Origin of the sequence: Tenacibaculum sp. ZH5_bin.1, assembly GCF_042865525.1 — a bacterium.
In the GTDB taxonomy this organism is placed as follows: domain Bacteria; phylum Bacteroidota; class Bacteroidia; order Flavobacteriales; family Flavobacteriaceae; genus Polaribacter; species Polaribacter mesophilus.
Genome location: NZ_JBEGIO010000002.1, coordinates 288,357 through 346,027, shown reverse-complemented (window position 1 = coordinate 346,027; position 57,671 = coordinate 288,357). Strand labels below are relative to the sequence as shown.

At 30.8% G+C, this 57,671-nt stretch carries 61 protein-coding genes and 2 tRNA genes (2 of these 63 cut by a window edge); 34 read left to right on the top strand and 29 right to left on the bottom strand.

All coding sequences use genetic code 11. From position 1 onward, the window contains the following. On the bottom strand, nt 1–168 hold the start of the coding sequence (locus ABHQ57_RS09600; RefSeq protein WP_047788805.1) for a DEAD/DEAH box helicase. 1,389 nt of this gene lie to the left of the window's left edge; the window shows 168 of its 1,557 coding nt (coding positions 1–168); its start codon is at nt 166–168; its stop codon lies beyond the left edge, outside the window. Between the two features lie 71 nt (nt 169–239). Next, nucleotides 240–632 carry a bacillithiol system redox-active protein YtxJ gene (ytxJ, locus tag ABHQ57_RS09595; RefSeq protein WP_167713829.1) on the bottom strand — a complete coding sequence of 131 codons (393 nt, stop codon included), beginning with the start codon at nt 630–632 and terminating at the stop codon, nt 240–242. 154 nt (nt 633–786) lie between these two features. Here ytxJ and clpB point away from each other — a divergent pair, with 154 nt between their 5' ends. Further along, nucleotides 787–3,390 (top strand): ATP-dependent chaperone ClpB, encoded by a 2,604-nt coding sequence (clpB, locus tag ABHQ57_RS09590; RefSeq protein WP_167713830.1) that lies wholly within the window; start codon nt 787–789, stop codon nt 3,388–3,390. A 37-nt stretch (nt 3,391–3,427) separates the two neighbouring features. Here the strand turns inward: clpB and ABHQ57_RS09585 are convergent, their stop codons facing one another. Next, on the bottom strand, nt 3,428–4,150 hold the full coding sequence (locus ABHQ57_RS09585) for a DUF6503 family protein (RefSeq protein ID WP_167713831.1): 723 nt from the start codon (nt 4,148–4,150) through the stop codon (nt 3,428–3,430). Between the two features lie 132 nt (nt 4,151–4,282). After that, entirely contained in the window at nt 4,283–4,918 is a 636-nt protein-coding gene (locus tag ABHQ57_RS09580) for an OmpW family protein (RefSeq protein ID WP_159614968.1), read from the bottom strand. A gap of 122 nt (nt 4,919–5,040) precedes the next feature. Here ABHQ57_RS09580 and smpB point away from each other — a divergent pair, with 122 nt between their 5' ends. The 5 genes from smpB to ABHQ57_RS09555 all read left to right on the top strand — a co-directional run bounded on the left by smpB (nt 5,041) and on the right by ABHQ57_RS09555 (nt 8,711). Beyond that, nucleotides 5,041–5,499, top strand: a complete 459-nt coding sequence (gene smpB / locus ABHQ57_RS09575) for an SsrA-binding protein SmpB (RefSeq protein WP_047788809.1) — start codon at nt 5,041–5,043, stop codon at nt 5,497–5,499. Then, a complete protein-coding gene (locus ABHQ57_RS09570) occupies nt 5,500–6,396 on the top strand; it encodes a UbiA family prenyltransferase (RefSeq protein ID WP_073184031.1) in 897 nt (298 codons plus the stop codon). Beyond that, nucleotides 6,383–6,964: a Maf-like protein gene (locus ABHQ57_RS09565; RefSeq protein ID WP_159614969.1), complete on the top strand. Its 582-nt coding sequence runs from the start codon at nt 6,383–6,385 to the stop codon at nt 6,962–6,964. Before ABHQ57_RS09570 ends, ABHQ57_RS09565 begins: the two co-directional genes overlap by 14 nt. 54 nt (nt 6,965–7,018) lie before the next feature. Beyond that, the gene (locus tag ABHQ57_RS09560; protein ID WP_047788812.1) at nt 7,019–7,969 is read left to right on the top strand and encodes a transketolase family protein; all 951 of its coding nucleotides are present in this window, start codon (nt 7,019–7,021) and stop codon (nt 7,967–7,969) included. A 112-nt stretch (nt 7,970–8,081) separates the two neighbouring features. Then, entirely contained in the window at nt 8,082–8,711 is a 630-nt protein-coding gene (locus ABHQ57_RS09555) for a porin family protein (RefSeq protein WP_159614970.1), read from the top strand. A 69-nt stretch (nt 8,712–8,780) separates the two neighbouring features. On the opposite strand, the gene ABHQ57_RS09550 is transcribed toward ABHQ57_RS09555, so the two are convergent. Then, nucleotides 8,781–9,677: an FKBP-type peptidyl-prolyl cis-trans isomerase gene (locus ABHQ57_RS09550; protein WP_047788814.1), complete on the bottom strand. Its 897-nt coding sequence runs from the start codon at nt 9,675–9,677 to the stop codon at nt 8,781–8,783. A 79-nt stretch (nt 9,678–9,756) separates the two neighbouring features. Between ABHQ57_RS09550 and ABHQ57_RS09545 the strand changes: the two genes are divergently transcribed. Continuing rightward, nucleotides 9,757–10,146 carry an RNA-binding S4 domain-containing protein gene (locus ABHQ57_RS09545; protein ID WP_047788815.1) on the top strand — a complete coding sequence of 130 codons (390 nt, stop codon included), beginning with the start codon at nt 9,757–9,759 and terminating at the stop codon, nt 10,144–10,146. Nucleotides 10,147–10,174: 28 nt separating this feature from the next. Next, a complete protein-coding gene (locus tag ABHQ57_RS09540) occupies nt 10,175–10,678 on the top strand; it encodes a phosphoribosyltransferase domain-containing protein (RefSeq protein WP_073184038.1) in 504 nt (167 codons plus the stop codon). On the opposite strand, the gene ABHQ57_RS09535 is transcribed toward ABHQ57_RS09540, so the two are convergent. Next, nucleotides 10,670–11,188, bottom strand: a complete 519-nt coding sequence (locus ABHQ57_RS09535) for a shikimate kinase (protein ID WP_047788817.1) — start codon at nt 11,186–11,188, stop codon at nt 10,670–10,672. The genes ABHQ57_RS09540 and ABHQ57_RS09535 overlap by 9 nt on opposite strands. A gap of 107 nt (nt 11,189–11,295) precedes the next feature. Between ABHQ57_RS09535 and ABHQ57_RS09530 the strand changes: the two genes are divergently transcribed. Both ABHQ57_RS09530 and ABHQ57_RS09525 read left to right on the top strand, forming a co-directional pair. Further along, a tRNA-Lys gene (locus ABHQ57_RS09530) sits at nt 11,296–11,368 on the top strand. 37 nt (nt 11,369–11,405) lie between these two features. Continuing rightward, nucleotides 11,406–11,488: transfer RNA gene (locus ABHQ57_RS09525), tRNA-Leu, on the top strand. 156 nt (nt 11,489–11,644) lie between these two features. On the opposite strand, the gene ABHQ57_RS09520 is transcribed toward ABHQ57_RS09525, so the two are convergent. Continuing rightward, nucleotides 11,645–13,147 (bottom strand): hypothetical protein, encoded by a 1,503-nt coding sequence (locus tag ABHQ57_RS09520; RefSeq protein ID WP_053056660.1) that lies wholly within the window; start codon nt 13,145–13,147, stop codon nt 11,645–11,647. Between the two features lie 216 nt (nt 13,148–13,363). On the opposite strand from ABHQ57_RS09520, the gene ABHQ57_RS09515 reads away from it, so the two are divergent. From ABHQ57_RS09515 to ABHQ57_RS09485, 7 genes are all read left to right on the top strand, one after another. Further along, on the top strand, nt 13,364–13,837 hold the full coding sequence (locus tag ABHQ57_RS09515; RefSeq protein ID WP_073184040.1) for a nucleoside deaminase: 474 nt from the start codon (nt 13,364–13,366) through the stop codon (nt 13,835–13,837). A 144-nt stretch (nt 13,838–13,981) separates the two neighbouring features. Then, complete coding sequence (locus tag ABHQ57_RS09510) at nt 13,982–14,563, top strand: Crp/Fnr family transcriptional regulator (RefSeq protein WP_167713833.1); 582 nt, start codon at nt 13,982–13,984, stop codon at nt 14,561–14,563. A 66-nt stretch (nt 14,564–14,629) separates the two neighbouring features. Further along, complete coding sequence (locus ABHQ57_RS09505; RefSeq protein WP_167713834.1) at nt 14,630–15,253, top strand: FMN-dependent NADH-azoreductase; 624 nt, start codon at nt 14,630–14,632, stop codon at nt 15,251–15,253. Between the two features lie 193 nt (nt 15,254–15,446). Beyond that, nucleotides 15,447–16,394 carry an alpha/beta hydrolase gene (locus ABHQ57_RS09500; RefSeq protein WP_167713835.1) on the top strand — a complete coding sequence of 316 codons (948 nt, stop codon included), beginning with the start codon at nt 15,447–15,449 and terminating at the stop codon, nt 16,392–16,394. Further along, on the top strand, nt 16,391–16,741 hold the full coding sequence (locus tag ABHQ57_RS09495) for a hypothetical protein (RefSeq protein ID WP_167713836.1): 351 nt from the start codon (nt 16,391–16,393) through the stop codon (nt 16,739–16,741). The genes ABHQ57_RS09500 and ABHQ57_RS09495 overlap by 4 nt, the downstream gene beginning before the upstream one ends. A 399-nt stretch (nt 16,742–17,140) precedes the next feature. Beyond that, nucleotides 17,141–18,343: a multidrug effflux MFS transporter gene (locus tag ABHQ57_RS09490; RefSeq protein ID WP_167713837.1), complete on the top strand. Its 1,203-nt coding sequence runs from the start codon at nt 17,141–17,143 to the stop codon at nt 18,341–18,343. Further along, the gene (locus ABHQ57_RS09485) at nt 18,336–19,043 is read left to right on the top strand and encodes a pseudouridine synthase (protein WP_317166148.1); all 708 of its coding nucleotides are present in this window, start codon (nt 18,336–18,338) and stop codon (nt 19,041–19,043) included. Before ABHQ57_RS09490 ends, ABHQ57_RS09485 begins: the two co-directional genes overlap by 8 nt. Before the next feature lie 138 nt (nt 19,044–19,181). On the opposite strand, the gene ABHQ57_RS09480 is transcribed toward ABHQ57_RS09485, so the two are convergent. The 12 genes from ABHQ57_RS09480 to ABHQ57_RS09425 form a co-directional block, all read right to left on the bottom strand. Continuing rightward, nucleotides 19,182–19,661: an Lrp/AsnC family transcriptional regulator gene (locus tag ABHQ57_RS09480; RefSeq protein ID WP_047788824.1), complete on the bottom strand. Its 480-nt coding sequence runs from the start codon at nt 19,659–19,661 to the stop codon at nt 19,182–19,184. A gap of 82 nt (nt 19,662–19,743) precedes the next feature. Further along, the gene (locus ABHQ57_RS09475; protein ID WP_167713838.1) at nt 19,744–20,799 is read right to left on the bottom strand and encodes a M14 family zinc carboxypeptidase; all 1,056 of its coding nucleotides are present in this window, start codon (nt 20,797–20,799) and stop codon (nt 19,744–19,746) included. A 7-nt stretch (nt 20,800–20,806) separates the two neighbouring features. Continuing rightward, nucleotides 20,807–22,273, bottom strand: a complete 1,467-nt coding sequence (locus ABHQ57_RS09470; RefSeq protein WP_167713839.1) for an aminotransferase class V-fold PLP-dependent enzyme — start codon at nt 22,271–22,273, stop codon at nt 20,807–20,809. 102 nt (nt 22,274–22,375) lie between these two features. Further along, on the bottom strand, nt 22,376–23,194 hold the full coding sequence (locus ABHQ57_RS09465; RefSeq protein ID WP_389863594.1) for a hypothetical protein: 819 nt from the start codon (nt 23,192–23,194) through the stop codon (nt 22,376–22,378). A gap of 31 nt (nt 23,195–23,225) precedes the next feature. After that, entirely contained in the window at nt 23,226–24,620 is a 1,395-nt protein-coding gene (glmM, locus tag ABHQ57_RS09460) for a phosphoglucosamine mutase (RefSeq protein ID WP_167713840.1), read from the bottom strand. Between the two features lie 153 nt (nt 24,621–24,773). Next, complete coding sequence (gene rpsA, locus ABHQ57_RS09455) at nt 24,774–26,543, bottom strand: 30S ribosomal protein S1 (RefSeq protein ID WP_047788829.1); 1,770 nt, start codon at nt 26,541–26,543, stop codon at nt 24,774–24,776. A gap of 187 nt (nt 26,544–26,730) precedes the next feature. Further along, on the bottom strand, nt 26,731–28,071 hold the full coding sequence (locus ABHQ57_RS09450) for a hypothetical protein (RefSeq protein ID WP_167713841.1): 1,341 nt from the start codon (nt 28,069–28,071) through the stop codon (nt 26,731–26,733). A 34-nt stretch (nt 28,072–28,105) separates the two neighbouring features. Continuing rightward, nucleotides 28,106–28,723, bottom strand: coding sequence for a YigZ family protein (locus ABHQ57_RS09445; RefSeq protein ID WP_196781626.1), 618 nt, complete (start codon nt 28,721–28,723; stop codon nt 28,106–28,108). Next, nucleotides 28,723–29,586, bottom strand: a complete 864-nt coding sequence (locus tag ABHQ57_RS09440) for an EamA family transporter (RefSeq protein WP_073184053.1) — start codon at nt 29,584–29,586, stop codon at nt 28,723–28,725. Before ABHQ57_RS09440 ends, ABHQ57_RS09445 begins: the two co-directional genes overlap by 1 nt. Beyond that, nucleotides 29,583–30,194, bottom strand: a complete 612-nt coding sequence (locus ABHQ57_RS09435; protein WP_047788832.1) for an HAD-IA family hydrolase — start codon at nt 30,192–30,194, stop codon at nt 29,583–29,585. Before ABHQ57_RS09435 ends, ABHQ57_RS09440 begins: the two co-directional genes overlap by 4 nt. Further along, complete coding sequence (gene ribD / locus ABHQ57_RS09430) at nt 30,187–31,224, bottom strand: bifunctional diaminohydroxyphosphoribosylaminopyrimidine deaminase/5-amino-6-(5-phosphoribosylamino)uracil reductase RibD (protein ID WP_167714288.1); 1,038 nt, start codon at nt 31,222–31,224, stop codon at nt 30,187–30,189. Before ribD ends, ABHQ57_RS09435 begins: the two co-directional genes overlap by 8 nt. Before the next feature lies 1 nt (nt 31,225). Continuing rightward, nucleotides 31,226–31,690: an LEA type 2 family protein gene (locus ABHQ57_RS09425; RefSeq protein ID WP_167713842.1), complete on the bottom strand. Its 465-nt coding sequence runs from the start codon at nt 31,688–31,690 to the stop codon at nt 31,226–31,228. Between the two features lie 52 nt (nt 31,691–31,742). Here ABHQ57_RS09425 and ABHQ57_RS09420 point away from each other — a divergent pair, with 52 nt between their 5' ends. Continuing rightward, nucleotides 31,743–32,234: a GNAT family N-acetyltransferase gene (locus tag ABHQ57_RS09420; protein WP_159491173.1), complete on the top strand. Its 492-nt coding sequence runs from the start codon at nt 31,743–31,745 to the stop codon at nt 32,232–32,234. A 1-nt stretch (nt 32,235) separates the two neighbouring features. Continuing rightward, a complete protein-coding gene (gene prmC / locus ABHQ57_RS09415) occupies nt 32,236–33,084 on the top strand; it encodes a peptide chain release factor N(5)-glutamine methyltransferase (RefSeq protein WP_167713843.1) in 849 nt (282 codons plus the stop codon). Between the two features lie 19 nt (nt 33,085–33,103). On the opposite strand, the gene ABHQ57_RS09410 is transcribed toward prmC, so the two are convergent. Then, nucleotides 33,104–33,760 carry a PAS domain-containing protein gene (locus ABHQ57_RS09410; protein WP_159491124.1) on the bottom strand — a complete coding sequence of 219 codons (657 nt, stop codon included), beginning with the start codon at nt 33,758–33,760 and terminating at the stop codon, nt 33,104–33,106. 451 nt (nt 33,761–34,211) lie between these two features. Between ABHQ57_RS09410 and ABHQ57_RS09405 the strand changes: the two genes are divergently transcribed. From ABHQ57_RS09405 to ABHQ57_RS09385, 5 genes are all read left to right on the top strand, one after another. Next, entirely contained in the window at nt 34,212–34,538 is a 327-nt protein-coding gene (locus ABHQ57_RS09405; protein WP_047788836.1) for a roadblock/LC7 domain-containing protein, read from the top strand. Nucleotides 34,539–34,576: 38 nt separating this feature from the next. Next, on the top strand, nt 34,577–34,951 hold the full coding sequence (locus ABHQ57_RS09400; protein WP_047788837.1) for a hypothetical protein: 375 nt from the start codon (nt 34,577–34,579) through the stop codon (nt 34,949–34,951). A 6-nt stretch (nt 34,952–34,957) separates the two neighbouring features. After that, complete coding sequence (locus ABHQ57_RS09395; RefSeq protein ID WP_047788838.1) at nt 34,958–35,149, top strand: hypothetical protein; 192 nt, start codon at nt 34,958–34,960, stop codon at nt 35,147–35,149. Nucleotides 35,150–35,449: 300 nt separating this feature from the next. Continuing rightward, complete coding sequence (locus ABHQ57_RS09390) at nt 35,450–36,373, top strand: RimK family alpha-L-glutamate ligase (protein ID WP_047788839.1); 924 nt, start codon at nt 35,450–35,452, stop codon at nt 36,371–36,373. After that, nucleotides 36,357–37,043, top strand: coding sequence for a hypothetical protein (locus tag ABHQ57_RS09385; protein WP_389863437.1), 687 nt, complete (start codon nt 36,357–36,359; stop codon nt 37,041–37,043). Before ABHQ57_RS09390 ends, ABHQ57_RS09385 begins: the two co-directional genes overlap by 17 nt. Before the next feature lie 72 nt (nt 37,044–37,115). Here the strand turns inward: ABHQ57_RS09385 and ABHQ57_RS09380 are convergent, their stop codons facing one another. Continuing rightward, nucleotides 37,116–37,964 (bottom strand): outer membrane beta-barrel protein, encoded by an 849-nt coding sequence (locus ABHQ57_RS09380; RefSeq protein ID WP_047788841.1) that lies wholly within the window; start codon nt 37,962–37,964, stop codon nt 37,116–37,118. Between the two features lie 134 nt (nt 37,965–38,098). On the opposite strand from ABHQ57_RS09380, the gene ABHQ57_RS09375 reads away from it, so the two are divergent. The 5 genes from ABHQ57_RS09375 to nhaA all read left to right on the top strand — a co-directional run bounded on the left by ABHQ57_RS09375 (nt 38,099) and on the right by nhaA (nt 43,976). Beyond that, nucleotides 38,099–39,280, top strand: coding sequence for an RsmD family RNA methyltransferase (locus ABHQ57_RS09375; RefSeq protein WP_167713845.1), 1,182 nt, complete (start codon nt 38,099–38,101; stop codon nt 39,278–39,280). 165 nt (nt 39,281–39,445) lie between these two features. After that, entirely contained in the window at nt 39,446–40,249 is an 804-nt protein-coding gene (gene fdhD / locus ABHQ57_RS09370) for a formate dehydrogenase accessory sulfurtransferase FdhD (protein ID WP_167713846.1), read from the top strand. Nucleotides 40,250–40,347: 98 nt separating this feature from the next. Next, nucleotides 40,348–40,986, top strand: coding sequence for an SPOR domain-containing protein (locus ABHQ57_RS09365; RefSeq protein WP_167713847.1), 639 nt, complete (start codon nt 40,348–40,350; stop codon nt 40,984–40,986). A 10-nt stretch (nt 40,987–40,996) separates the two neighbouring features. Continuing rightward, nucleotides 40,997–42,520: a hypothetical protein gene (locus ABHQ57_RS09360; protein ID WP_167713848.1), complete on the top strand. Its 1,524-nt coding sequence runs from the start codon at nt 40,997–40,999 to the stop codon at nt 42,518–42,520. 148 nt (nt 42,521–42,668) lie between these two features. After that, nucleotides 42,669–43,976 carry a Na+/H+ antiporter NhaA gene (gene nhaA / locus ABHQ57_RS09355; RefSeq protein ID WP_231128414.1) on the top strand — a complete coding sequence of 436 codons (1,308 nt, stop codon included), beginning with the start codon at nt 42,669–42,671 and terminating at the stop codon, nt 43,974–43,976. 12 nt (nt 43,977–43,988) lie between these two features. Here the strand turns inward: nhaA and recG are convergent, their stop codons facing one another. Next, entirely contained in the window at nt 43,989–46,100 is a 2,112-nt protein-coding gene (gene recG, locus ABHQ57_RS09350) for an ATP-dependent DNA helicase RecG (RefSeq protein WP_167713849.1), read from the bottom strand. Between the two features lie 61 nt (nt 46,101–46,161). Here recG and ABHQ57_RS09345 point away from each other — a divergent pair, with 61 nt between their 5' ends. Both ABHQ57_RS09345 and ABHQ57_RS09340 read left to right on the top strand, forming a co-directional pair. After that, nucleotides 46,162–47,373, top strand: coding sequence for an RsmB/NOP family class I SAM-dependent RNA methyltransferase (locus ABHQ57_RS09345; protein WP_167713850.1), 1,212 nt, complete (start codon nt 46,162–46,164; stop codon nt 47,371–47,373). A gap of 307 nt (nt 47,374–47,680) precedes the next feature. After that, the gene (locus ABHQ57_RS09340) at nt 47,681–48,112 is read left to right on the top strand and encodes a hypothetical protein (RefSeq protein ID WP_167713851.1); all 432 of its coding nucleotides are present in this window, start codon (nt 47,681–47,683) and stop codon (nt 48,110–48,112) included. Nucleotides 48,113–48,162: 50 nt separating this feature from the next. Here ABHQ57_RS09340 and ABHQ57_RS09335 read toward each other — a convergent pair whose 3' ends face one another. The 4 genes from ABHQ57_RS09335 to ABHQ57_RS09320 are packed head-to-tail and all read right to left on the bottom strand — an operon-like array spanning nt 48,163 to nt 50,791. Further along, on the bottom strand, nt 48,163–48,624 hold the full coding sequence (locus ABHQ57_RS09335; protein ID WP_167713852.1) for a MaoC family dehydratase: 462 nt from the start codon (nt 48,622–48,624) through the stop codon (nt 48,163–48,165). Between the two features lie 5 nt (nt 48,625–48,629). After that, nucleotides 48,630–49,250, bottom strand: coding sequence for a trimeric intracellular cation channel family protein (locus ABHQ57_RS09330; RefSeq protein ID WP_047788850.1), 621 nt, complete (start codon nt 49,248–49,250; stop codon nt 48,630–48,632). Then, entirely contained in the window at nt 49,251–50,369 is a 1,119-nt protein-coding gene (locus ABHQ57_RS09325) for a DEAD/DEAH box helicase (RefSeq protein WP_167713853.1), read from the bottom strand. A gap of 35 nt (nt 50,370–50,404) precedes the next feature. Next, entirely contained in the window at nt 50,405–50,791 is a 387-nt protein-coding gene (locus ABHQ57_RS09320; RefSeq protein WP_047788852.1) for a thioesterase family protein, read from the bottom strand. Nucleotides 50,792–50,880: 89 nt separating this feature from the next. Here ABHQ57_RS09320 and ABHQ57_RS09315 point away from each other — a divergent pair, with 89 nt between their 5' ends. After that, on the top strand, nt 50,881–52,218 hold the full coding sequence (locus ABHQ57_RS09315) for an MATE family efflux transporter (RefSeq protein ID WP_073184089.1): 1,338 nt from the start codon (nt 50,881–50,883) through the stop codon (nt 52,216–52,218). Here the strand turns inward: ABHQ57_RS09315 and ABHQ57_RS09310 are convergent. Both ABHQ57_RS09310 and ychF read right to left on the bottom strand, forming a co-directional pair. Beyond that, entirely contained in the window at nt 52,215–52,889 is a 675-nt protein-coding gene (locus ABHQ57_RS09310) for a DUF2461 domain-containing protein (protein WP_047788854.1), read from the bottom strand. The genes ABHQ57_RS09315 and ABHQ57_RS09310 overlap by 4 nt on opposite strands. 84 nt (nt 52,890–52,973) lie before the next feature. Further along, on the bottom strand, nt 52,974–54,065 hold the full coding sequence (ychF, locus tag ABHQ57_RS09305) for a redox-regulated ATPase YchF (RefSeq protein ID WP_167713854.1): 1,092 nt from the start codon (nt 54,063–54,065) through the stop codon (nt 52,974–52,976). A gap of 180 nt (nt 54,066–54,245) precedes the next feature. Here ychF and ABHQ57_RS09300 point away from each other — a divergent pair, with 180 nt between their 5' ends. Then, entirely contained in the window at nt 54,246–56,933 is a 2,688-nt protein-coding gene (locus ABHQ57_RS09300) for a TonB-dependent receptor domain-containing protein (RefSeq protein WP_389863426.1), read from the top strand. Nucleotides 56,934–57,012: 79 nt separating this feature from the next. Here ABHQ57_RS09300 and ABHQ57_RS09295 read toward each other — a convergent pair whose 3' ends face one another. Next, nucleotides 57,013–57,363 (bottom strand): 4Fe-4S dicluster domain-containing protein, encoded by a 351-nt coding sequence (locus ABHQ57_RS09295; RefSeq protein WP_047788857.1) that lies wholly within the window; start codon nt 57,361–57,363, stop codon nt 57,013–57,015. Between the two features lie 71 nt (nt 57,364–57,434). Between ABHQ57_RS09295 and ABHQ57_RS09290 the strand changes: the two genes are divergently transcribed. Then, nucleotides 57,435–57,671 carry the 5' end (the start) of an acyl-CoA reductase gene (locus ABHQ57_RS09290; RefSeq protein WP_167713856.1) on the top strand. 825 nt of this gene lie beyond the right edge of the window, so only the first 237 of its 1,062 coding nucleotides appear in the window; the start codon lies at nt 57,435–57,437; its stop codon lies beyond the right edge, outside the window.

Sequence of the window (57,671 nt, the reverse complement as noted above, 5' to 3'; positions counted from 1 at the left end):
TTCAGAGAAAATAACGGTCTTTCCTCCTCCTGTAGGTAGTTGATAAAGTAAATGGTAATTTTCGGGGGCATTCTCAAAACTTTTGAAAATTTTGTGCAATGCTTCTTTTTGATAATCGTATAGATTTTTTCCTTTCTTTGGTTGTGAAGTTGCTGTTTCGTTACTCAAATCTCTATTAATTTTGAAATACGCAAAAATACGAGGTATTTAAGGAAATCCCATTAAAAATGGCATCTTTTTTAGAATTTTTTCAAATCAATACGAGCAATATCGTAATGAGAAGCATGCGAAATTACTTCTCCATTTTTAACTACCAACAACTGAGGAGATTGATGTAAAACCTGAAATGTATGCCCTATTTCATTAGAAACATCTCTATAGCTAAATAAGTCAAGATAATACACTTTAAAATCTTTTAATTCCTCATCAAAACTGTTTACAAAACGTTTAATTACCATACTACTAATTCCACACCTTGTTGAATGTTTAAAAATAGCAATTGGTTGTTTATTCGATAATTCTTTTATCTCCTTTATTTGCTCTATCGATGTTAATGGAGTCCAGTTAATAAATGACTCTTTTCCTTCTTCATTTTTGTCTTTTCTTCCAAAAATAGTGTTTAATACTCCCATTAAGTTCTTATTTTAATAACATTATTGTTCTTAATTATCATCCTACCAGTCAAAAAGTCATAAAAAATTTATTTTTAAAGACAAAATGTCTCTTGTTTTTAAAAAAAATCAATTGGTATTGAATTTGACTTTTATAGAGAAAAATAAAAACGATATGAATTTTAACAATTATACAATAAAATCACAAGAAACCATACAACAAGCGCAACAATTAGCGCAAAGTTATGGTAACAACCTTATAGAAAATGAACACATCTTCAAAGCTTTATTTTTAGTCGACGAAAATGTACTTCCTTTCATTTTAAAGAAACTCAATATAAATGTAACTGTTATACAACAAATATTAGATAAGCAATTAGAAAGTTTTTCTAAAGTTACTGGTGCTGACTTAATGCTTTCTCGTGAAGCTAATAAAACATTAAATGAAGCATCTATTATTGCTAAGAAAATGAACGATGAATATGTTTCTATTGAGCATTTAATTTTAGCTATTTTTAAATCTAAAAGTCAAATAGCACAAGTTTTAAAAGATCAAGGTGTTTCAGAAAAAAGTTTAAAAGCAGCAATTGAAGAATTACGTAAAGGAAATCGTGTGACCTCACAAAGTGCCGAAGAAACTTATAATTCTTTAAATAAATATGCTAAAAACTTAAATCAGTTAGCACAAGACGGAAAATTAGATCCTGTAATTGGTCGTGATGAAGAAATTAGACGTTTATTACAAATTTTATCACGTAGAACTAAAAACAACCCGATTCTAGTTGGGGAGCCTGGTACAGGTAAAACTGCAATAGCTGAAGGTTTAGCACACAGAATCATTCGTGGTGACGTTCCTGAAAACCTTAAAGAAAAACAAATTTTTTCTTTAGACATGGGAGCACTAATTGCTGGAGCTAAATATAAAGGTGAATTTGAAGAACGTTTAAAATCTGTAGTAAAAGAAGTAACAAAGTCTGAAGGAGACATCGTATTATTTATTGATGAAATTCACACTTTAGTAGGTGCTGGTGCTGGTCAAGGTGCAATGGATGCTGCTAATATTTTAAAACCTGCTTTAGCACGTGGAGAATTAAGAGCTATTGGAGCTACTACTCTAGATGAATATCAAAAATACTTTGAAAAAGACAAAGCTTTAGAACGTCGTTTTCAAAAAGTGATGGTAGATGAACCAGATACAGAAAGTGCTATTTCTATTTTACGTGGTATTAAAGATAAATATGAAACACACCATAAGGTTCGAATAAAAGACGAAGCCATTATTGGAGCCGTAGAATTATCCCAACGTTATATTACCAATCGTTTTTTACCAGATAAAGCGATTGACTTAATGGATGAAGCTGCTTCTAAATTACGTATGGAAATCAATTCTAAACCAGAAGAATTAGATGTACTTGATCGTAAAATAATGCAGTTAGAAATTGAAATTGAAGCCATTAAACGTGAAAACGATGAAACTAAGTTAAAATCTTTAAATGCCGATTTAGCTAATTTAAAGGAAGAGCGTAATGAAATCAATGCCAAGTGGCAATCTGAAAAAAGTGTTGTAGATACTATTCAGAACTTAAAAACTGATATAGAAAACTATAAACACGAAGCTGAAAAAGCTGAGCGCAATGGTGATTATGGTAAAGTAGCTGAATTACGTTATGGTAAAATTAAAGAAGCACAAGAAGAGCTAGATAAACAACAAGATATCTTAGCAAATCAACAAGGAAACTCTTTAATTAAAGAAGAAGTAACCTATGACGATATTGCTGAAGTTGTAGCTAAATGGACCGGAGTTCCTGTTACTAAAATGTTACAATCTGAGCGTGAGAAGTTGTTAAAACTAGAAGATGAACTACATAAACGTGTTGTTGGTCAAGAAGAAGCTATTGAAGCAGTTTCTGATGCTGTACGCCGTTCTAGGTCAGGATTACAGAACCCTGACAAACCTATTGGTTCTTTCTTGTTCCTGGGAACAACTGGAGTCGGTAAAACTGAGTTAGCCAAAGCTCTTGCTGAATATTTATTTGATGATGAAAATGCCATGACACGTATTGATATGAGTGAATATCAAGAACGACATTCAGTAAGCAGATTGGTTGGTGCACCTCCTGGGTATGTTGGATATGATGAAGGCGGACAACTAACTGAAGCTGTTAGAAGAAAACCGTATTCAGTTGTATTATTAGATGAGATTGAAAAAGCACATCCTGATACTTTTAATATTTTATTACAAGTACTAGATGAAGGTAGGTTAACGGATAATAAAGGACGTATTGCTGATTTTAAAAATACCATAATTATTATGACCTCCAATATGGGCAGCCACATTATTCAAGAGAAATTTGATAATATGAAGGGAGACATTGATACTACTATAGATTTAGCTAAAACAGAAGTTTTAGGTTTATTAAAACAATCTGTAAGACCTGAATTTTTGAATAGAATTGACGATATTATCATGTTCACTCCATTATCAGAGAATAATATTAAAGAAATTGTAAAACTACAATTGAATAATGTTAAAAAGATGATTGCGCAACAAAACATTATTTTTGACGCTACAGATGAGGCTATCAATTACTTAGCTACAAAGGGATACCAACCAGAGTTTGGCGCGCGTCCTGTAAAACGTGTTATTCAAAAAGAAGTTTTAAATCAGTTATCTAAAGAAATTTTATCTGGACAAGTAACTACTGATAGTATTATTTTACTAGATGCTTTTGATGATGAGCTGGTATTTAGAAATCAATCGGATTTAGTTAATAACTAATTTTGAATAAAAAAAGGGAGTTTTTAACTCCCTTTTTTTAATTTACTACAATATTATTTAGTACGATTTCAGAAACTTTTTTTAGTTTACCTTCTTCATAAAGTTTATCAATGATATAAAAGTCAATACCATCTTCTAAAGGTTTATAGTTGTTATAATCAACAAAACGAATTCCGTTTATTATTTTTTCCTCTTTTATATCTCTAAAGCGTACTCCTCCTCCATTTGTATGATATTTATACGCTAAATAATCTAGTTGAAAATTATCTTTAGCAAACCAATATATAAATACATCATCAAAATCATCTCCTCCTCCTTCTTCTGTAAATGTTATTCTAATTTTATAATACTCTTTTCCTTTAACTTTAACTGATTCTAATAGCTTTTTTTGAACAGCTTTATCATTCAATCCAAAAGGTAAAACTGAAAAATAGTGAACTGAGTTTACAGAGTTTCTATAACGATTTTCATCTTTTTCCGTTAGCTCAACTAAGCTATCATTTACAAAACGCTCAAAATTGTCATTTGACAACACATCTTTTATTCTTACCGAGTCATTTTTTATAGTTCTAACTAATTTAAAAGCACCGTTATTTCTGACTGCTTTATAATTATTTTTTCTGAAATCAAAGGAAATTGTAGCATCTCCAATTTCGTTCAACCTAGAGTATGCTATTGACTTATCAATTATTTCTTGGGCAGTAAATTTTGGTTTACAAGAAACTATTGATAAAAATAATAAAATGTATAAATATCTCATAAAATGTTGTTTATTTTAGTCATTATAATCATAAACAAATTTACAAGTATTCATTAATTTTACTTGTTAAGTTTAACATAAAAAAAGAGCTACAATTAAGTAGCTCTATAAAAGGAATTAAAATTTATTGGTTTAAAACCTCATACCTACTCCAAAACCAATAAGTAACGGGTTTATATCTACTTCTGCTGGTACTGTCGCTACACCTGCATTTACAGAAACATCTGTACTTAGTCCTATATATTTTGCATCTACGTTTAAAAACCAAGTATCGTCTAAATCGTAATCAAAACCTAACTGAAGTGCATACCCAAAACTATTTTCATAATCTACATCAACCACAGCTCCTGGATTAGCATCGTAAAAAACAGTATAGTTAACACCTGCCCCAACATAAGGTTTAAAATCACTTATATTAAAATGGTATTGTAGCGTTAATGTTGGAGGTAATAACCAAACATCACCTAAATTAACATTTCCCAAGGCTGTGTTTACTGCTTTTACATCGTGATTAGTTGTTCCTAAAATTAATTCAGCTGCTATATTTTGAGTAAAATAGTAAGTAAAGTCTAATTCTGGAATAAAATTTTTACCTATTTCAACATCTCCTCCAATAGTACCAATTGTTGCAGATTCATTTGGTAAAACACTTACCCATCTAAAACGAGCTTGCCATTTTTTAAAATCATTTGTCTTAGCATTTTCTTGAGCATTTACATTACTAAAAAACAATGTTCCTAATACAATACTTAATATAATTTTTTTCATGATTATAAGTTTTAATTTTGAGCAAAATTACACTCCACACTTCCCTAAAAACATGACTTAAATCATAGCTTAATAATTTTATTTAACAACTTAAAATTATAGTTATATTTGTGTTTTATTTTATGCAAAAAAAAATTAACATACAGAATAAAAAGGCTCGTTTTGAATACGAGATACTTGATAAATACACAGCAGGAATTCAGCTCACAGGTACTGAAATAAAATCAATACGACAAAGCAAAGCTCGAATTACTGAGAGCTTTTGCGAGTTTAACGATAAAGGAGAGCTTTTTGTTGTAAATATGTACATCGAAGAGTATGCCTTTGGGCATCATTACAACCATAATCCCAAAAGTGAGCGCCGTTTACTACTTAATAAACGTGAATTAAAAAAACTTGAAAAGGAAGTTGAAGCTAAAGGTAATACAATTGTTCCTTTGCGTTTATTCATTAACGAAAGTGGTTGGGCTAAATTAGATATTGCTCTAGCTAAAGGAAAGAAAACCCATGATAAAAGACAAAATATTAAAGATCGTGATAATAAACGTGATTTAGCCAGAATAAAAAAGGCTTTTAACTAAATGAATGATACTTTCTTAAATATCATACAATGGAAAAAAATTATATATTTTATTTTTATTTTATTTCTATTTAAGTATTCTTTTTTATATGGTTATGGTTTTGAAACAACTCTCTCTTTTTTTGATCTTGGTTTACTATCTATTTCAAGTGCTTTCTTATTAGCTTCTGGTTACTTAACTAGCTTTTTTTTTAGAAACAAACAAAAAAAAACCAGACTCCCTTTAAATAAGATAAAAAAAGTATCTATTTTATTAATGATATTTGGAATTTTAGTAGGCTTAATTGTATCACTAAAGGTAAATAAAATATGGTATGGTCTTATTTTTATAATTTGTCCAATAGTTGTACACCTATATTCAAAAAACAATATCCAGAAAACCTTTTTTAGTAACATTGTTACTTCTTTTTTAAAACCTTTTGCCTTACTTATGCTTTGGTGGTTTGATTTCCCATTAAACTTATCTATAGAACAATGGGAATTATTTTATAACCTCCAGTTGATAACCATAGGTTACGTAATTATTTCTTTTCTTAGCAATATGGTCATAGAAATAATTATTGATATTATTAACGTAAACCATGACAATATAAATAAACAAAATACCCTACCTGTTTTACTTGGTAGAAAAAGGGCTAAAGATATTGCCTTGATGCTTTCGTTTATAGCTTGTTTATTTGTGTTTTCTGTTGCTGTTGCCTTTTTAAAAAATAAATTTATTTTTTCAACTATTATGCTGCTAGGAATACTCCCTGAACTATATTTTATATATAAACTAATGTTAGCTTCAGAAAGCAAAGACTATAATAATTTATTAAAAATAAGCTATATAAGTTTTTTTCTTGCTCTTTTAAGTGTTCCTACTATATCTTATTATATTAAATATGTTATCAACTAAATTATCACAGTATTCTATTATTCTTGCCTCAAGCTCTCCGAGAAGACAAGAACTTATTAAAAGCTTAAATATTCCTTTTACTGTTAAAATCAAAGATATAGAAGAAATTTATCCTGAGGAATTGCAGCAAACAGAAATAACTGACTTTTTGGCTGATTTAAAAGCTATTCCTTTTAAAAAAGATTTAAAAGAAAATGAGTTATTAATAACATCAGACACCATTGTATGGATAAATAATGAAGCCTTAGGAAAACCTAAAAATTACAATGAGGCGTTCCAAATGCTTAAAAAACTATCTAACACTACACATAAAGTTATTACCTCTATATGTATTACTAACAAATCATTTCAAAAAACTGTAAATGACACCACTATAGTCAGTTTTAAAGAACTTTTAGACGATGAAATTGATTACTATATAAAAACGTACCAACCGTTTGATAAAGCGGGAGCCTATGGTATTCAAGAATGGATTGGTAAAATAGGAATAACAAAAATTGAAGGAAGTTATTTTAATGTTATGGGGTTTCCTGTTCATAAACTTTACAAAGAATTATCAAAATTGTAGCTTTACATCTATATAAAAGATTATTTTTGATGCGTATTTACACAACACAAACTGATGAAAAAATATACTTATACTGAAAAAAAAGATACCCGTTCTGGGTTTGGTGATGGTTTAACAGAATTAGGACAGAGAAACCCTAATGTTGTAGCTTTATGTGCTGATTTAACAGGTTCATTAAAAATGAATGAATTTGCTGAAAATCACCCTGAGCGTTTTTATCAAGTAGGAATTGCCGAGGCTAATATGATTGGAATTGCTGCTGGATTAACTATTGGAGGAAAAATTCCTTTTACAGGTACATTCGCAAACTTTTCAACTGGTAGAGTTTATGATCAAATTCGTCAATCAGTTGCTTATTCTGATAAAAATGTAAAAATTTGTGCTTCTCACGCTGGGTTAACTTTAGGTGAAGACGGAGCGACACACCAAATTTTAGAAGACATTGGATTAATGAAAATGTTACCAGGTATGACTGTTATAAATACTTGTGATTACAGCCAAACTAAAGCTGCGACTTTAGCTATTGCAGAACATGAGGGACCTGTGTATTTACGTTTTGGGCGTCCAAAAGTACCAGTATTTATGACCGATCAACCTTTTGAAATAGGAAAAGCAATTCAACTTACTGAAGGTAATGATGTTACTATTGTTGCTACAGGTCACTTAGTATGGGAAGCTTTACAAGCTGCTGAACAATTAGAAGTTAAAGGTATTTCTGCTGAAGTAATAAACATTCATACTATTAAGCCATTAGATGAAGAAGCTATCTTAAAATCTGTTGCTAAAACAGGCTGTATAGTTACTGCTGAAGAGCATAACAAATATGGAGGCTTAGGAGAAAGTGTAGCACGTTGTTTAGCTACCAACGCCCCTACTCCACAAGAGTTTGTTGCTGTAAACGATAGTTTTGGTGAATCTGCTACTCCAGATCAGTTAATGAAAAAATATGGTTTAAATGACGAAGCTATAGTAAAAGCAGTTGAAAAAGTTATTTCTAGAAAATAAAAAACATAAACAACTAAACAATAAATACATCACTTTTAAGGTTTAAAGTGATGTATTTTTTTATATAAAAGTAAATATTTAACTCAATTATAATAGTGTAAATTAAAAACAAATGAAAAAAGCAATTTTTATCTTATGTCTTCTAATTGGAGGCTCACAGTTAGCACAAAGCCAAATACAAGGAGGTATTAAAGGAGGTATTAACTACAATTCTGACTCTTTTTCTGATGTAAAAAATGATGTCTTTGATGGGGCCAAAAGTAAAACAGGTTTTCATGCTGGTGCTTGGTTACGTATAAAATTACCAGCTACTGGTTTATATATTAGACCTGAATTGGTATATACACAATTGAATAATAATGTTGTTTATTATCCAGAAGGAAAATCAAACAACTCAACAAATAACCAGAATGTCTCTTATGAAATTCAAAAAATAGATATTCCTGTTTTATTAGGTTTAAACTTTTTAAAAGTAGGACATGTTTTTGCTGGACCATCTTTTCAATATATTTTAGACTCTGATTTTAACTTTAAAGATCTTAAACAAGTAAATTCTGACGGTTTTTCAGTTGGTTTACAGTTAGGAGCTGGTGTTGAACTTGGTAAGTTGGGATTAGATGTACGTTGGGAAAGAGCTTTGTCTGATACTGAGTCTAAATTTGTAGATAATAATATTAGTGAAAATGTAAATTTTGATACTCGTATAAACCAAATTATTATAGGTTTATCATATAGGTTCTAACTTTTAAATTTTAAACATAAAAAAAACCGAAGTCTAAGACTTCGGTTTTTTTTATTTTACTTTTTTACCTTAAAAAATATCCCTGTTTAGATAATCTGGTATCGTAGGCTTATTTGGATCACTAAAATCGTTAGCTGGGTTTCCATCTCCATTTTTATCCTCGTCTTTTGATAAAACTCCATCTCCATCATCATCTGTATCTAAGTAATTAGGAATATTATCTCCATCAGTATCATCATTTCTAGGGTTTCCATCTCCATCTAAATCTTCTAATATAGAAGGTACTCCATCTCTATCATGATCTGTATCTTCTACAAAGTCGAATAAATCAATATAAAAGATTAACTGAGAATTGGCAGGTATTCCTCCATTTACCGAATTTCTATAAGCTAAGCCTGAAGGAACAATCAAAATTCCTTTTCCAAATTTATCATAAGAAATAGGCTCTCCTTGGCTAGATGTGTTAATGCCTGCTTTAAAGTTTGGAATTCCTAAAGTCCACCCTCTAATAGGCGTAGGAGCATCGAACTGACTTCCTGATAATGTCAAATTCCACCAAATTGGAGTAGTTCCTGTTTGACTTAACTCTAGTTGATCTACTTTAGTTGTATACCATACTTGATAGTTAGTTAGAACAGAGTCTAACTCTGTAGGGTTACCTTTCGGAGATTGTCCTTCTTCTATGACTAAATGATATAAATCATATTCAATATCGTTTTCTGTATGTGTCTTTTTTATTAACCTACTATCTTCTGACAATGGTGTTTTACCAGCAATTATAGGTTTTATAGAATCTATTGTATCATCAAAATAATAATTCTTTAAAAATTTTGCTATCGAATCTTTATCTTTCAAAGCTTGAGCTTCATGGTCAAAATTGTCAACTAAAGAGTTGCTATCACTTCCACAAGCATACAAAAGAGTACCTATAATGGCTGTATAAAATACATGTTTAAATTTTATCATTTAATTCTGAAATTTTAACGCGCAATTTACCATTTTTATACCTTTGTAAAAAATGAAACGATAAAAATTAACTTTTTATATGAGAATTGACAAATATTTGTGGTGTATTCGCTTGTTTAAAACCCGTAGTATTGCCACAGATGCTTGTAAAAAAGGGCATGTTAAAATAGAAGGCACTAACCTAAAGCCATCAAAAGAAATATTTGGTAACGAAGAAATAACTATTCGAAAAAATCAAATTAATTACAAAATAAAGGTGTTAGATATTCCACCCAATCGAGTTGGAGCTAAATTGGTTGATTTATATAGAAAAGACATAACCCCTAAAGAAGAGTTTGAAAAAACTGAGTTATTAAAATACGCTAAAGATTATTATCGTAAAAAAGGAACAGGGCGCCCTACCAAAAAAGATCGTCGTGATATTGATGATTATTATGAAGATTCTAATAAAAATGATGTTAATTTGTAAACCAAAACTAAGTTAAAGTTAACTAACTATGACAGCCTTAAATAATATCATTTTAAATAATACTCAAGTTGAACAAAAAATTCGTCGAATTGCTTTTCAAATTTACGAAAGCAATAGCGACGAAAAAGAAATTATTATAGCTGGTATTGCTGATAATGGATATTTTTTAGCAGAAAAAATTTCGACTATTTTAAGTGACATCTCTCCTTTATCAATAACTTTATGCAAAGTTTCTATCGATAAAAAAAATCCTATCAGTCCAATTACTACTTCTATTAAGAGTGAAGAATATCAAAATAAAGCATTAGTTTTAGTAGATGATGTTTTAAATTCAGGAACAACTTTAATATATGGTGTAAAGCATTTTTTAGAAGTTCCTTTAAAAAGATTTAAAACAGCTGTATTAGTTAATAGAAATCATAAAAAGTATCCTGTAAAAGCTGATTTTAAAGGAATTTCTTTATCAACTTCTATTAAAGAACATGTAGTTGTAGAGTTTAAGGTTAATGAAACAATTGCTTACTTAACTTAGTAATTTTTCTAACTCCTCTACTGTTTCATGTATGCTTTTATTATCAACTATTAATTTATATGTTGCTTTATTATAAAAGTAGCTTCTTTCAAACAAGTGCTTAGCAACAAACTCTGACAACTCGTCTTTGTTTAGGCGAGCTACCAGTGGGCGTTTACTTTTTTCGTTCGTTAGCCTATCTACAATGGTAGTGATATTTGTTTTTAAATATACAGATTTCACATCATTAACACTTAATAATACATCCATATTCCCTGCATAACAAGGAGTACCGCCTCCTAAAGACAAAATAAATTTGTTTTGTTTCTCTAAAAGTTCTTTTAGGTATACGTGTTCTTGTTTCCTAAAATAGATTTCTCCATTATTTTCAAAAATCTCAGAAACTGTTTTACCTTCCTTTTCCTCTATATATTCATCTAAATCTATAAACGGAATTTGCATTTTTTCGGCTAAAACTCGTCCAACAGTCGATTTTCCGCTCGCCATATACCCTAATAATACAATTTTCATAATCTAGTAATTAAGCAGTTACAAATATGAGTAAAAAATATTACAAAAAAGCTTTTTTGATTCAAAGAACAGTTGTATATTTGCAACCGCTTTCACAAAGAAGCAATGACCGGGTAGCTCAGTTGGTAGAGCATCTCCCTTTTAAGGAGAGGGTCCTGGGTTCGAGCCCCAGCCCGGTCACAAAAAGTTAAGCACATGCTTAACTTTTTTAGTTTATGCACGTATGGCGGAATTGGTAGACGCGCAGGCTTGAGGGGCTTGTTTCCAACGGAAGTGCAGGTTCGACTCCTGTTACGTGCACAATAATTATATACATTTTAGATAGTTAATCCTAAAATTAGATAGTTAATCCTAAAATAAGAGTTATTCATCTACCTATGTATTAAATATCAAAGTAAACCTCTTCAATTTACTATAAACTGGAGAGGCTTTTTTGTAAAGTCAATCTTAAAAACGTTACTTTAAGCTGTTTTTCATAAAGTCTTCTACTTCTTGCTTCGCTTTAATAGCTTCAACTTCATTAAATGTTTTTCCTTGTCCTCTTAATAAGTAAGCGTTAAACACATGACTTATATACAATGGTGATTTATTATCTGAAAAACCAACTGTATTATGACAACTAAAACAGTTTGCTAAATTGTCTGCTTCAATATCTTTTAAACTACTTTTAAAAGTTTGCGTGTATGTTTCCATGGTAACATTTGCACAGTTTACAGATCCTCTTGCTACTGAAGTACTATCTGGTGTTGCGTTTCCTATGTTTCCTCCCAAACTATTTATTTTAGCGGTTTGTTCTTCAGGAGTCATTCCATCAGTATCAATCCATAGAGAACCATTATAAAAATAGTTTTTCCATACATCGGTTAAGTTTTCTTTTACACAAGTATTAATATTTTCTATATTATCAAAGTTCATAGGTTCTTCTTGACTTGTCTTCATAAAGTTTCCTACACTATCTCTTGGAACTCCATACTTAAATAAATCGTATGCTTTGTATGGTAATTTCACACTATCATTACTCCATGTAATTCCATCAATTCCAGTAGTATTAATTTTTTCAAAAAGTAATTTATCAGTAGCAGAAATTGCTTTGTTTTCTTTCCAATTGTAGTTTGGTGCTAAATCGTCGTGTTCAAACGTAGCCCAAATAAATTCTGGATGATTCTCTACAATACCTACAACATGCATTCCTAATAAAGCTACCTCAGTATTCGTATATGTTTCTCCATCTCTACTTAAAGCCGCCACTGTAGTATAATAATTACCTATCTCTTCTTCAGCAATTGCAGTTACTGGTGTCCATGATACTTTTAACTCTAAAGAACCTACCGGAAAAGATGCTTGGTTATTTCCACTTAAAGTTCCGCTAACTATAGAGTCTCTATACTTTCTTGAAGATTCTTTCATCGTAGGGCTTACGTGAATTGAGTAAAATACTGTTTCTGAAACCCCTTCTTTGTTATACGCAGGGTTTGTTTTTAAAATACCCCCAGGGCCTGCTTGGGCAGTATCTACCAACACTAAAGCAGCTCCTTCTTTTTGTTTTACATCTTGCATATGAGCCGTTACTTGATGCATTTCTTTTGGATTTAAAAACAACGGTATTTGTGCTTTTATTTTAATTGGAGTTGGTTCTCCCCTCACTAAAATATAGAACAAAGAAACTTCATCGGTTGGTTTGGTTAGCCATAAAAACTTTTGCCAAGACCATTGATGAAAAATTGCATTGGTTGTGCTCGATACATCAAACGGACTTCCTTTTCCTTCTGCAGGAGGTGGAGTTTGTGTGTGAGGAAACCAATTACTTTCACATAAACTATCTTTGACTGTTTGGTTATAAGCCATTTTGGCTATTGGTTCTAAAACATCATTTTCTTTTTTCTTCTTTTTACAAGAATTCAAAAACACAACACCCATTACAAGCATTGCATTTAAAATAAGTTTGGCTGCTAATTTCATTGTTAATTAGTTTTTAATAATAATTACAAGTTAGGTAGTTTTATTCTTGCTTGTTAAAAAGATGTCATAAACTATTAAATTACAGTCATAAAGAGCTTTTTTTTGATACCAAGTGTAAGTAATATTTATACCTTACACTTAAAAAAATATTTTATTTATTAAATTGAGCCAAAGAAAAGACTTAGTTTTGTAATCCTTTTTTTTAAAAATTAAACAATGAATACACACGAAGAATATATGAGTGAAGCTGTAAAAGCAGCTTTAAAAGGAATGCAGAACAACGAAGGAGGTCCTTTTGGTTGTATTGTAGTAAAAGATGGTAAAGTTATTGGGCGCGGAAACAACAAAGTTACCTCTACCAACGATCCAACAGCTCACGCAGAAGTAACTGCTATTCGTGATGCTTGTAAAAATATAGGTTCTTTTCAGTTAGATGGTTGTATTGTTTATACTTCTTGTGAACCTTGCCCTATGTGTTTAGGAGCTATTTACTGGGCACGTCCTGATAAAGTTTTTTACGGAAGTAATCAGCAAGACGCTGCCAACATTGGTTTTGATGATGAGTTTATATACAAAGAAATTCCGTTACCATACGAAAAGAGAAGTATTCCGTTTGAGCAAATAGGACGTGATATTGCTTTAGAACCTTTCCAGAAATGGTCTGAGAAAGAAGATAAAATAGAATATTAAAATACTAATGATTTACTAAAATACCGTCATTCTGAATAATAATGAGAATTCTTCTCTTTAGTTGGAATGGCGTTTCTTTTTACTCTAAATCTAACTTCTAGTCTAGTCCTTACCTTCACCCCTACTAACTTTATTTATTGTATTATGATAGAACCATTAATCACATCAATTTCAAAATACATTAAGTTAACTTCAGAACAAGAAAGCATCATTAAAAGTTTTTGGACTGAAAAGACTCTTGAAAAAGGAGCATATCTTCTAAGAAATGGTGATGTATGTAGAACCGATAATTTTGTAATTAATGGAACCCTTAAAGCCTTTTATATAAACGCTGCTACAGGAACTGAAGAAGTTTTATATTTTGCTATAGAAAACTGGTGGGCTACAGATATTGATAGCTTTCAAAAGCAACAACCTTCTATTTATAATATCCAAGCAATAGAAAAAACCAACTTGTTACAAATACGTTATGATTCTTTTCAGGAAATGCTAAAGCAAGTACCTAAACTTGAACGTTTTTTTAGAATTATACTCGAAAACTATCTTGGTAGCTTGCAAAAAAGAATAATTCACAACAATGTGTATGATGCAGAACAACGGTATCTTGATTTTATAAAAGACTACCCAAAAATAGCAGACAAAGTTCCTCAATACTTAATTGCTTCGTACTTAGGTGTAACTCCTGAGTTTTTAAGTAGAGTTCGTAAAAAACATAAGCCATCTTAAACTAGGTCAATATTTTTTACTTTTTCTACAACGAACTTTGCCATATCATGTAAACTATATTAAGATATGAACAAAGTACTTATTATCAATGCTAGTGTAAGAAACCAAAAATCGCACAGCAGAAAACTAACACAGCTTTTTGTAGATAATTGGCAACAAAAGCATCCTGACGATACGTTTTCGTACCGAGAAGTTGGATTAAAAGAAATTCCTCACATCAACGAAAAATGGATTGCTAGTGCCTTTATTAAGCCTGAAGAAAGAACAGCAGAAAATCAATTAGGAGTCGCTTTGAGCAATGACCTAATTAAAGAGTTTAAAGAACACGATGTATATGTTCTTGGAACACCTATGTACAATTGGTCTATACCAAGCGGATTAAAAGCTTACATAGATCAACTTATGAGAATTAATGAGACATGGAAATTCCGCTCAGGAACACCCGATGGTGATTATGTAGGACTTTTGAAAAACAAAAAAATGTTTATCCTATCAAGCCGAGGTGATACTGGCTATGGTGAAAATGAAAAAAACGAACATATGAACTTCCAAACAACCTATTTAAAGTTTGTTTTTGGAATTATGGGTATTAAAGATATTACCATTATTTCTTTAGATAATGAGGAGTTTGGAGGAGCTATTTTTGAAAACTCTAAAAAGAAGATATATCAAGAAATTGGGGAAATTTAAAATACATCCTCTACAAACCAACGCTGTTAATACTTATGCTAACAGCGTTTTTTAATTCTCTCTTTTTATAGCACAGCACCTAACAAACATTTTCTACACACGCATCTATTTTTTTTATCTTTGGACGAACTAAAAAATTAGCTGTCCGCATATACACGAATTAGCTACAATTCTAATAAAACAAATTAATTTAATGAGTTTACTGAAATCCATTCTTTTTATCTTCCTATTTATATCGTACTCATGCTCAAGAAAAGAAAACAAAAACGCTGAAGGTGATTTTAAAATTCATATTGATGAAAAGATAGAAAACACTCTTTCAGCTACAAAAAAAAGAAAATTTGTTATTCCAAACTCGGAAGTATTATCCTTAAAGTCAAAGTACACAAAAAAAGAGTACGACATATATATAAAGTTGCCAAGAGGTTACTCTAAATCAAAGAAGCAATATCCAATTCTAGTACTTACCGATGCTGGATATGCTTTTCCTCTTGTATCTAGCATATATACAAGACTAAAATTTTCAAACAAAATAGATGAAATAATTATTGTTGGAATCTCATACGCAAAAGGAGAGCATTTTGGCATATCAAGAACTCGTGATTATACTCCTACATATTCCCCTAATGAACCAAATGGGTACTCTAAAGAAGCTAGGTTAAAATCCGGAAAAGCAAATAATTTCATCATGTTCATGAAAAATGAACTTATACCTTATTTAGGTAGTAATTACAAAGTTGATTTAAACCAAAAAGCTTTTGCTGGACATTCATTTGGAGGATTATTAGCTAACTACATGGTAATTAGTAACCCAGATACATTCGATTACTACATGTCAGGTAGCCCATCACTTTGGTATCATAATAAGTCAATTTTTGAAATTGAAAAAAAATATTATGAAAATAACTCTGATTTAGATGCCAACTTATTCATGGGAATTGGAGCTTTGGAAAACGTCCCTAATGGGTTTCAAATGGTATCAGATATGAATACTTTAGAAGAAAGGTTAAAATCTAGGGCATATAAAAATCTGACTGTAAATAGTATTGTTTTTCCTAATGAAGACCATGAAACTGTTTATCCAACATTTATAACTCAAGGATTATTATGGGCATTTGGAAAAGAAAAAGGTATAAAATGAGAATAACAAACATATTACTAATCACATTCTTCTCTTTAAGTTTATTAAGTTGTAACTCAAAAAAACAATTAGAAAACAAATGGGATAAACTTACTAAAGCTGATAGTGAACAGGTTGAAATTAAAAGAATTGAAGAATTAAGTGACTTTATTTCAGAAATAAATGGTCATTTTAAAATGAATGGTATTACTCAAAGTAAAGACACTTTAAACCTATTAACACAAAGGAAAGATTCTATAAAAATAGACCATGTAAATCTTATAATTTACTGGGGTGAAAACAGTTTTCATGCAAAAAACTGGAAACCAATAAACCAAGACAATATTTACTTGTTTTTTAGAGAGTAGTTTTATGTGACTTTCCACGAACTTTAAATTGATTGCTTAGCTAAATAAATGAGTTTTTTCTATATTTTTAAACACTTACTTATTGATGATTTAATCAATAGAAGCTAATGCTTTTTACAATAAAAAATAATTTTTGAAATTTTAACAAAAAAAGTAGGGTTATTTTAATTATAACTGTTTCATAAATTGTAAGATGTATATAGTATATGACGCTGTTCTGAATAAAAAGCCCCTTCACTTTATTACATTTTTTTGTTTCACTACATTTTATTCTTGGCAGCGTCTTTTTTATTAGACATATATAGTTTATAGTATTGTTTGTTTAAGGCTGTTAAAAAAGCAGCCTTTTTTAACTTTTATCCATACTTCTAACTAAAATAAAGGCAGTATTTTTGCATAATGCAAAAAAATAATCAATCGAAATTAGAATTCATTGCTTTAATGGCTTCTCTAATGTCATTAGTAGCTTTATCAATAGATGCATTACTCCCAGCTTTAGAACAAATAGGTATTAGTATTCGAGTTCAACAAGGATCACACGATAGTCAATTATTAGTAACAATGATTTTTTTAGGACTAGGCTTTGGGCAATTAATTTCTGGGCCAATTTCTGATAGTTTAGGAAGAAAGCCTGTTATTTATGGTGGTTTTATACTTTTTGTTATTGCAAGCTTTATTTGTGTTAGTGCTACAAACATAGAAATGATGGTTTTAGGAAGAGTCTTACAAGGAATAGGACTCTCTGCTCCTAGAACAATTAGTATTGCCATGGTTAGAGATAGTTTTAGTGGAAACTACATGGCTAAAATTATGTCGTTTATTGTGGTGATTTTTATTTTAGTTCCTGTTGTAGCTCCTGCTATTGGTAAGTTAATGTTGGATGCTTACGGATGGAAATCTATATTTTATAGTCAACTAATATTTGGTGTTTTAGTAATGTTTTGGTTATGGAAGCGCCAACCAGAAACTCTTCAAGAAGAAAACAGAATTAAGTTTGCATTTCGTTTATTTTTAGATGGTTCTAAAGAATTTATAAAATATAAACAAGCTGTAATTTTTACACTTATATCTGGTTTTATTACAGGGTCATTTATGGTATATTTAAGTGCTTCACAGCAAATTTTTCAAGAGCAATATTTATTGGTAGACGAATTTCCATATATTTTTGCTGGTTTAGCCATTTCTGTTGGTTTTGCTACCTTTTTAAATGGTTCATTTGTTATGAAGTTTGGAATGCATAAACTCGTTTCATTCTTTTTAATTATGTTTTCAATTGTTCCCATTATTTATATAACATTATTTTATCAAAAGGAAAATCCAAGTATTGTAGTATTATTAATCTTCTTTGCACTACAGTTTTTCTCTATCGGATTTTTATTTGGAAATCTTCGAGCATTAGCAATGCAACCTGTTGGACATATTGCTGGAATTGGAGCTGCAATTAACGGATTTGTATCTACCATTATGGCAGTACCAATTGCTACATTTATAGGAAAATATGTTGAAACCACTACTCTCCCACTTTTTATAGGTTTTTTTATATGTGGTGCGTTATCTTTACTCCTTTTAAACTTCACCAAATTAAAACCAGTAAATGAATAGTATAATGAAGTTAGATGTTATTTATGAAGATGAATATGTGTTGTGCGTATCAAAACCCAATAATGTTGTTGTACATCATGCGCATCATTCTAGAAATGTTGCTGATGAAAATTCTTTGTTACAAATAATTCAACAGAAATGCAATCAAAAAATGTATCCAATTCATCGTCTTGATAGAAAAACGTCTGGAATTATATTACTTTCTAAGGAAACAAAGTTTGTAGCTAAGTTTCAAGAACTATTTACTAATAATGAAATACAAAAAACGTATTATGGAGTTGTTAGAGGTCATGCTCCTGAAACTAAAATTATAGATTCTCCAGTAAAAGGAAGAGACGCCAACGTGCATAAAGATGCAGAAACACATTTAAGTACTATAAAAACGGTTACAGTAAATATTCCTGTAAAACCTTATGACACATCTAGGTATAGTTTGGTAAAGTTAGCCCCTAAAACAGGTAGATTACACCAGTTACGAATCCATATGAACAAAATTAGTCATCCTTTAATTGGAGATCCTAAATACGGTGATAAAAATCACAATACAATGTTTATTGATAATTTTGATTGTGAAAACCTTTTTTTACACGCTTATTCTTTAGAGTTCATTCATCCATATTCGAATAAAAAATTATTAATTAAAGCTGATTTCCCTAAAGATTGGTATGTAGTTTATGAAAAGTTTAATTGGAGTTTATAATAATAGTCTCCTTATACTCTACACTTTTTTATAAATTAAATACTGTTTTTATTTGAATAGAAACAGTTAATTTATTGAAAACAATAAAAAAGGGTAGCATAATTATGCTACCCTTTTAACTTTTTTAAAAATAGTTTTTTAAATATCTTTAAAAATTGCGTGCATTAAACGCTTTTTATCATTGATGCTTTCTTCAAGAGCAATCATTGTTTCTGTTCTATTAACTCCATGAATATCATCTATTCTGTAAATAATGTCTTTTGCATCGTTAGTGTTTTTAGCACGTACTTTACAGAAAATATTATATTTTCCTGCAGTTACGTAGGCTACAGTTACATTAGGAATCAATCTTAAATTGTCTAAAACATGTTGTGTCATAGATGTCTTCTCTAAAAAAATTCCAACGTGAGCAATAAATGAATACCCCATTTTTTCATAATTCAAGGTTAAAGTAGATCCTTGAATAATTCCTTCGTCTTCCATTTTTTTTACGCGTACATGTATAGTACCTGCAGATACTAACAGCTTTTTTGCAATGTCTGTAAATGGTGTACGAGCATTTTCAATTAAAATGTCTAAAATTTGATGATCGATTTCATCTAGTATGAACTTCTTCATTTTTTTGTTTTCTTCAAGTAATATTGCTAAAATATGGTTTTTTTCTAAAAAAAATAAGTTTTATTTAAAGAAAGTAGAATTTTTAACTGTTTTTTATGAATTCTTTGTGAGCTAAACACATAGATAAGTTACCTTCTTTTTCCTTTGTTAAAACGAGTGCAAATTTATCATTTTCTATAGTTTCTACATACTGATATGCAACATCTTTTTCATTATTTTTTGATCGATAAATCACATCGTAGAAGTTCTTGATATTGTTAGGGATAGCTAAATATTTTTTAAACTCTTTAAAATTATTTGTTAAAGAAATATGACAAATCCCCTGTAAAAGCGCATAAAAATTGAATTTTCTAACCTCTTCCCTTTCGTAATCACCTGCAAAATGTCCTGCTTCAATTAGTATTGTATTATGTCCTAACTTTTGAAAATTGTCTCCTGTTGCTGTAGGGTAAAATTCATCCGTATAACGACCAACATGATTGGGTATGATTTCTTGTAACAAATCATTCATAGCAACAATTACATTCATTGTTTCTTTTCTCCCTTCTGTAATTGTTCTTTTTTCTTCTTCTGAAGGAGCCAAAAACGATATTGTTGCTGGGTTTTTAGTTCCTTCAACACCAAAAATGGTTCTTTGATCATGTAAATTGAAGCAAAATTGAGGATTTACCTCTTCTAAAATACTACGTAAAAGTTTACTTTCTTTGGCCTCTAATTCTACAGCATCTCTGTTTAAGTCTACATTGTTAGCATTAACACGTGTATATGCTTGTGCTCCATCTGGATTTAGCATAGGAACAATGGTAATACTACAATTATCTATAATAGATTTTGTTATTTGGTGAGTAGGAAAGCGTTGTAAGAAGTTTAAAAAATCGAATACAGCTTTGGTTCCAGTACTTTCGTTACCGTGCATTTGACTCCAAATAAGAATTCTTTTTTTGCCTTTTCCCAATTTTAATTTATAAATGGCCCTTCCTTCTTCAGACTCTCCAATAATTTTTGTTTGAATTTCTGAGTTTTGTAAGCTTAAATATAAAGGCTCGATATCTGTTAGTGTTATCCACCTTCCAGATATAGAGTCTTCTTTAATTTTTGAATAATTATCTTCTAAAAAAGAGCTTTTTAAGTGTGTCATATCATAATTATAACGAAAACCAATCAGTTACCAGTTGTTTTTCAATTGGTTCAATGGTTTTATGTACATAATCATTTTTAGCAATGTCGTATTCATAGTCCTTAGACCATTCTTCAATATTTTCGGCTAACGTTTGTAACGATTCACAAATAAATTGTACTTCTTCATTTGTAATTGTTGGATGTACTGATAAACGTACCCAACCTGGTTTTTCTGTATTACAACCTTCTAATATTTGACCTTTTATTTCATTTGATCTTATTTGATCTACATTTAATAAGAAGTGTCCATAAGTTCCTGCACACGAACATCCACCTCTAGTTTGAATTCCAAATCGGTCGTTTAATAATTTTACAACAAGGTTAAAGTGATATTTTTCAAAGTAGAAAGAAAAAATACTCAAACGATCTTTATGATCTGGAGCTAATATTTTAACTCCTTCCAAATTTTCTAAACAGTTAAAAATAATTGGATTGATTTCATCTTCACGTTCCTTTATTTTATCAGTACCCATTTGATCTTTTACTTGAATACATAAAGCTATTTTTATAGTTTGTAAAAAAGCTGGTGTCCCTCCATCTTCACGCGTTTCTACATCATCAAAATAATCATGTTGCCCCCAAGGATTTGTATAACTAACCGTTCCTCCTCCAGGATTATCAGGAACCATATTTTTATACAGTTTTTTATTAAAAATCAACACCCCAGAACTTCCTGGACCTCCTAAAAACTTATGTGGAGAAAAGAAAATAGCATCTAAATATTCATCTTCTTTTTCTGGATGCATATTTATATCTACATAAGGTGCAGAACAGGCAAAATCAACAAAGCACAAACCACCGTAACGATGAATTAAAGAGGCTACTTTATGGTAGTCTGTCTTTATTCCTGTTACATTTGATCCTGCTACTATAGAAGCTATTTTAATAGGTCTATCTAAGTATTTTTTTATAGTTTCTTCAAACTTATCTAAACACACTAAACCTTCATCATTACAAGGAACAACCTCTACATCTGCTATAGTTTCAATCCAAGATGTTTGGTTCGAGTGATGCTCCATATGACTTACAAAGACAATAGGTCTTTTTTCATCTGGAACCTGTGTGTTTTCTTTTAAATTTTCATTTATTTTTAGTCCTAAAATACGTTGAAATTTATTCACTACTCCCGTCATACCAGAACCTTCCGTAATTAAAACATCATTGGAAGAAGCGTTTACGTGGCGTTTAATAATATTTCGTGCTTCGTGATAGGCTAAAGTCATAGCAGCTCCTGATGTAGAAGTTTCTGTATGAGTATTGGCTACAAAAGGTCCAAATTTATTTAAAAGTTGTTCTTCTATAGGTCGATATAATCTTCCACTTGCAGTCCAATCTGTATAAATCATTTTCTTTTCACCGTAAGGTGTTTGAAAAGTCTGATCTATACCTACAATATTTTTTCTAAACTTATCAAAATACTGTTCTAAATCCATAGTTGAAATCTCTAGTTGTTTGTTAGGTAGCGTAAAATTAGCAGTATATTATTTGTTTGCCTAAAATAGTTATAATATTAACGTATTTATAATACTTTGTTATTAAAGTCTAAATTTACCTCCTATTAAAATGGTATTTTCAAAAAAGTAAAAACTTTGTGATGCTGTATCTATAGGGCTTTTAGTTGTTCTAACATCTGGCATATAAATATAACCTCCTTTTAAATCCGCTTGTACAAAAAAGTGTTTTAAGAATGTTATATTTAAACCACCTCCAATAGAAGCTCCGTACCCTGATAAATGAAAATCATCGTGACGCTCCATGCCTAAAAGGGTTGTGTTGGTTCTTGGGTATAAAATACCAAGCCCCACTCCTTCTGTTAAATTAATTTGTAAGTTTTCTAAGTTTAAACCAAACCAGTGACTCACATCATCAAAACGTTTTACTTCTACATTTACATAATTTAAACCGTCAGTGTGTTCAAAACGTAAAAAATCTGCTGCTAAATTGATAGTTTCGTTATTATATGTTCCATCATACTTCGCGTTTCCTATATTAATATTTCCATTAATTTTTACATCTTGATCAGCTATCATTACATATTTCATATGATCTACTCCAATAGAAATAGTATAGTTTTCTTTAAAGAAATATCCTATTCTATAATTTGTTTGAGGGATAGTTACTCTCCCTGGATTAAAATAATCATTAAATGAAAACTTAGTCTGTCTATCTTGAGCTTTTACATTTTGTAATGTAAAATCGTAATTAGCTCCTTTAAAACGAATATCTGAATTAGAATAACTAGCCCAGTTCCATCCCCAATAAACGAAGAATTTTCCTTTGTTAGTTACTTTTTTCTTTTGAATGATTTCTTCGTTTTTCTTCTGCGCTATTATTGATGCTGAAACCATCAGCATTAATAAACTTACTATTTTTAATTTCAAAGAACTATTGTATTATTTGTTGTATTTCAGTGATAAATCTTTTGGCTAAAGCATCTGCATTGTCTTGGCTAGTACTTTCTGTATAAATTCTAATGATTGGCTCGGTATTCGATTTACGTAGATGTACCCACTCGTTAGCAAAATCAATTTTTACACCATCAATAGTGTTTACATCTTCATTTTTATAGTTATTAGCCATTGTTTCTAAAATCTTATCAACATCAATTTGTGGTGTTAACTGGATTTTATTTTTGCTCATAAAGTAGCTAGGATATGAATCTCTTAAGGCTTTACAAGATATTTTTTTATGAGCCAAATGTGATAAGAATAACGCAACTCCTACCAACGAATCACGTCCATAATGAGATTCTGGATAGATAATTCCTCCGTTACCTTCTCCTCCAATTACAGTATTGGTATCCTTCATCATTTGTACTACGTTCACCTCTCCTACTGCGCTTGCCGTGTATGTTCCTCCATGTTTTTCAGTAACATCTCGTAAAGCTCTTGAGGATGATAGGTTAGAAACAGTGTTACCACCTCCTAATTGACCTAAAATATAATCGGCACAAGCTACTAAAGTGTATTCTTCTCCAAACATAGAACCATCTTCAGAAATTAGCGCTAAACGGTCTACATCAGGATCTACTACAATACCTAAATCTGCTTTTTCCTTGACTACTAATTCAGAAATATCCGTTAAGTGTTCTTTCAAAGGTTCTGGATTGTGTGGAAAGTGTCCGTTGGGTTCACAATATAATTCTACACATTTTACTCCTAATTCTTTTAGTAAAGTAGGAATAGCAATACCTCCAGTAGAGTTTACACCATCAACAACAACTTTAAATTTCACTTTTTTGATGGCTTTCTTATCTACTAAATCTAGTTTTAAAACTTCTTTGATATGCTTCTTTATGTAGTTCTTCTTTTTTCTATACGCTCCTAAATCGTCAACTTCAGCAAACTCAATTGTGGCATCATTTTCAGCAATCTTTAAAATGTCTGCTCCATCTTCACCATTTAAAAACTCTCCTTTTTCATTCAATAATTTTAAAGCATTCCACTGTTTTGGATTGTGTGAAGCAGTTAAAATAATACCTCCATCCGCTTTTTCTAAAGGGACAGCAACTTCAACCGTTGGTGTTGTAGATAAACCTAAATCGATTACATTAATACCTAAACCTACTAAGGTATTTGCGACTAAGTTACTTATCATTTTACCCGAAATACGGGCATCTCTACCTATTACAATGGTAATTTTTTCTTTTTCGGAGTTTTTCTTTTTTATAAACGTACCGTAAGCTGCTGCAAATTTTACAGCATCTATAGGTGTTAAATTGTCACCTGTATTTCCGCCTATGGTACCTCTAATACCTGATATCGATTTAATAAGTGTCATATTAATTTTAATTGATGAGCAAATATAAAGCTATTTAAGAAAGTATCCTTTAAAAAGAGTAAGCTTTAACTGTAACATTTGTTACATAAGGAACTAAAAAAACCGTTAAACTTTACAGCTTAACGGTTTATACATTTTAAGAAATTGTTCGGATTATTTTCCTTCCATTTTCTTCTTTAATTCAGCTAATCCACCGATATCTCCTAAAGTAGTTTTTTCTACTTCTTGAGCTTTTGCAGCAGCAGCTTTGATGTTCTTTTGTTCTTCTTCTCTAAAGATAGAAGTATGAGAAACAACAATTCTACGGTATTCTTTACTAAACTCAGTTACTTGGAACTTAGTTTCATCACCTTTAGCTAATTTACCTCCGTCTTCTTTTTCTAAGAAACGAGTTGGAGCGAAAGCTTCAACACCATCAGCAAATACTACAGTTGCACCTTTATCATTTTTCTCTTTGATAGTACCTTCGTGGATAGATCCGATTGTATAAGTAGATTCATGAGCATCCCAAGGGTTATCTTGAGTTTGCTTGTGACCTAAGTTTAATTTACGGTTCTCTACGTCTAATTCTAATACTTGAACTTCTAATTGATCACCTACAGTTACGAAATCTGATGGGTGCTTAATTTTCTTAGTCCAAGATAAATCAGAGATATATACTAATCCATCAATACCTTCTTCTAACTCTACGAATACACCAAAGTTAGTGTAGTTACGTACAGTACCAGTGTGTTTAGAACCTACTGGGTATTTAGTAGTAATATCTGTCCATGGATCTGGGTGTAATTGCTTCATACCTAAAGACATTTTACGCTCTTCGCGGTCTAATGTTAAGATTTGAGCTTCTACTTCATCACCAACTTTTACGAAATCTTGTGCAGAACGTAAGTGAGTTGACCATGACATTTCAGATACGTGGATTAATCCTTCTACTCCTTCTTCAACCTCTACAAATGCACCATAATCAGCTAAAACAACTACTTTACCTTTTACTTTATCACCAACTTTTAAGTCAGCATTTAAAGCTTCCCATGGGTGAGCAGATAATTGTTTTAATCCTAATTGGATTCTTGACTTGTTATCATCAAAGTCTAAGATTACAACGTTTAATTTTTGATCTAACTCAACAACTTCGTTCGGGTGGTTGATACGAGACCAAGATAAATCAGTAATATGAATTAATCCGTCAACACCTCCTAAGTCAACAAAAACACCATAAGAAGTAATGTTTTTAACAACACCTTCTAGTACTTGTCCTTTTTCTAATTGACCGATAATTTCACGTTTTTGATCTTCTAAATCAGCTTCGATTAATGCTTTATGAGATACTACTACGTTTTTAAATTCGTGGTTGATTTTCACAACTTTGAATTCCATAGTTTTTTCTACATATTGATCGTAGTCACGGATAGGCTTCACATCAATTTGAGAACCTGGTAAGAATGCTTCAATACCAAATACATCAACGATCATACCTCCACGAGTTCTACACTTAACAAAACCGTTAACGATTTCACCAGTTTCGTGTGCATTGTTAACACGATCCCAAGCTTTGATTACACGTGCTTTTTTGTGAGATAATACTAATTGACCTGAAGAGTCTTCTCTTTTGTCAACTAATACTTCTACTTTGTCTCCAACAGCTAAATTTGGGTTGTAACGGAATTCGTTTAACGAAATTACACCTTCAGATTTAGAGTTAATGTCGATAATAGCATCACGATCAGTAATACGTACTACTTCACCTTCGATAACATCGCGCTCGTTTACGAACCCTACAGTACCTTCTAAGGCTTTTTCAAATTCTTTTAATTTAGACTCATCAACTTCATCAATACCTTCTTCGTATTTGTGCCAGTTAAAGGTTGCTAAAAATTCTGCTGGATTTACAGCTTCTGCTGTGTTTTTTGTTTCTTCAGACATGTCTGAAATAAATATTTGTATCTTTTTGTTAACCAGATTTTTAACGATACTAACGCCAAGAGAAATTAAACTTAATAAATGTTATTTTCTATCCTTTTTAAATCTGTACTCGTAAAAAGGCCTGCAAATTTACGAATAATTATTGAAGTAACCTAAAATGTTTTGAGCTTAAGTAAGTTAAGATATATTATAGCTTTATTAATTCATCTATAATAAACCTATATGTTAATAGAATAGTTATATTTTGTTTGGTCAGCCCATTCAAGTTTGGAGATAATTCAGCAATATCTTGTAAATATTCAAAGCTAGTTTTGTTTGGAGTATCATAAATAGTTCCCCAGTCTAACCCTAAAAGCACGTCGTGTCTTTTGAATTTAAATTTAGTTCCAATTACAAAGTGTATCTGATTTCCATCTAAAATAGTGTTTCTCAATTTTGTTAATGAAACCTTTTTGTTTTCGTAGGCTAAATTATTTGTTCTAAAACCTCCTGATAATTCTAATTTTGGACTTATTTGATGTGAATACCCTACTCCAAAGTTAATAACTGATTTATTACCATTGACCCAGGAAAAAGCAGAGTTTCCGGATTTTATATTTGCGACTTTATAATCAGATATTCCAGTGTGATAACTGGTACTTAACCATAATTTACTATTTTTATTTACTAGAAAACTATATCCGATAGAAAACTCCCAAGGAGTTCGTATCTCTGGAGATATATCATTATCTACAATTTGCCTGCCTAAACTATGGTCACTATCTATTCTGGTTAATTCTCCTGTATAATATCCATCTTTTAAAATTCTCAAATACTTTGGAGTAGTTATTGTAAAACCAAAGTCGTGTTTATTAGTATCGTATAAAAAACCTATTTTAGTTATAAAACCTGTGTTATCATAACTGCTAGTTTGTTCAGAGTTAAAGTAGCTATTAGAAGTGTTATTAGCTGTATTTAGTTCTTCTAAAAATACTTTATTTCTATATTCAAAGTTAGAAATACTTAGAAACTGACTAATACCTAGGTAAATATTTGATGTTAATTTAAAACTTGTTCCAACTCCAAACCAATCATCTTCGCCTTTATATTCATATTCAAAGTACTGTGTATTTAAAAGGTTACTGTTTATGGTTTCTCTTTTTGCATTAAAAAAATCTGTTAACTCGCTTTTACTTATTTTAATAAATGCTAATTCAATATTTTTTAAATTAAATTTAAAAGATATAAGAGAAGGTTTTAGCCCATAATTAGTATTTATTTCGCTGCTTTCCCTTGCTCCCCAAAAGCTATTAAAACCAAAGCTACGAATTACAGGCTGAAATAGAGATATACTTACTTGAGAAGGAACTTTGTGTATTCCTGCAGGGTTATAAAAAGTCATACTTTCATCATCTGCTCCAGCAGTTATAGCACCTCCTAACATAGATCCTCGTATACCAAACTGTTCAGTATTATACAAAAAGTTTTGAGCTTTTATGCTCTTAATGGGTAAAACCATTAAAAAGAGGATGATAATATTTTTTCTCATTAACTTCATTTTTTTTCAAAGCCTCTATTAGTGTTTAATCTATTAATTTAATCTCCACCTTAAACAGATTATCAAAAACTTCAAAAATACTTTCAGCTTCTTTTTTACGTACTGAAATGGTATACTCGCAGTCTAATTCTAATTTTTGATTAATAATATCTAGGTTTCGTTCTTTGATAATACGTTGTACTTTATTCATCATATCGTACCCGAACTTTAACTTATAATGAATATCTATGGTTTTCTCAATAATTTCAGAGGCTTCTAAAGCTAATTGCGCTGAAGCTCGATAGGCGTTAATTAATCCTCCTACTCCAAGTTTGGTTCCTCCAAAATAACGTACAGAAACAATTAAAATATTGGTTACATCAAAAGATTGTATTTGTCCATAAATTGGTTGCCCTGCTGAATTACTCGGCTCCCCATCATCATTAGCACGAAAACGAATCTTTTCTGTTCCCAATTGCCACGCATAACAATGATGACGTGCAGTATGATGTTGTTTACGGAGTTCTTCTAAACGTTCTTTAATATCTTCCTCAGTAAAAACAGGAAAAGCATACCCAAAAAACTTACTGTTTCGGTCTTTAAATAAGGTTTCCTCAGAGGGTTTGGTAATTGTTTTGTAAGTGTCTTTTATTTCTTCATTCATTATGCCGAAACTACTAATAAAATACTAATTATGGCAAGCCCAATACCAAGCCAATTTTTTTTGACCAATTTTTCTTTAAAAAATGTAAGAGCAAACACGGTGGTTAATATAACTATAGACACATTATTTATGGTAAAAACTGTAGAACTTTCAAGCCCCTTTGTTTGTAATGCTTTTAATAAAAATTCCATAGAATAATAGTTGGGGACTCCTAAAGCAATCCCTCCAAGGAACGTTTTCCATTCAAATACTCCTTTTTTATTTAGTAACTGAGCTGTTAAAATAAAAAAACCAAAAAATAAAGCGCATCCAAAAATAGTTGATAAGAACATTGGTAATGCTTCTTTAGGTACGTAAGTAGTTTCAGTATACTTTAATAATGTATCAATACTCCCTGACCCTAAAAAAAGTAATAAAGGAAATAACAAGTTTTTAAATTTTACTGAAGAAGTATCACTTTTTGCCGAAGATAAATATACTGCTATCAATGCCAAAACTATCCCTATAGCTTTAACTAATCCGATACTCTCATTGTATAAAAAGATTCCAATTATTACAGGGATTACTACCGACATTTTACCTGCAACTGAAGCTACTGAGAGTCCATTTTTCTGTGCCGTAACTCCCATTACATTAAATACAGCTATAAATAAAAAACCTAAAATAAAAGCACCAAAAAACCAGGGTTGATTTGGTATATCCATAATAGGTATGGAAACTTTTGTATGTATAAAACCAAAAGATAGTGCTACAGCATAATTTAAAACAATAGCTTGCAATGTATTTATTTTATAAACATCAAAGAGTTTAAAAATTACAAATAATAAACTAGAGATAAGAATGCTAAAAATTAAGTATATCACGCTATAAATTCTTTTCTTTTTAATAAATCAACCACATCTTCTGTTTTTGGACAATTATTCCATACATGAATCCCTAATTGTTGCGCAGTGTTAGTGTTCTCTTTGGTATCATCTATAAAAAAGGTTTCAGAAGCTTGTAGATTATTCTCTTGTAACACAAACTCAAAAATATCCGTATTTGGTTTTCTGAAATTAACTTCGTGTGATAAGTAAAACTGTTCAAAACAACTTTTAAACTCGTTATACAACTCTTCTCCCCAATCTTTTTGAATCCAAGAAATGTGCAAGTCATTTGTATTACTTAGTAGGAACAATCGGTATTGTTTGCTTGCTGCAAGTTCTTTTATGAAATCTAAACGATGTTTAGGAAAATCTCGTAAAATAGCATTCCACGAACGGATTAAATCTTCTTTTGAAATATTGAATTTATCATGAAAAAAGGACACAAATTCATCAGTGGATATCAATCCCATTTCATACTGATAATATTGTTGCATCATTTCGTCAGAAATTTCAGTAACTCCTAATTTTGCTAATTCTTTATATGTTGCTTCTTTGTCTAAATTGATGAATACATCACCAAAATCAAAAATGATATTTTTAATCATTCCTATATATTCTTAAAGTATCGTTATCTATTTTTTCTTCAGAAGATAGCTTAGCGTTAAAAATTGGATGCTTTACTCCTTCTCCAAAAACTACATCTCCAATAAAAACTCTAGCTTCATCCCATAAATTTGCATCGATAAATGTTTGTAATGTTTTAGCACCACCTTCAATTATCACTGACTGTATTTGGTGTTTATACAATACTTCACAAATTTGTTCCGCCACTTGAAAAGAAAAATCGATTTGTTCGTAAATGACATGTTGATTTTCCTCTTTCTTTTCTTCTGTTACAATTATTGTTTTTACATTTCCATCAAAAACAGTTACTTCTGACGGAATTCGTAAGTTTTTATCAATAACAATTCTTATAGGGTTATTTCCTTTCCAATTACGAACTGTCAGTGACGGATTGTCTGCAATTACCGTATTCGTTCCAACTAAAATAGCATGCTCTTCACTACGCCATTTATGGACTAACTGTTGAGAATATTGGTTAGAAATCCATACTGGTTTTTGCTCATCTTTGGTCAAAGGAGCTATGAATCCGTCTTTCGTTTCAGCCCATTTTAAAATAATGTAAGGACGTTTTTTATTTTGAACGGTAAAAAAACGTCTGTGATGCTCTATGCAATCTTTCTGACAAACACCTACAATTACATTTCTACCAGCTTTTTTAAGTCTTTCTATGCCTTTACCCGCTACTAAACTATTTGTATCTACACACCCTATAACAATGTCAGGTATTCCTTTCTCTATTATTAAATCTGCACAAGGAGGTGTTTTTCCATGATGAGAACATGGTTCTAACGTAACATAAATGGTGGCTTCTTTGAGTAGCTCTTGATTTTGAACAGCATTTATAGCATTAACTTCTGCATGAGGACCTCCATAAGGAGATGTAAACCCTTCTCCTATTATTTTGTTATTATGAACGATTACAGCTCCAACAGATGGATTTGGTCTTGTAGTTCCTATTCCTTTTTTAGCTAATTCTAGGCAGCGTACTATGTAAAATTCATGATTCATAATGCTAGAATTTAATTTTTACATTTTCTACTCTATCAATAGGATATACATGTGAAAAACCTAAAACCTTATATTTTAAATCTCCTTTAAAATGAATTTTCAAACGCTGATTTATTAAAGAGTTTAAAACACCTCCTAAAATTCCGTTTTTATTATTTTCAAATACTCTTTTTGAAGGAATTACCACTTTTAGTGGAATATGAAATTCTTTACGAGCTGGAACTTTAAACTCTTCAGAAGAAACCTGTGCTACTTCTACTTCATCAATTAATACTTTAATTTCATCAGTAGCTATTTTACCACCTATATCGTTAGGGTTTTCAAAATAAGCATTGGCACCAACTCTAATCGTGTCTGTAGAAACGGATAAAAGTTTTATATCATCAACTTTTAAAAAAATCGGTTTTTGTTTTACTGAACAACTAATAATTAGCAATAAAAAAGGTGAAAAATAAATGAATTTCTTCATGAAAACTCGTGTTTTTTTGGGTACTTTGCTCTTGCAAAAGTACTATATTCCTATGACACCATCTGATTTTATTATTAGAGAAATTAAACCACAAGATAATGCCCAAATAGCTAAAGTTATTCGTGATGTATTAATCGAGCTTGGAGCTCCAAAAGTAGGAACCGCTTATGAAGATAAGGCTACTGATGAAATGTATGAGACCTACCAAAAAGAAAAGGCTGGATATTTTGTTGTAGAACATAATGGTGTTGTTGTAGGAGGAGCTGGTTTTGCTCAATTAGATAATTTTGAGGGGAGTATTTGTGAACTTCAAAAAATGTATTTCTTACCAATAGCGAGAGGAAAAGGTATTGGTAGTAAATTAATAGGTTTCTGTTTAAATAAAGCTAAAAAAGCAGGTTTTAAACAGTGTTATTTAGAAACTTTGCCATATATGAAAACTGCAACATTACTATATAAAAAAAATGGCTTTATAGATTTAGAAGAACCACTAGGAAAAACAGGCCATTATTCTTGTAATATTTGGATGCTAAAAGATTTATAAAATGCTACTAAAACAATATAAAACATACTTTTCTGAGCAATTGATTTCAGTTTATCCACAAACGGAGATTGATACTTTTTTCTTTTTTTTAATAGATGAATATTTAAACTTACAACGTATAGATCTCACGTTACGACCTAATTTTGAAATTCCTTCAAACAAGAAAACATTATTAAATGAAGCCCTACTTCGACTAAAAAAAGAAGAACCTATTCAATATATATTAGGTAAAACAGAGTTTTATGGATTTCCTTTTATGGTAAATGAAAACACGTTAATTCCACGTCCTGAAACCGAAGAGTTAGTTGAATGGGTTATTCAAGAAATAAATAAAAAACAAGAACTCTTGTCTATTCTTGATATTGGAACAGGAACAGGCTGTATTCCTATCAGTTTAAAAAAGCACGTATCTAAAACAAGTGTAAGCGCTATTGATATTTCTGAAGAAGCTTTAAAAGTAGCAGAGAAAAATGCAATCTTAAATAAAGTTGAAGTATCATTCATACATCAAGATATTCTAAAAACTAAGAAATTGAGTAATAAGTTTGATATTATTATTTCTAATCCTCCTTATGTACGTGAATTAGAAAAAAATGAAATAAAAAAAAATGTACTAGAAAACGAACCACACTTAGCCTTGTTTGTAGAAAATGACAATCCATTGCTTTTCTATAAAAAAATAGCCGATTTAGCTAAAAATAGTTTAACTAAAACCGGACTACTTTTTTTTGAAATTAATCAATATCTAAGTAAAGAGACTGTTGAAATGTTAAAAGATAAAGGTTTTACTAAAGTTGAACTTAGAAAAGATTTATTCAGTAATAATAGAATGATTAAAGCTAGTTTATAACTTCCCTTATTCATTGAGTTTAACTTACACCAAAAAATCTTTTGAAAAACGAACCTTTTTTTGTATTATCTTTTATAAACATATTTAAATCGTTATAATCAGATATTAAATATTCTACATACGTATCATAATCTGTATTTTTTGCATCCAAAAAACCAGTTAAGAACTTTTCAGAAGCCTCAACATCTTTTAATCCTTCTATTTCTAAAAGCTTTTTGTATAAGGGGGTTATTTCATTTATAGCCTTTTTAGGTGCAGCCTTTCTTATACCTTTATAATGAGTTACTTCTCCTTTTTCATTTTCTTTAACAATAAAGTCTGTCATAACCCAATAATACCTTCCTGATTTAGCTAAATTCTTAACAAAGGCTACCATATTCTTTTTTTCTTTTAGCCTTTGCCACATTAGCTTAAATATAATTTTTGGCATATCTGGGTGTCTAACAATGTTATGTCCCGATCCTGCTAACTCATGAACTTCGTATCCGCATGAATTTACAAAATCTTCATTACAATATTCAATAACACCTCTAGTATCAGTTATACTCAAAAGTATAGCATTATCATTTAATTTAATTTCAGTATCAATAGGTACTGGTTTTGGTAATTTTGGTTTTCTTTTTTGATCCTCCCCTGTTTGAGAATCCCATTTTTTTTGATAATTATTAGTTGTCATATTATTAATTGATTTTTGAGTTTGTAAGGTATAAATCGTTGTTTTTAAGTTTTAATACTATACAGATTGCGGGGGAGCATCAAAAAAATACACAACTATGAAAAGAAGTAATCTTAATAATTTCACAGATAACCTTAACACAGCTTGATACAAACATAAAAAGCATCTTTTTTTATAAATATGATAAATATCATACTTTAAAAAGTGTTATTATTTTATAGTGTTATTATTTTATTATTTTTTTATTAAAAAAAAGCAATTCATCTCTTAACACTTGTTTTTGGTTAACTAATTGTTTTCTACGCTTATAAAATTGTTAAAAAAATCATAAAAAAAATTTAAAAAAAAAAAAACGAAAATAACATGTTATTTTTGTGACCCTTTTAAAATATTAGTGTCTTAGGTATAGTGAAGAGACACGGAAAACAAAAAAATAGTTATAAAAACTTAAATGGGGAAAGCAAACTTACAAACGTTAATAAAAGAATCAGAGGCAGATAAAGGAATTGTTTTTGACTCTGAAGGACACGTGGTTGATTTTTATAATATCTCTAAAGAAAACAATATTGCAGCTATGGCTAATGTTATTCTTACCATGGCTGATGAATTTTTCCAAGACACTCTTAACTCTAAAAGTCTCAATCAATTAGTTTTAACATCAAACGACGGACTTATTATTATCAACAAATATGATAATCATACTATTTGCCTTTTGACTAATGATGTTTCTAAACTAGCTATGATTAAATTGACCTTAAAAAAAATAGCCCTTCAATAAATACTTTTTAATTAATTATTATAACAACCATTTTTACAATGAAAGAAATTTTAAATGATTTTATCGAAAACCTAAAAAGTAATGTTCCTGGGTTTGTTGCTGTATCTGTTACCGATGTTAGTTCTGGTGAAGCTTATGATTCATTTACAAAAGATGAGAGCTTTGACCCAAATTTAGCTTCAGCTTATAATTTAGAAGTAGTAAAAGCTAAATTAAAAGCTATTGAAGCTTTAGGTTTAAATGAAGAAATTCAAGATATTACCATAACCTTATCTAGTCAAATACATATTATTAACATTGCTCCTAGTGGTGCTTATTTTGTTTATTTGGCTGTAGACTCTAAAGACGCTAACTTAGGAATAACTAAAGCTTTATTAAATAAATACAAAGTAGACCTAAATAACGCTTTATAAAAAGTTATGAAAAACGTAAATCATTTACTTATTGATAAGTCTTTAAAAAAACAGCTTAACAAAAAAATAAAAGAATTTAGAAAATATAGGTTTTCTGAAGGAGAGTTAAAATCTGACAAGAAAAAAGGCAGTGACTTTTTTGGATTTTTATTCAAAGAATATGATAGTATGAACGATTTAGTAAAAGATATGTTTTAAAAAGCGCTTAAAGCGCTTTTTTTTGTTTTTAAACATTAATAATAACAAGATTGTCTCTATTATTATAACTTCTAAACTATTTACCTCTGTTAATATACTCACCTCAAGTACCTAGATTTAATAAGTATAGTAAATACTACATCCCCTCTCTTCTAAACTACTCTCTATAAGCATCTCTACAAAAAAACAACTTTTTTATCTTATGAATTAAGATGTAAAAGCACCAAATAACGTAATAAAATATTATAAAATGTATAAATAAGCATTTTACAACTTTAAAAATACCACTACTTTGCATCTATGAAAAAATACGATGTTATTATTCTCACTGATAAGAGATATGTAAACCCTAAAAATATTGACAGCTATACACAAAATGTATTAGACGAAGACAATTATGTCAAAATAGCCCTTGAAAATCAAGGTTTAAAAGTAGCTCGTCTCTCATGGGATGACACTACTTTTGATTGGTCTACAACAAAATATGTTTTATTTAGAACCACTTGGGATTACTTTGATAGATTTTCTGAATTTTCAAAATGGTTAAATACTGTAAGTAAACAAACAACATTGTTAAACTCAGAGAAAATTATTCGTTGGAATATTGATAAACATTATTTACAAGACTTACAACAAAACGGAGTTCATATTTGTGAGTCCTATTTCATTGAAAAAGGAACACAATCTACATTAAAAGAACTTTCTCTAAAGTATGATTTAAAAGATTTTGTTTTAAAACCTTGTATTTCTGGTGCTGCGAGACACACTTACAAAATCAATTTAGAAAATATAAACGAATATGAAGAGACTTTTTCTTCGTTAATTATAGAAGAAGCTATGATTATTCAGCCTTTTCAGTATAATATAGTTGAAAAAGGAGAAATTTCATTAATGGTCATGAACGGTAAATTTACACATGCTATTTTAAAAATAGCAAAACCAGGAGATTTCAGGGTACAAGACGATTTCGGAGGTTCAGTTCATAACTACACTCCTACTAAAGAAGAAATTATATTTGCTGAAAATGCTGTTAAAGCTTGTATAGAACCTCCTATTTATGCACGTGTTGATGTTTTTACTGATAATAATGGTAAATTAGCTATTGCTGAATTAGAGCTAATTGAGCCTGAACTTTGGTTTAGAAATAACCCTGCAGCAGCAGATGAATTAGCTAAAGGAATTAAACAATTAACATTAACAAACAGAAATGAAGAAATTATTTAAAACATTGGGTATATTATTGCTAATTGGAGCTATTATACTAGCTGTTTTTTACTTTAAAAACAACGAAAGTCTTCCTACAGGCAAACAAGGAGCTAAAGCAGATGCTTTAGCCACTAAAATGCTTGAAGCATTGAATTATGAAGCTTATAAAGATACTCGTTTTATTGAATGGAGTTTTAGAGGAAAGCATTTTTATAAATGGGACAAACAAAAAAATATTGTCGAAGTATCGTGGGATACCAATAAAGTAATCTTGCATACAAAAAGCCCCGAAAAAAGTGTTGTTTTAGTAAATGAAAAAGAAGTTAAGAACAATGAAATACTTCAAAAAGCAATAGACTACTTTAACAATGATAGTTTTTGGTTAGTAGCTCCTTATAAAGTATTTGAAAACGGAATTGAGCGAAGAATTGTACAATATGAAGGTAAAGACGCTTTATTGATTACTTATACCACGGGAGGATCAACTCCGGGAGATTCTTATCTATGGATTTTAGACGAAAACGACAGGCCTACCAGTTATAAAATGTGGGTTTCTATAATCCCAACAGGCGGAATGGAAGCCACATGGAGTGATTGGGTCACAACTGAATCTGGAGCAATACTACCAACAAAACATGAAATGCCAGTTGGTACTCTAGATATGGGAGATGTAAAAGCATATAATTAACATTATTGAAACTTACAAACAATAAAAAGAGCAGCAATTTTGCTGCTCTTTTTATTTTATATAATACAGGAATTATTTTCCGAAATAGAAAGTAGCACCAATATTAATCCCAAAAGAAGAATAAGGAACTTTTTGAGATAATTGCTTTTCTCCAGCTGGATTTGCACCAAAAGGTAACTCATCAACATACTCTATATTTTTGTTAAATACAGCAGCTAAAGGATTGTATTGAGCATTAGGGTGATTAGCAAAAATAGCTTTTACTTGCTCTATAGATCTTGCTTCTCCATTAACATTTGCTGAAAATTCAGTAATTTCTGAAGTATCTCTAGTAACACTAATTCCCATGTATTCTAATTCTGCAAAAAGAGATACTTTATCACTTAAGTCATACTTATATCCAACAGCACCTATAAAACCTAATGGCAAACGGCCCTTGTAATCTTGAGTATAATCTACATTAAGCATTTCTGTTTGAGACAATGCCATTCTTATTTTCCCATCAGATTCAGTTTTTCCTCCTACCTTAATCAAGGCCCCAAAACGTCCATAGATATTATTAGTAAATTTATAAACTAACGAAGCAGATGCCCCATAAGCTTTACCTCTAGCTTCAATGTTTATATATTGAGCTTGTGTAGGTAAATCAACTAAAAGAGAAGTTTGATCTGCTCCATTTAAGTATCCAACACCAACTTCAACACCAAAAGTGTCGTTAAAAAAATACCCTCCTCTTAATTGAGTATGTAGTCCCTCACCATAACTACCGTAAGTGTTCTCTACTCCAGCTGCAGTAGTTTCAGTACCAAAACGTACACCAGCACTAGAAATTGAATACCCTCCTGCTGCAGAAACATAAAACTGAGCACTTACACTCATTGTTGCTAAAATCATAGCAAGCATTAAAATACTTTTTTTCATAATAAATTATTTGTTAACTTTAAATTGATAATTAAGTAAACAAACCTAATGAAAATATAGGATTAACAAAACTTTATAACTGTTAAATTATTAGTATTATTGTAGTAAAAAGCATTTAAAAAAACACTTCTTTTTTGAATAAAAACATTTTAAATACTGAGGTTCAGGATTATATTAACCATAACCTAACATCCAATATAGAGCAATTAATTTTTAAAGGAAGCCCTTTTGAAAAAATCTCTATTCAAGAATTAGCCAACCAAATCATTGCGAAACAAAAATCTGAAAAAAAACTACCTACTTGGTTTCAAACAAAAAACATCTATTATCCTCCTAAACTAAGTATTGAACAAACTTCTTCTGAAATAACTGCTCAGTACAAGTCTAAATTAATTAACGGAGAGTCAATAATAGATATTACTGGAGGCTTTGGTGTTGATTGTTATGCTTTTTCAAAACAATTTAAAAATGTTATACATTGTGAGCTAAATGAAAAACTTTCAAAAATTGTTTCATACAATTATAAGCAAATGAAAGCGTCTAACATTGAAACTATAGCTACAAACGGATTAAAATATCTAGAAAATACTTCTGAAAAATTCGATTGTATTTACATTGATCCTTCTCGAAGAAACGAAAAAAAAGGAAAAGTTTTTTTATTGAGTGATTGTATACCAAACGTACCTGAAAATTTAGATTTTTTATTTGAAAAGTCAAACACAATTCTTATTAAAAACTCACCAATTTTAGACATTACATCAACTATAAATGAATTAAAATTTGTAAAAGAAATTCATGTTATAGCAGTTAATAATGAGGTAAAAGAGTTACTTTTTTTATTAAAAAAAGACATTAAAGTACCTGTTGACATAAAAACATGTAATATACTGAAAAACAATTATCAATTTTTTAATTTCAGTTTAAAAAACAAAATAAAACCTGAATATTCTCTACCGTTAAAATATCTTTATGAACCTAATGCCGCTATTTTAAAATCAGGAGGATTTAACGAAGTAGCAAATCAACAAAAAATAGGTAAACTACATCAACATTCTCATCTTTATACTTCAGAAAACTTAGTTGAAGATTTCCCCGGAAGAATCTTTAACATTAACAATGTATTTACTTACAATAAAAAAAGAATAAAGAAACAAATAACAGAATCTAAGGCAAACATTACAACACGTAATTTTCCAAAAACTGTAGCTCAGATTAGAAAAGAAACAAAATTAAAAGACGGTGGAAATACTTATTTATTTTTTACCACAAACCTAAACAATGAACTTATAGTTATTGACTGCACGAAAAATGATTAGTATCCAATACTATTATTCGTAATTTATCGTTTATTTAATTGATAGAAAGCCCCTATCAAAAGGTATGTTTTATTGTTTAGGGGCGATAAAACATACCAAAAGCCTTGATTCTTAATGTCAGGGCTTTTCTTTTTACTTACTTTTTTACATACATTTGCTATCATCATGAAACAGACACAAAGCTACCAATCTATTAAACTTTCTATTGATTCTTTAGAAAAATTTGATGACACTCTTGTAATAGAAGCTCCATTACAAATAAACATTAACAAAGAGCCATACACAGTAGTTATGAGAACTCCTGGAAACGATGAAGAATTAGTAAGAGGCTTATTATATGCTGAAGACATCTACAAAAATAAAGATGGAGTTAAAATAAACATAATAAAAACAGAGAAGGACTTTTCTACAGTTATAAACTTGGAAATTTTAAAAAATAAATTAGGAAAAGGATATTTAAATAAACGTACTCTTTTATCAGTTTCTTCATGCGGAATTTGTGGAAAAAAGGAATTAAAAGATTTAAAAATTAAAGGAAAGTCTTTAAAAAGAAACTCTACCAATAACGTTAAAGATTTAATTGAAGAAATGCATTTTATGTTTCTGGAAATGAACAAGAAGCAATTTTTATTCAGGTCTACAGGAGGTAGTCATGCTTGTGCTATTTTTAACACCAATAAAAAATTATTAACTATAAAAGAAGATATTGGTCGCCATAATGCCGTAGATAAATGTGTTGGTGATTTAATCAATAAAAACAAGCTAAAGGAAGCTAATTATATGTTAGTTAGCGGAAGAGTTTCTTATGAAATAGTTTCTAAAGCTTTTTTAGCTAAAATACCAATAATAATAGCAGTTTCTGCTTGTTCTTCTTTAGCTGTAGATTTTGCAAAAGAATTTGGAATTTTCCTTATTGGTTTTAGTAGAAATAATAAAATGACTGTTTATTCTACCCCTCACGAGTTATAGAAATTATCAATTAGAAGCTCTATTATACTCTTTAAAACTTATGAATGAAAAAAGATTTGTATTTTAGTGCTTTTAATAATTATTAATCAACCCATATTATGCCTTTTATAGAAGAAGAAAAGTTTAAGTTAATACAAGAAGACTTAGATAATGCTAAATTAAAAAGAGAAGAAGCAGAAAGTGAATTAAGCAGTACACAAGAAGAATTGGCTGCTTTAAAAAAGAGTTCTAAAACTCTGCCTATTTTTTTAGGTTTGCTTTTAGGTCTTGCTTTAGGGGCAGCATATTATTTTTATGTAAATGGTGGTGATAGCGCTATTAACAACTTAGACGTTGAGTCTATAAAAAAGAAAGAAGCTTACAGAGTTTTAGACAGCATAAATAGAGCGCAAGCTAGAGCTGCTAGAAATAATGAAGAGTCTTTAGATAACATTAATGACATATCATCAAATATAAACACTGAAACTATTACAAACGAAGTGACAGAAAACATAAATGGAAAAACTATTTATTCTGTACAAATAGGAGTGCTTTCTGAAAACAAATACCCTTTATTGTCTTCAGAAGTTATTCCTTCAACAGTTACAACTAATGATGGCTATTTTAAATACTCTTTAGGTTTATATACTACCCTAGATGAAGCTAAAGATTTACAAAAAGAATTAATTAAAATAGGATTTAATGATGCTTTTGTAGCTTCATACATAAACGGTGAACGTCAAAAAATACATAATTAAATAAAATTTAATGCTTAACATTATTTTTAAAAGAGCACTCGTAGTAAGTTTACTAATGAGTGTTCATTTTTTTTACGCGCAAACAAATACCATTCCTGAAAGAAAAACACAGTTTGGTTTTGGTCAAATTGATTTCTTATCAATTAAAATGCCTGAAGGAGAACAAAATATGGACTATACAGGGCTTCACTACAATCTAAAACTAAATGATTGGAGTTATGCTGGAGTTGGTTTATATGGTGCTATTGGAGGTATTAGAGGAGGCTTTTTTACTTTAGGTGTAAATGCTGGAATCCAACAAAAAATAATCGATAACTTTTTTATTGATGCTGGAATTCACTTTGGTGGTGGTGGTGGTGCATCTGCCCCTGATGGTGGAGGAGCTTTTATACTTCCTCATCTTAATTTAGGATATGATTTTAAACACTTTTCTGCAACTGCAGGATACAGTTATGTTGATTTTTTTGATGGTGGCACCATAAATAGCAGCCAGTTTAATGTAGCAATACAAGTACCTCTTTCTTTTGAAACAACAAGTTTTAAAAATAGAGAAAGTAATTTTTCCATAGAAAATTTAAGACAAAGTTCTTGGAATATCTTTAGTAATCGAATTTCACTATTAGTTCACCTAAATAACGCTAAGGTAACCAAAGGTTCTTATGAAGGAAATACAATACGTTTAGCAGGATTTGAATTAAACTCTTATTTTACAGATAATTTTTTCTTTTTTGTTAAAGCTGATGGCGCATATCATGGAATAAAAGCTGGGTATATGGATGTATTTTTGGGTGGCGGATATCATTTATCAATGAATAGAAACCGTACAAATATTTTAGCTAAATTCGGATTAGGAGCCGGTGGTGGTGGTGGAGTAGATACTAAAGGCGGTTTTTTAATTTATCCAGATATCTCTTTAGAACAAAAACTATTCGATAATGTATATGCCTCAATCAATAAAGGATATATGATGAGTCCCGACTCTCATTTTGTTTCTTCTACTTTTGGTCTAGGATTAAAATACTATGTAGATAGAGATGGAATTTTATCAGACGAAAGAGAATTTTCAAGAGGAAAATTTAAAGGTTTTGATGCTATTATTAAACAAGACTTATATGTTAATGCAGCAAGAGATGAAGGACATAATGAAAACATGCATCAAATATCATTACAGTTAAATTTTTTCTTAAATAAATATTTATATGCTGCTGGTCAAACTTCTTTTGCTAATTTTGGTAATGCTGGCGCTTATGCAGAAGGTATAGTAGGATTAGGACTGCAAACTAATAGCTTTTTTAAAGAAAGAACAACATTTTTTGCACAGATTCTAGGAGGTGCAGCTGGTGGTGGTGGTATAAGCACAGGACAAGGGTTAATTATTAAACCTAGTATTGGAGTTAATCAAAAACTTACCAATAAGTTAAATTTAAGATTAGGAGCAGGTTATGTAAAAGCTAAAGGTGGAAGTTTAAGTAGTACCCAACTAAATTTAGGTATTTCATATAATTTCTCCTTCTTAAGTGTTAAAAAGTTTTAAAATTTAACTTTTCGTTAAAGTTTGATGAATTATCTTCGCTTTCTGAAACAAAAAAATTAATAACCTTACTTTTTACTAAAAAAGTAAGTAACAATCTATATACATAAACATGATAAAAAAAAGAATTATATCTCCACTCCAAAATTTCATGAAAACTGAAAGTGCAAGTGGTATTTTACTCTTAGGAGCTACTTTACTTGCTCTTATTTTAGCAAATTCTCCTTTTAAAGATAGTTACAATGCTTTATGGGAATACAAAATTGGTTTTAAATCAGAACATTTTGAATTGTATAAACCTTTAATTCTTTGGATTAATGACGGATTAATGGCTGTATTTTTCTTTTTAATAGGGTTAGAAATTAAACGAGAGTTTTTAATTGGAGAGTTAAATTCTACCAAAAAATTAGCTTTTCCTCTCTTCGGTGCTCTTGGTGGAATGTTGTTTCCTATTTTATTTTTTGTTTTCTTAAATAAAAGTGCTGATACAGCACATGGTTGGGGGGTACCTATGGCAACAGACATAGCTTTTTCTTTAGCGGTATTAAATACTCTAGGTAAAAGAGTACCTCTTAGTTTAAAAGTATTCCTAACAGCTTTTGCCATTGTAGATGATATAGGAGCTGTTTTAGTTATTGCCTTATTTTATAGTGCTAGTATAAATATAACTTTAATATCTATAGCGTTAGCTTTGTTAGCCTTTTTATATTTTATAGCTTACAGAGGTTTTTACTCAAAATATATAACTTTCTTGTTTGGTACTGTAATTTGGGTTTTATTCCTTAAAGCAGGTATACACCCAACAGTTGCAGGTATATTAATGGCTTTTGCTGTGCCTATTAGACAAAAAGTACATACTCCTGAGTTTATAGCACACTTATCACAAATAATGGATAATATCAAAGGGGCTAAAGTTTCTTCTAAACCTATATTATCGAAAGAACAAGTTGCAGAAATAGATAGTTTAGATCATTGGATAGAAGATTATCAGTCACCTTTACAATTGTTAGAGCATAAACTACATGATATAGTTGCATATGCAATTATCCCTATTTTTGCTTTAGCTAATGCAGGAGTTTTAATAGATGGTGACGCTAACTTAGATACCTCCTTAATAATAAACATCGCTCTATGTTTAGTTCTTGGAAATAGTATTGGAATTACTACAATAATTACTACCGTTAAAAAACTTAAAATAATAGAGGTTCCTAAAGATATAAATAATAGACATATTATAGGTGTATCGTTTTTAGCAGGAATTGGGTTCACTATGGCTATATTTATTGCTAGTTTGGCTTTTGCTAAAAGTCCAGAGTTCCTAGGGTCTGCTAAAATTGGTGTATTACTAGGTTCTCTTGTATCTGCTATAATAGGATACCTAATATTAAGATACAATAAAAGTGAAAGTGATGTTGATAAAAACGATCAAAACAAAAAAGAAGAATTAAGTACTAGTTAATAGTGCTTAATTCTAACTTATATTACTCCAAATTCCACTTGTTTTTCTAAGCTTTTCATAAGCTTTCAGCAAGCTGGAATTTTTTATTTCTGATAAATTAGGATCTTCATGAAGTAAATTTATGGCAGCTTTACGTGCTACATGTAATATTGGACTATCTTTAACAACATCTGCTATTTTAAGGTTTAACACTCCACTTTGCTGTGTTCCCATAATATTTCCCGGACCACGAAGTTTTAAATCTACTTCAGCAATTTTAAATCCATCTGTAGTTTCTACCATAGTTTGTAATCGAGTTTTTCCGTCAGAAGATAATTTGTAACTCGATAATAAAATACAGTAACTCTGTTCAGCTCCACGTCCTACTCTACCTCGCAATTGATGTAACTGACTTAATCCAAAACGTTCAGCACTCTCTATAACCATTACTGAAGCATTTGGTACGTTCACTCCTACTTCAATAACCGTGGTTGCTACCATAATTTGCGTATCTCCTTTTGCGAAACGTTCCATTTCATAGTCTTTATCAGCAGGTTTCATTTGACCATGAACAATACTAATTTGATATTTAGGAGAAGGAAATTCTCTAGAAATACTTTCATATCCATCCATTAAGTCTTTGTAATCCATCGCTTCAGATTCTTGGATTAAAGGATATACCACATAAGCTTGTCTCCCTTTAGCAATTTCATCTTTCAAAAACTTAAAAACCCCCAAACGATTACTATCATAGCGATGTACAGTTTTAATTTCTTTACGACCAGGTGGCAATTCATCAATCACAGAAATATCCAAATCACCATAAACCGACATTGCTAATGTTCTTGGTATAGGTGTCGCAGTCATCACCAAAATATGAGGAGGAATAGCTCTTCCATCAGATGAACTTTTTTCCCACAACTTTCTTCTCTGTGCTACTCCAAAACGATGTTGCTCATCAATAATAGCAATCCCGAGATTTTTAAACTGTACTTTTTCTTCTAAAATAGCATGAGTGCCAATCAAAATATGCAAAGAAGCATCTAGTAAACTTTCATGAATTTCTCTACGTTTTTTTGTTTTGGTAGATCCTGTTAATAATTCAACTTTAATATCGGTTTTCTCTAATAATTCTATTATCCCATTATAGTGCTGTGTTGCAAGTATCTCTGTCGGAGCCATAATTGTGGCTTGGTAGCCATTATCAATGGCTAACAACATAGTTAATAATGCTACAATTGTTTTCCCAGAACCTACATCACCTTGTAATAATCGATTCATATGTGCTCCAGAGCCTACATCTTTACGAATTTCTTTCAATACTCGTTTTTGAGCTCCCGTTAAGTCAAAAGGTAAATGATTGTTGTAAAAATCGGTAAACTCCTCTCCTACCTGTTCAAAAACAAATCCTTTTAGTTTTGATTTTCGTACGAGTTTTTTCTGTAGTAATTGTAACTGAATAAAGAATAATTCTTCAAACTTCAATCGATATTGCGCTTTGGCTAATAATTCTTGATTCTTAGGAAAGTGAATATTTAATAACGATTCTTTTTTACCTAAGAATTGATGTTCTTCAATAAAATAAGCCGGAAAAGTTTCTTCTATTTCATTATACGCTTGTTGAAACAAGTTTTGAATCATCGTACGCATGACCTTGTTACTTATTCCTTTCGTGCTTAACTTCTCAGTAGAAGGATATACCGGTTGCATAGCCATTTGCAGCTTGCTTTTGTATTCTTTTACTGTTTCCATTTCTGGGTGTGGCATATTAGGAGTTCCATTATACCAATTTAATTTCCCATAAATAACATATGGAGTATTTACTTTTAAACTATCTTTAATCCACTTTACACCTTTAAACCAAACTAACTCTATAGTACCTGTAGCATCTGAAAAAGTAGCCACTAACCTACTTCCTCTTTTTTGCTTTACGGTTTTTACGCCCGTAATCTTACCTACTATTTGTACTTCAGCAGAGTTTTGTTGCAACTGATTAATCGTATAAAACTGTGTTTTATCAATATATCTAAACGGAAAAAGATGCAACAGGTCATTACAAGTCTTAATACCTAACTCGGTAAATAGTAACTCTGCTCTGGCAACACTAATTCCTTTTATATATGTTACGGGGTGGTTTAAATTCATTAAGAACGAAAATACAAAAAGCCATTAAAATCAACTATCTTTGTACTCTTAAATTCATCAAATGAGATTACATAGAAATTTAGTTTTCGCGGTTATTGATAGCTTACGCGATATTTTTAATGAAGATGTGTATGCAGATAAAGCTGTTGAGAAAGCATTGAAGAGAGATAAACGCTGGGGAGCACGTGATAGAAAGTTTGTTGCTGAAACTATTTATGATGTGGTTCGTTGGAAACGATTATATGCAGAAATAGCAAATGTAAAAGCTCCGTATTCTCGTCCTGATTTATGGCGATTATTTGCTGTTTGGTGTGTGCTAAAAGGAATTCAGTTACCTGATTGGAATCAAATTGAACCTACTCCTACTAGACGTATTAAAGGTAAGTTTGATGAGTTATTAAAAACAAGAAAATTTAGAGAGTCTATTCCTGACTGGATTGATGAAGTAGGTGTTCAAGAATTAGGTGAAGAGGTTTGGACCAAAGAAATAGCTGCTTTAAACAAACAAGCAGAAGTTATCTTACGTACAAACACCTTAAATACAACCAAAACTCATTTACAAAAACAGTTAGCTTCTGAAGGAATTAATACTGAATTTATCAAAGGATATGATGATGCTTTAAAATTAGTAGAAAGAGCTAATGTTTTTAAAACAGAAGCCTTTAAAAAAGGTTTTTTTGAAGTTCAAGATGCTTCGTCACAATTAGTAGCTGCTTATTTAGATGTAGAACCTGGCATGAAGGTCGTAGACACTTGTGCTGGTGCTGGTGGAAAGACATTGCACTTAGCTTCTTTAATGAAAAATAAAGGACAAGTTATAGCAATGGATATTTACGAGAGTAAATTGAAAAAACTAAAAGTACGTGCTAGAAGAAATGGAGTTCATAATATTGATACTCGTGTAATTGATTCAACCAAAGTAATTAAAAAATTACAAGGAAAAGCTGATAGGGTATTAATTGATGCTCCATGTTCTGGTTTGGGAGTAATTAGAAGAAACCCTGACAGTAAGTGGAAATTACAACCTGAGTTTTTAGATAAAATTCGTGGTACACAACAAGAAGTATTACAACAATACTCTAAAATGGTAAAGCCAGGTGGGAAAATGGTATATGCCACTTGCTCAGTATTACCCTCAGAAAACCAACAACAAGTTGAGTTCTTTTTAGCTTCTGATGCAGGAAAATATTTTAAATTTATAAAAGACGAAAAAGTACTATCGCATAAATCTGGTTACGACGGATTTTATATGGCCTTACTAGAAAGAAAGTAAACTGTAAAAATAAAATATATTAAAAAAGGCTCGGGATAATATCTCGAGCCTTTCCTTTCAATCAACTATTAAAAACTAACTAATCACTAAACATTACTTGTTAAGTAATTATATGTTTATGTGACGACTATTTTCTAGTGTTGTTACACTAATTACTAGTCTTTAACATTATTTTATGAAAGCCTACTATTTACAAGCTAATCACTTTCTTTTTTACTTGTACACTACCCTTTGATTTACAGTCTGTTTTGGATTTTGAGTTATTTATAACTACATTTAACAGTAACTAACTAAAAAACTATATTTTATGACAGATTCAAACAAACCCGCCACACTTTTTTGGATTATTAGTATTGCAGCCTTAGTTTGGAATGGACTAGGTGTTATGTCTTATATTGGTCAAGCTTACATGACAGATGAAGTCAGAGCTGCTTTACCTGAAGCAGAAAGGGCTTTATATGAAAATGTTCCTACTTGGGTTACCGCTGCTTTTGCTATAGCCGTTTTTGGAGGATTACTTGGTAGTGCTTTTTTATTAATGAGAAAAAAGTTAGCAAGACCTATGTTTTTAATTTCACTAATAGCTATTGTAGTTCAAATGTCGTATAACTTATTTATGAGTAGAGCATCTGAAGTATACGGACCTGGAAGCATTATAATGCCTATAATGGTAATTGTTATAGGTGTGTTTTTATTAATGTATTCAAAAAAGACAATAGCGAAAGGCTGGTTGTCATAATACTAAGAAATATAAAACTTTAAATGCTGTCTTTCTTAAGGCAGCTTTTTTTATTCAAATAGAACAAAAATAAATTCGGCAACACAGGCTGGTTTTTCCTGTCCCTTTATTTCTATCGTACAATCAAAAGTTAACTTTTTACCCTTTTGAAAGTCTTCTATTAGTTTAACAGAGCTAATTAAACGTAATTCACTATTTACAGGTACAGGATTAGGAAAACGAACTTTATTCAATCCGTAGTTTAACCCCATAGTTACACTTTTTACTTCAAATTGTTTAGAAATTAACTCCGACAACATAGAAACAGACATAAATCCGTGTGCAATTGTTGTTTTTGTTGGAGAATATTTAGCAGCTTTTTCTTCATCGATGTGAATCCACTGTTTATCTAATGTAGCATTGGCAAAATCATTAATCATTTGTTGAGTTACAGTATACCACTCTCCTACCGGTAACTGTTTTCCTTCTATATTAGAAAGTTCTTTTAAATTTTCAAAAACTAATTTTTTCATATCCTTTATTTACCAAATACATCTTTTTTTATTCGAGGAAGCTCCAATTTATACTGTACAGCAATTGTTCTTACAAGAATAATTATTCCTGCAGAAATAACAAAAAGTACATCTTCATTGATGTTTAAAGGATATAAAAGTAGGTATACAATACCTCCTGCTAAACAGGCTGACGCATATATTTCTCTATGAAAAATTAACGGAATTTCATTTGTTAGCACATCCCTAATTACACCTCCCATTACTGCGGAAGACATTCCCATAACTAAGGCTACAAATGGATGTAAATTAAAATTTATTCCTTTTTGAACACCTAATAACGTAAACACACTTATACCAATAGTATCAAACAAAAACATTGTTCTTCTTAACGGTGCTATTTTACTTCGAAATAAAAAAGTTGCAGCAACAGCTATTAATATTGTCCAGATATAGTTAATATCTCCAATCCAGTTTATAGGATGTGCATTAATAAGTACATCTCTAGTCATTCCACCTCCAACGGCAGTCACAAAAGCTATGATAATGACTCCAAAAACATCAAACTTTTTTCTAATAGCAACTAATGCTCCACTAATAGCAAAGGCAAAAGTTCCAGCAATGTCTATGGCGTAAATTACATCCATTTATATTGATATTTCAGAGAATTGTATTTGTAATGTTCTTTCTACTTCAGCTAAACGACTTCTTTCATTTTGAAGAATTAAAGCTAAAGAAACTCCTCTTTTCCCTGCTCTAGCAGTTCTACCACTTCGGTGTGTATAGTACTCTAGTTGTTCTGGTAATTGATGATGAATAACAAAAGCTAAGTTTTGAACATCAATTCCTCTGGCTGAAACATCTGTTGACACCAATACTTGTAGGTTTCCATTTTTAAAAGCACGCATTACCTTATCACGTTCTTTTTGTTGCATGTCCCCTTCAAGAGCTTCTACCGAAAACCCATCTTCTTGTAATTCTTTCGTTAGTTTTTGGGCTCCTGCTTTGGTTCTTGAGAAAATGATTCCTCTTTCAGCATGTCTTTTTTCCAAAAACTTAATAATAACATCGGTTTTTTCAGGGATCGTAGTTGTTACAAACTGATGCGTAATGTTGGAATTCACCAATACATTTTTGTTTACTTCAACTTGTTTTGCTGAAGCATTCATGTATTTTTTTATAATACTTCTAATTTCATCTGGCATTGTTGCCGAAAACAACCATGTTTTACGAGTACCAGAAGTATATTTTAAAATACGATTTAATTCTAATTTAAACCCCATACTAAGCATTTCATCTGCCTCATCAAGTACTAAGGTTTTGATATTTTTTAAATCTACATCACCCCTTTCTATTAAATCAATCAAACGTCCTGGAGTTGCTACAATAATATGCGTGGTTCTTTTTAAATTGTTGATTTGGCGCTCTATTTTTTCTCCACCATACACTGCTTCTACAAAAATTTTATCATCTACATATTTCGTAAATTTAAATAGTTGTTTCTTTATCTGTTGTACCAATTCTCTTGTAGGTGATAAAATTAACGCTTGTATATTGTCTTTTGAAGCATCTATTTTATGTAAAATAGGCAAGCCATAAGCAGCAGTTTTCCCTGTACCTGTTTGTGCTAATCCTATAAAATCTGAATTATTTTCAAGTAAATAAGGTATAGTTTCTTGTTGTACTTCAGTAGGAGTTGTTATTCCTAACTCTTTCAATCCCTTAACATATTCTTTTCGTACTCCTAATGCGGTAAATGTTGTCATTCTATAAATTTATAAGTGCAAAGATATTGTTTCTTTTACGGTAACAATAAGTTTGTTACCTCTTTCGTAATTCTTTTAGGCTTTTTTGTGTTAGCATCTAACAAACAAAATGTAGTTTGAGATTTTACTAACAAAGTTTCTCCTCTATACATTTCAAAATGACGTATGGATCTTATCCCTTCTGTTTTTCCAACCCAAGTCCTAAGCGTAACTTCATCTCCTAATACGGCTTGATTTTTATAATCAACTTCATGTCTAATAACAAACCAAACATAGTCGATGTTTTCAACATTTTTAGAAAGCTCTTTCCAATGAGCATCTGAAATGTTTTGCATCCATTGTACATACACTACATTGTTTACATGGTTGTATTCGTCTATTTCTTCTGAAGTTACGATATGCTTTTGTTCAAATAAATTCATAAGACAAACTTACAGGATTGATGTTAATTATTACTTAAATCTAACCTTGTTTTTATTTTTGATGGATAATTCGCGTTAATTTAGTCAGCATGAATACAATCGCCAACGACCTAGGTACAAAAAGTATTAGTCAACTTATTTTAAAACAAGCTATCCCTGCTTCTATTGGAATTTTAGTAATGTCGATTAATATGATTGTTGATACCATTTTTGTAGGAAGATGGATTGGCGTACTCGCTATTGCTGCAATTACCGTGGTATTACCTATTGCTTTTTTAATTTCTTCTATTGGTATGGGAGTTGGAATTGGAGGAAGTTCTATAATTTCTAGAGCCTTAGGAGCTAATAAAGAAGATAAAGCCTTTGAAGTTTTTGGAAATCAAATTTCATTAACTATTGTATTATCTGTTTTATTTGTTCTTTTAGGAACATTTTTTAGTATTCCTATTTTACAACTTTTTGGGGCTAATGGAGATATTATAACTCCTGCTACTGAATATTTTGATGTAATTGTTTGGGGTGTTCCGTTTTTGGCTTTTGCTATGATGGGAAACCCCGTTGTTAGAGCTGTAGGGAAACCTAATTATGCGATGCTTACCATGCTCTTCCCTGCAATTGCTAATATTTTTTTAGATATTATTTTCATTAAGTTTATGAATTTAGGAATGTACGGCGCAGGTTTGGCTACCTCTATTTCGTATGCTGTTAGTGGAGTATTTATTCTTTGGTTTTTTATTTCAAAAAAGACTGAATTAAAAATTATTCCGAAGTATTTTAAATTGAATTTTTCTATTGTAAAAGAGATTGTGTCTTTAGGAGGAGTAACTATAGTAAGGCAAGGAACAATAAGTATATTAACTATAGTCTTAAACTATTCTCTTTTTAAGTATGGAGGTGAAATTTCAATTGCAGTCTATGGTATTATTAATAGGGTTATGTTATTTGCTTTATTTCCTGTTTTAGGAGTTACGCAAGGTTTTTTACCTATTGCAGGATATAATTATGGAGCCAATAATACAGAAAGAGTAAAGGAAACTATAAATAAATCTATCCTTTTTGGTACGGGAATAGCTGTTTTAATTTTTATTCTGATAATGCTATTTCCAACTGAATTAGTTGGTGTTTTTACAGAAGACGAAAAACTATTAAAACTTACTCCAGATGCATTAATAGTAGCTTTTTTGGCAACACCTGTAATAACCACTCAATTAATTGGATCAGCATACTTTCAAGCAGCAGGTAAAGCGTTGCCTGCACTATTATTAACACTTTTAAAACAAGGGTTCTTTTTAATTCCTTTAGTGTATTTACTTCCTAAATTTTATGGCGTAAATGGTGTATGGATGTCTTTTCCTATTGCAGATGTTTTATCCACTGTGCTTACTTATGCTTATTTGAAAAGAGAAGTGAGATTACACCTAAATTAATCTAAAATACTCTCTCCGTTTAAATTCGTAGTTAATACGTCACTCATATAATTAAAAAAAGGACGAAGTGCTTTAAAAGAGTCATCTACTTTTGTTAGAAAATCGGGAGCTAATACTTCTTTGTCTGTAAAACGTTGAATAGCTATATATCCTTTTTTGCGAATCAAATCGATATCTGGATGTTGCTTATCAAATCCTTTAGGAGCTGTTTTAAGCTCATCTCCTTCTAATTTACCTCCAAAATGTTGTACGTAATTCTTTTCTTTTAAAATTTCTCTAATTTCAGAAGCATCTACTTCAAATTCCTTTCGAATACGTAAAAGATCTTCTTTATTAGGCTCCCAGAATCCGCCAGCAACAAAACTATCGCCTGGGGAAATATGTAAATAATACCCTCCCCTTAATGCTGGTTTCTTTCTATGAAAAGAACCTCCAAAATGTGTTTTATATGGTGTTTTATCTTTTGAAAAACGCACATCTCTGTAAATTCTAAATAACTTAAACTTATCTATCTCATCATGCTTGTTTAAATTATCTTGAATGGTTTTGTATACAGCTTTTGCGTTATTTTGAGCTTCTGTGAATCGAGGTTTGTGTTCTGTAAACCATTCGCGATTGTTGTTTTCTTTTAAGTCTTTTAAAAATTGAAATGTTTGTTTTTCTATTTGCATAGTAAATAAGCGATTTAGAATTTCTAAGGTACAAAAAAACTCCACTAGATTTTAGTGGAGTTTAGACTTTATTCTTCAAAAAGATTATACGTTAAATCTAAAGTGCATAATATCACCATCTTTAACGATATACTCCTTTCCTTCTACTCTCATTTTACCTGCTTCTTTCACTTTAGCTTCACTACCAAATGATACATAATCATCATAACTAATAGTCTCAGCGCGGATAAACCCTTTTTCAAAATCAGTGTGAATAACTCCTGCCGCTTGAGGTGCAGTAGCACCTACAGGAATTGTCCAAGCTCTTACCTCTTTTACACCTGCAGTGAAATAAGTTTGTAAGTTTAATAACTTATAAGCCGAACGAACTAAGCGAGAAACTCCTGCTTCTTCTAATCCTATATCAGCTAAGAACATCTGACGCTCTTCGTAATCATCCAACTCTGTAATATCTGCTTCTGTACCTACTGCTAACACAATAACTTCAGCATTTTCATGTGCCACAGCTTCTTTAACTTTATCAACATAAGCATTTCCTGAAACAGCAGAACCTTCTTCAACATTACACACATATAAAACTGGTTTTGCAGTAATGAACTGTAATGGTTTTACAAATTCCTCTTCTTTTTCTGTAAATTCAATAGAGCGAACAGATTTTCCTTCTAATAATGTTTCTTCAACCTTTAATAGAATTTCCAATTCTACTTGCGCCTCCTTATTACCTGTTTTAGCTGTTCTTTTTACACGCTCCAAACGTTTTTGAACAGTTTCTAAATCTTTTAACTGAAGTTCTATATCAATAGTTTCCTTATCTCTTATAGGATCAACAGAACCATCTACGTGTACTATATTATCGTTATCAAAACAACGCAATACATGTAAAATAGCATCTGTTTCACGAATATTAGCTAAGAATTGGTTACCTAAACCTTCTCCTTTACTAGCTCCTTTTACCAAACCAGCAATATCTACAATTTCTACAGTTGCAGGTAAAACTCTTTCAGGATTTACTAGCTCTTCTAGCTTTTCTAAACGAGTATCTGGCACGTTTACTACTCCTAAATTAGGTTCAATGGTACAAAACGGAAAGTTTGCACTCTGCGCTTTTGCGTTAGATAAACAGTTAAATAAGGTTGATTTCCCTACGTTTGGTAATCCTACAATTCCAGCTTTCATTCTATTGTTTTATTGAAATTTTGCGAGTGCAAATATAGTGCTTTGCTTTCTAAATTTTCTAATTATTTAAGATTCATTTAAGTTAGTTTATAGCTCTTTAATTTATGGTTTTAACATTTTTTTAAGACTTAGGTTGATTTTTTACTATTTTTAAGAAATTAACTTAAAAAATATTTTCACATGAAAAAACGTACCCTTCTTATTATTTACCTATTTTTTGGTGGACTTTACTTGTTAAATGCTCAAACATTAATTAGAGGAACAGTAAAAGATATAAATAACGAACCTTTGCCAGGAGCTAACATTGTAGAAAAAGGAACCTCTAATGGTACATCTACAGATTTTAACGGCGAGTTTTCACTTAATATTAATACAGATGGAACTTTAATAGTTAGTTTTTCAGGTTTTGAAACACAAGAAATTCCTATTAATGGAAAAACTAATTTTAATATTGTTTTAAAAGAAGGTTTAGAATTAGATGAAGTTGTTATCGTAGGGTCTAGAAACCCTAAAAGAACAGCTATTGACACACCTGTACCTGTGGATATTATTGATGTTGGAAATTTAGCAACTAAAAATGGTAAAGTAGAGGTAAATGACATATTACAGTATGCAGCTCCGTCATTTAATGCTACTAAGCAATCAGGGTCAGATGGTGCCGACCATATCGTACCTGCTTCCTTAAGAGGTTTGGGGCCAGATCAAACATTAGTTTTAATTAATGGTAAAAGACGTCATCAATCATCTTTAGTCAATATTTTTGGAACACGTGGACGCGGAAATTCAGGAACCGATTTAAATGCAATTCCTGCTGCTGCTATTAAAAGAATTGAAGTTCTAAGAGATGGAGCGTCTGCTCAGTATGGTTCTGACGCTATTGCAGGAGTTATTAATATTATTTTAAAAGATAATACCGACGGTGTTTCAGGAAGTATTGGTTATGGAGTTTATAGCACAGCCATAGGAAGTGGATGGGCAGAAGCTACAGGAGAAACTTTATACAATGTTGAAGGAAAAAACAGATTAGATGGAGAAGACAAAAGTTTTGATGGTGGAACTTTTAAACTAGATTTAAATTACGGAGCTAAATTGAATGATAAAGGAGGTTTTGTAAACTTTACTACCGAATTGTTGTCAAAAGAAAGGACGTTGAGACCTGGTTTTTCTTGGCGAAAAGGATATGGTAGCGCTGCTATAGATGGATTCAATTTTATGGTAAATGCTAGTTTACCTATAAATGACAATACCGAAGCATATGCTTTTGGAGGTAGAAATTATAGAGATACTGATGCGTATGCTTTTTCAAGAGATAGTTTTGATGAAGGCGATAATAGAAGTGTTCCTAGCATACACCCTAATGGATTTACCCCTAGAATTACTTCAAATATCACTGATATATCTGTATCGGCAGGAATTAAACATAAATTAGAAAATGGTTGGGAGATTGACTTCAATAATACGTATGGAGAAAACAAGTTTCATTATTTCATCAAAGACTCAAACAACGCTTCTTTAAAAGATGCTTCACCTACCGATTTTAATGCAGGAGGTCATAGTTTATCACAAAATACTACTGGATTAGATTTTAGTAAGTACTTAGAAGATTTAATGAGTGGAGTTAACCTTGCTTTCGGTTTAGAATATAGAACGGAAAACTTTATCATTTTTGCTGGTGAAGAAGCTTCTTATGGATTATATGATGATAACGGAGTATTAATGACAAATCCTGCTGTTCAACCAGTAGCTGTTGACAGTAATGGAGATGAGCTACCTGGAGGGGCTCAAGGTTTTCCAGGCTATGGGCCAGATAATGAAGTAGATCGTTCAAGAAGTAATGTAGGTATCTATTTTGATTCCGAATTTAACTTTACAGAAAAATTCTTAGTAGGCGCAGCTGTTCGTTATGAAGATTACAGTGATTTTGGTAGTACATTTAACTTTAAGTTAGCTTCAAGATTTAAAGCAAGTGATAACTTAACCTTGAGAGGCTCTATTTCCTCAGGTTTCAGAGCACCATCTTTAGCTCAATTATATTATAATTTAAAATTTACCAATATTGTTAATGGGGAATCTTTACCATCATTATTATCTGCAAATAACAGTACTGTAACTAGAGCTTTCGGAATAGAACAATTAAAAGAAGAAACAGCATTCAATGCTAGTTTAGGGTTTACTTACAAAATTGGTGGATTTACAGCTACCGTTGATGCATATTCTATTACTGTTGATGATCGCATTATTTTAACAGATAACTTTGATGCTTCTGGATTGAATTTAGGCGTTGATGCAGCACAATTCTTTGCTAACGGTGTTGATACAAAAACGCAAGGATTAGATATTGTTTTAAACTATAAAAAGTCTTTTGAAGATCATAGAATAGATGTAGGATTGGTAGGAAACTTTAACGATACTAAAATTGAAAAGATAAAGAACGGAAACTTAAACAGATTTACTTTCTTTAGTCCTTTTTCTGAAGCTTATTTAAAAGCGGCAGCTCCAGATCACAAATTCGGTTTAAACCTTGGATACGGCTATAAAAAACTAGATATTGCTTTAAACTTCACAAAATTTAGCGAAGTTCAGTTGCAAGATTTTCAATGGGTAGATACACCAGCAACAACCCAAGCAGAAGCTGATGCCTTATACCCTGTGGCTACTGATGTTTATAAAAGTAAAATTACTACCGATTTAAGTCTAAGCTATGCTTTTACAGATAAAATTACCTTTACGATTGGAGGAAATAACATTTTTAACGTGTACCCTACTCCACAATTTGATGGATGGACTGATCAAGGTGGGTTAGCAGATTCTGTTCAAATGGGGTCAGACGGTGCTTACTTTTTTACTAGACTAGGATTTAAACTTTAATAGTTTTTCATAAAAACAAAAAATCCTGAGAATATTCTCAGGATTTTTTTATTTCATATCTCCAAAAATTTGGAGTTTATTAATCGTTATGCATAAAACGTTGTTTAGCTAATAACTCTTCTTCTGTTTCTACATTATCTTCATCAGGAACACAACAATCAACAGGACAAACAGCAGCACATTGTGGCTCCTCATGAAAACCTTTACATTCTGTACATTTATCTACAACGATGTAATAAATTTCATCCGAAATTGGCTCTTGATCTTCATCCGCATTGGCAGATTTACCGTTTGGTAAAACAATATTTCCTGTTAAATCAGTACCGTCAGCATATTTCCAGTCATCTGCACCTTCGTAAATTGCTGTATTAGGACATTCAGGTTCGCAAGCCCCACAGTTTATACATTCATCAGTTATTATAATTGCCATAATTAATCTCTTTCAGTTTTGTAACTTTGCATTTGCAAAAATAGTTCCAATTTAATTTAGAACCAAAATAAATGGATAGTATAAAAAGTAGAATTAACGCTTTTCATAAACTAGGAGAATTTTTAAGTCAATTTTCTCAAGAAAAAATAGAGAAAAAAGAACATATAGAACATAACGAATTGTTTTTTGATGGATTTAAGCATCAATTAAAAATAGCAGGAGAAAATAACACCTGGTTTACCAGAGAAAACATATTATTCTCTATAGAAAATTGGGCAAAAGCACTCACTTCTGAAAACTTAACTCAG

Coding starts and splice junctions, on each gene's coding strand:
- ytxJ (WP_167713829.1), bottom strand. CDS start 632: ATGGGAGTATTAAACACTATTTTTGGAAGAAAAGACAAAAATGAAGAA.
- ABHQ57_RS09555 (WP_159614970.1), top strand. CDS start 8,082: ATGAAAAAAGCAATTTTTATCTTATGTCTTCTAATTGGAGGCTCACAG.
- ABHQ57_RS09425 (WP_167713842.1), bottom strand. CDS start 31,690: ATGAAGAAATTCATTTATTTTTCACCTTTTTTATTGCTAATTATTAGT.
- ABHQ57_RS09565 (WP_159614969.1), top strand. CDS start 6,383: ATGTTATCAACTAAATTATCACAGTATTCTATTATTCTTGCCTCAAGC.
- ABHQ57_RS09490 (WP_167713837.1), top strand. CDS start 17,141: ATGCAAAAAAATAATCAATCGAAATTAGAATTCATTGCTTTAATGGCT.
- ABHQ57_RS09510 (WP_167713833.1), top strand. CDS start 13,982: ATGATAGAACCATTAATCACATCAATTTCAAAATACATTAAGTTAACT.
- ABHQ57_RS09495 (WP_167713836.1), top strand. CDS start 16,391: ATGAGAATAACAAACATATTACTAATCACATTCTTCTCTTTAAGTTTA.
- ABHQ57_RS09535 (WP_047788817.1), bottom strand. CDS start 11,188: ATGAAAATTGTATTATTAGGGTATATGGCGAGCGGAAAATCGACTGTT.
- ABHQ57_RS09410 (WP_159491124.1), bottom strand. CDS start 33,760: ATGACAACTAATAATTATCAAAAAAAATGGGATTCTCAAACAGGGGAG.
- fdhD (WP_167713846.1), top strand. CDS start 39,446: ATGAAACAGACACAAAGCTACCAATCTATTAAACTTTCTATTGATTCT.
- ABHQ57_RS09545 (WP_047788815.1), top strand. CDS start 9,757: ATGAGAATTGACAAATATTTGTGGTGTATTCGCTTGTTTAAAACCCGT.
- ABHQ57_RS09310 (WP_047788854.1), bottom strand. CDS start 52,889: ATGCAAATAGAAAAACAAACATTTCAATTTTTAAAAGACTTAAAAGAA.
- ABHQ57_RS09550 (WP_047788814.1), bottom strand. CDS start 9,677: ATGATAAAATTTAAACATGTATTTTATACAGCCATTATAGGTACTCTT.
- smpB (WP_047788809.1), top strand. CDS start 5,041: ATGCAAAAAAAAATTAACATACAGAATAAAAAGGCTCGTTTTGAATAC.
- ABHQ57_RS09405 (WP_047788836.1), top strand. CDS start 34,212: ATGGGGAAAGCAAACTTACAAACGTTAATAAAAGAATCAGAGGCAGAT.
- glmM (WP_167713840.1), bottom strand. CDS start 24,620: ATGACACTTATTAAATCGATATCAGGTATTAGAGGTACCATAGGCGGA.
- ABHQ57_RS09485 (WP_317166148.1), top strand. CDS start 18,336: ATGAATAGTATAATGAAGTTAGATGTTATTTATGAAGATGAATATGTG.
- ABHQ57_RS09400 (WP_047788837.1), top strand. CDS start 34,577: ATGAAAGAAATTTTAAATGATTTTATCGAAAACCTAAAAAGTAATGTT.
- ABHQ57_RS09300 (WP_389863426.1), top strand. CDS start 54,246: ATGAAAAAACGTACCCTTCTTATTATTTACCTATTTTTTGGTGGACTT.
- nhaA (WP_231128414.1), top strand. CDS start 42,669: ATGAAAACTGAAAGTGCAAGTGGTATTTTACTCTTAGGAGCTACTTTA.
- clpB (WP_167713830.1), top strand. CDS start 787: ATGAATTTTAACAATTATACAATAAAATCACAAGAAACCATACAACAA.
- ABHQ57_RS09480 (WP_047788824.1), bottom strand. CDS start 19,661: ATGAAGAAGTTCATACTAGATGAAATCGATCATCAAATTTTAGACATT.
- ABHQ57_RS09435 (WP_047788832.1), bottom strand. CDS start 30,194: ATGATTAAAAATATCATTTTTGATTTTGGTGATGTATTCATCAATTTA.
- ABHQ57_RS09475 (WP_167713838.1), bottom strand. CDS start 20,799: ATGACACACTTAAAAAGCTCTTTTTTAGAAGATAATTATTCAAAAATT.
- ABHQ57_RS09500 (WP_167713835.1), top strand. CDS start 15,447: ATGAGTTTACTGAAATCCATTCTTTTTATCTTCCTATTTATATCGTAC.
- ABHQ57_RS09295 (WP_047788857.1), bottom strand. CDS start 57,363: ATGGCAATTATAATAACTGATGAATGTATAAACTGTGGGGCTTGCGAA.
- ABHQ57_RS09465 (WP_389863594.1), bottom strand. CDS start 23,194: ATGCTGATGGTTTCAGCATCAATAATAGCGCAGAAGAAAAACGAAGAA.
- ABHQ57_RS09340 (WP_167713851.1), top strand. CDS start 47,681: ATGACAGATTCAAACAAACCCGCCACACTTTTTTGGATTATTAGTATT.
- ABHQ57_RS09470 (WP_167713839.1), bottom strand. CDS start 22,273: ATGGATTTAGAACAGTATTTTGATAAGTTTAGAAAAAATATTGTAGGT.
- ABHQ57_RS09420 (WP_159491173.1), top strand. CDS start 31,743: ATGACACCATCTGATTTTATTATTAGAGAAATTAAACCACAAGATAAT.
- ABHQ57_RS09360 (WP_167713848.1), top strand. CDS start 40,997: ATGCTTAACATTATTTTTAAAAGAGCACTCGTAGTAAGTTTACTAATG.
- ABHQ57_RS09390 (WP_047788839.1), top strand. CDS start 35,450: ATGAAAAAATACGATGTTATTATTCTCACTGATAAGAGATATGTAAAC.
- ABHQ57_RS09515 (WP_073184040.1), top strand. CDS start 13,364: ATGAATACACACGAAGAATATATGAGTGAAGCTGTAAAAGCAGCTTTA.
- ABHQ57_RS09345 (WP_167713850.1), top strand. CDS start 46,162: ATGAGATTACATAGAAATTTAGTTTTCGCGGTTATTGATAGCTTACGC.
- ABHQ57_RS09560 (WP_047788812.1), top strand. CDS start 7,019: ATGAAAAAATATACTTATACTGAAAAAAAAGATACCCGTTCTGGGTTT.
- ABHQ57_RS09540 (WP_073184038.1), top strand. CDS start 10,175: ATGACAGCCTTAAATAATATCATTTTAAATAATACTCAAGTTGAACAA.
- ABHQ57_RS09395 (WP_047788838.1), top strand. CDS start 34,958: ATGAAAAACGTAAATCATTTACTTATTGATAAGTCTTTAAAAAAACAG.
- ABHQ57_RS09570 (WP_073184031.1), top strand. CDS start 5,500: ATGAATGATACTTTCTTAAATATCATACAATGGAAAAAAATTATATAT.
- ABHQ57_RS09365 (WP_167713847.1), top strand. CDS start 40,348: ATGCCTTTTATAGAAGAAGAAAAGTTTAAGTTAATACAAGAAGACTTA.
- ABHQ57_RS09585 (WP_167713831.1), bottom strand. CDS start 4,150: ATGAGATATTTATACATTTTATTATTTTTATCAATAGTTTCTTGTAAA.
- ABHQ57_RS09335 (WP_167713852.1), bottom strand. CDS start 48,624: ATGAAAAAATTAGTTTTTGAAAATTTAAAAGAACTTTCTAATATAGAA.
- ABHQ57_RS09315 (WP_073184089.1), top strand. CDS start 50,881: ATGAATACAATCGCCAACGACCTAGGTACAAAAAGTATTAGTCAACTT.
- ABHQ57_RS09380 (WP_047788841.1), bottom strand. CDS start 37,964: ATGAAAAAAAGTATTTTAATGCTTGCTATGATTTTAGCAACAATGAGT.
- ABHQ57_RS09445 (WP_196781626.1), bottom strand. CDS start 28,723: ATGAATGAAGAAATAAAAGACACTTACAAAACAATTACCAAACCCTCT.
- prmC (WP_167713843.1), top strand. CDS start 32,236: ATGCTACTAAAACAATATAAAACATACTTTTCTGAGCAATTGATTTCA.
- ABHQ57_RS09450 (WP_167713841.1), bottom strand. CDS start 28,071: ATGAGAAAAAATATTATCATCCTCTTTTTAATGGTTTTACCCATTAAG.
- ABHQ57_RS09580 (WP_159614968.1), bottom strand. CDS start 4,918: ATGAAAAAAATTATATTAAGTATTGTATTAGGAACATTGTTTTTTAGT.
- ABHQ57_RS09320 (WP_047788852.1), bottom strand. CDS start 50,791: ATGAATTTATTTGAACAAAAGCATATCGTAACTTCAGAAGAAATAGAC.
- ychF (WP_167713854.1), bottom strand. CDS start 54,065: ATGAAAGCTGGAATTGTAGGATTACCAAACGTAGGGAAATCAACCTTA.
- ABHQ57_RS09325 (WP_167713853.1), bottom strand. CDS start 50,369: ATGACAACATTTACCGCATTAGGAGTACGAAAAGAATATGTTAAGGGA.
- recG (WP_167713849.1), bottom strand. CDS start 46,100: ATGAATTTAAACCACCCCGTAACATATATAAAAGGAATTAGTGTTGCC.
- ABHQ57_RS09505 (WP_167713834.1), top strand. CDS start 14,630: ATGAACAAAGTACTTATTATCAATGCTAGTGTAAGAAACCAAAAATCG.
- ABHQ57_RS09520 (WP_053056660.1), bottom strand. CDS start 13,147: ATGAAATTAGCAGCCAAACTTATTTTAAATGCAATGCTTGTAATGGGT.
- rpsA (WP_047788829.1), bottom strand. CDS start 26,543: ATGTCTGAAGAAACAAAAAACACAGCAGAAGCTGTAAATCCAGCAGAA.
- ABHQ57_RS09385 (WP_389863437.1), top strand. CDS start 36,357: ATGAAGAAATTATTTAAAACATTGGGTATATTATTGCTAATTGGAGCT.
- ABHQ57_RS09330 (WP_047788850.1), bottom strand. CDS start 49,250: ATGGATGTAATTTACGCCATAGACATTGCTGGAACTTTTGCCTTTGCT.